Origin of the sequence: Streptomyces sp. NPDC005728 (genome assembly GCF_040630895.1) — a bacterium.
Taxonomy (GTDB): domain Bacteria; phylum Actinomycetota; class Actinomycetes; order Streptomycetales; family Streptomycetaceae; genus Streptomyces.
Genome location: NZ_JBEXYL010000051.1, coordinates 1 through 55,626, shown reverse-complemented (window position 1 = coordinate 55,626; position 55,626 = coordinate 1). Strand labels below are relative to the sequence as shown.

51 protein-coding genes and 2 pseudogenes (1 of these 53 only partly in view) are annotated in these 55,626 nt (G+C 71.4%); 18 read left to right on the top strand and 35 right to left on the bottom strand.

Annotated elements, in window-relative coordinates; translation table 11 throughout:
• Both kdpB and ABZ471_RS29250 read left to right on the top strand, forming a co-directional pair.
• Positions 1 to 590: the final stretch of a potassium-transporting ATPase subunit KdpB gene (gene kdpB / locus ABZ471_RS29255; protein ID WP_359070510.1), read on the top strand. 1,564 nt of this gene lie to the left of the window's left edge; only the last 590 of its 2,154 coding nucleotides appear in the window; its start codon lies beyond the left edge, outside the window; its stop codon occupies positions 588 to 590.
• 360 nt (positions 591 to 950) lie between these two features.
• Positions 951 to 1,760 (top strand): SDR family NAD(P)-dependent oxidoreductase, encoded by an 810-nt coding sequence (locus ABZ471_RS29250; RefSeq protein ID WP_359070494.1) that lies wholly within the window; start codon positions 951 to 953, stop codon positions 1,758 to 1,760.
• Between the two features lie 140 nt (positions 1,761 to 1,900).
• Here ABZ471_RS29250 and ABZ471_RS29245 read toward each other — a convergent pair whose 3' ends face one another.
• Entirely contained in the window at positions 1,901 to 3,718 is a 1,818-nt protein-coding gene (locus tag ABZ471_RS29245) for an APC family permease (RefSeq protein WP_359070492.1), read from the bottom strand.
• A gap of 273 nt (positions 3,719 to 3,991) precedes the next feature.
• Here ABZ471_RS29245 and ABZ471_RS29240 point away from each other — a divergent pair, with 273 nt between their 5' ends.
• Entirely contained in the window at positions 3,992 to 4,801 is an 810-nt protein-coding gene (locus tag ABZ471_RS29240) for a hypothetical protein (protein WP_359070490.1), read from the top strand.
• A 13-nt stretch (positions 4,802 to 4,814) separates the two neighbouring features.
• Here the strand turns inward: ABZ471_RS29240 and ABZ471_RS29235 are convergent, their stop codons facing one another.
• Together ABZ471_RS29235 and ABZ471_RS29230 are read right to left on the bottom strand one after the other, a co-directional pair.
• Positions 4,815 to 5,549, bottom strand: coding sequence for a TIGR03943 family protein (locus ABZ471_RS29235; protein WP_359070488.1), 735 nt, complete (start codon positions 5,547 to 5,549; stop codon positions 4,815 to 4,817).
• A complete protein-coding gene (locus ABZ471_RS29230) occupies positions 5,546 to 6,580 on the bottom strand; it encodes a permease (protein ID WP_359070486.1) in 1,035 nt (344 codons plus the stop codon). The genes ABZ471_RS29235 and ABZ471_RS29230 overlap by 4 nt, the downstream gene beginning before the upstream one ends.
• Before the next feature lie 164 nt (positions 6,581 to 6,744).
• Between ABZ471_RS29230 and ABZ471_RS29225 the strand changes: the two genes are divergently transcribed.
• Entirely contained in the window at positions 6,745 to 8,580 is a 1,836-nt protein-coding gene (locus ABZ471_RS29225) for an NAD-binding protein (protein ID WP_359070484.1), read from the top strand.
• A gap of 49 nt (positions 8,581 to 8,629) precedes the next feature.
• Here the strand turns inward: ABZ471_RS29225 and ABZ471_RS29220 are convergent, their stop codons facing one another.
• Entirely contained in the window at positions 8,630 to 10,435 is a 1,806-nt protein-coding gene (locus ABZ471_RS29220; protein WP_359070483.1) for a prolyl oligopeptidase family serine peptidase, read from the bottom strand.
• Positions 10,436 to 10,700: 265 nt separating this feature from the next.
• Here ABZ471_RS29220 and ABZ471_RS29215 point away from each other — a divergent pair, with 265 nt between their 5' ends.
• Positions 10,701 to 11,522 carry an SURF1 family protein gene (locus tag ABZ471_RS29215; RefSeq protein ID WP_359070482.1) on the top strand — a complete coding sequence of 274 codons (822 nt, stop codon included), beginning with the start codon at positions 10,701 to 10,703 and terminating at the stop codon, positions 11,520 to 11,522.
• Positions 11,523 to 11,550: 28 nt separating this feature from the next.
• Here ABZ471_RS29215 and ABZ471_RS29210 read toward each other — a convergent pair whose 3' ends face one another.
• The 4 genes from ABZ471_RS29210 to ABZ471_RS29195 form a co-directional block, all read right to left on the bottom strand.
• A complete protein-coding gene (locus ABZ471_RS29210; RefSeq protein ID WP_359070480.1) occupies positions 11,551 to 12,630 on the bottom strand; it encodes a hypothetical protein in 1,080 nt (359 codons plus the stop codon).
• A gap of 143 nt (positions 12,631 to 12,773) precedes the next feature.
• Entirely contained in the window at positions 12,774 to 13,466 is a 693-nt protein-coding gene (locus tag ABZ471_RS29205; RefSeq protein ID WP_359070478.1) for a SigE family RNA polymerase sigma factor, read from the bottom strand.
• Between the two features lie 321 nt (positions 13,467 to 13,787).
• Positions 13,788 to 14,867, bottom strand: a complete 1,080-nt coding sequence (locus ABZ471_RS29200) for an aspartate-semialdehyde dehydrogenase (protein WP_359070477.1) — start codon at positions 14,865 to 14,867, stop codon at positions 13,788 to 13,790.
• The gene (locus tag ABZ471_RS29195; RefSeq protein ID WP_359070475.1) at positions 14,867 to 16,144 is read right to left on the bottom strand and encodes an aspartate kinase; all 1,278 of its coding nucleotides are present in this window, start codon (positions 16,142 to 16,144) and stop codon (positions 14,867 to 14,869) included. Before ABZ471_RS29195 ends, ABZ471_RS29200 begins: the two co-directional genes overlap by 1 nt.
• Positions 16,145 to 16,347: 203 nt before the next feature.
• On the opposite strand from ABZ471_RS29195, the pseudogene ABZ471_RS29190 reads away from it, so the two are divergent.
• Positions 16,348 to 17,367 (top strand): annotated as a pseudogene (locus ABZ471_RS29190) (HAMP domain-containing sensor histidine kinase); the annotation flags it as partial.
• Here ABZ471_RS29190 and ABZ471_RS29185 read toward each other — a convergent pair.
• The 3 genes from ABZ471_RS29185 to ABZ471_RS29175 form a co-directional block, all read right to left on the bottom strand.
• Positions 17,333 to 17,839 (bottom strand): SgcJ/EcaC family oxidoreductase, encoded by a 507-nt coding sequence (locus ABZ471_RS29185; RefSeq protein ID WP_359070473.1) that lies wholly within the window; start codon positions 17,837 to 17,839, stop codon positions 17,333 to 17,335. The pseudogene ABZ471_RS29190 and the gene ABZ471_RS29185 sit on opposite strands and share 35 nt — an antisense overlap.
• A 111-nt stretch (positions 17,840 to 17,950) precedes the next feature.
• Complete coding sequence (locus ABZ471_RS29180; RefSeq protein ID WP_359070472.1) at positions 17,951 to 18,133, bottom strand: hypothetical protein; 183 nt, start codon at positions 18,131 to 18,133, stop codon at positions 17,951 to 17,953.
• Positions 18,134 to 18,304: 171 nt separating this feature from the next.
• Positions 18,305 to 18,976, bottom strand: coding sequence for a TetR/AcrR family transcriptional regulator (locus tag ABZ471_RS29175; protein WP_359070470.1), 672 nt, complete (start codon positions 18,974 to 18,976; stop codon positions 18,305 to 18,307).
• A gap of 134 nt (positions 18,977 to 19,110) precedes the next feature.
• Here ABZ471_RS29175 and ABZ471_RS29170 point away from each other — a divergent pair, with 134 nt between their 5' ends.
• Positions 19,111 to 19,512, top strand: coding sequence for an ester cyclase (locus ABZ471_RS29170; protein WP_359070468.1), 402 nt, complete (start codon positions 19,111 to 19,113; stop codon positions 19,510 to 19,512).
• 252 nt (positions 19,513 to 19,764) lie between these two features.
• Here ABZ471_RS29170 and ABZ471_RS29165 read toward each other — a convergent pair whose 3' ends face one another.
• From ABZ471_RS29165 to ABZ471_RS29155, 3 genes are read right to left on the bottom strand one after another with little or no spacing between them, the layout of a single operon-like run.
• Positions 19,765 to 20,424, bottom strand: a complete 660-nt coding sequence (locus ABZ471_RS29165; protein WP_359070466.1) for a DUF5063 domain-containing protein — start codon at positions 20,422 to 20,424, stop codon at positions 19,765 to 19,767.
• Entirely contained in the window at positions 20,417 to 21,016 is a 600-nt protein-coding gene (gene recR / locus ABZ471_RS29160; RefSeq protein WP_359070464.1) for a recombination mediator RecR, read from the bottom strand. The genes ABZ471_RS29165 and recR overlap by 8 nt, the downstream gene beginning before the upstream one ends.
• A gap of 55 nt (positions 21,017 to 21,071) precedes the next feature.
• A complete protein-coding gene (locus tag ABZ471_RS29155) occupies positions 21,072 to 21,416 on the bottom strand; it encodes a YbaB/EbfC family nucleoid-associated protein (protein ID WP_359070508.1) in 345 nt (114 codons plus the stop codon).
• A gap of 276 nt (positions 21,417 to 21,692) precedes the next feature.
• Between ABZ471_RS29155 and ABZ471_RS29150 the strand changes: the two genes are divergently transcribed.
• Complete coding sequence (locus ABZ471_RS29150) at positions 21,693 to 22,442, top strand: SLATT domain-containing protein (RefSeq protein ID WP_359070461.1); 750 nt, start codon at positions 21,693 to 21,695, stop codon at positions 22,440 to 22,442.
• A 34-nt stretch (positions 22,443 to 22,476) separates the two neighbouring features.
• Here ABZ471_RS29150 and ABZ471_RS29145 read toward each other — a convergent pair whose 3' ends face one another.
• Together ABZ471_RS29145 and ABZ471_RS29140 are read right to left on the bottom strand one after the other, a co-directional pair.
• Positions 22,477 to 24,006 (bottom strand): substrate-binding domain-containing protein, encoded by a 1,530-nt coding sequence (locus ABZ471_RS29145; protein WP_359070459.1) that lies wholly within the window; start codon positions 24,004 to 24,006, stop codon positions 22,477 to 22,479.
• 129 nt (positions 24,007 to 24,135) lie between these two features.
• A complete protein-coding gene (locus ABZ471_RS29140) occupies positions 24,136 to 26,118 on the bottom strand; it encodes a protein kinase (protein ID WP_359070457.1) in 1,983 nt (660 codons plus the stop codon).
• A 188-nt stretch (positions 26,119 to 26,306) separates the two neighbouring features.
• Between ABZ471_RS29140 and ABZ471_RS29135 the strand changes: the two genes are divergently transcribed.
• The 4 genes from ABZ471_RS29135 to ABZ471_RS29120 all read left to right on the top strand — a co-directional run bounded on the left by ABZ471_RS29135 (position 26,307) and on the right by ABZ471_RS29120 (position 31,602).
• Positions 26,307 to 27,662 (top strand): aspartate aminotransferase family protein, encoded by a 1,356-nt coding sequence (locus tag ABZ471_RS29135; RefSeq protein WP_359070455.1) that lies wholly within the window; start codon positions 26,307 to 26,309, stop codon positions 27,660 to 27,662.
• Positions 27,663 to 27,773: 111 nt separating this feature from the next.
• Entirely contained in the window at positions 27,774 to 28,469 is a 696-nt protein-coding gene (locus ABZ471_RS29130) for a GntR family transcriptional regulator (protein ID WP_359070453.1), read from the top strand.
• Complete coding sequence (locus ABZ471_RS29125; protein WP_359070451.1) at positions 28,466 to 30,871, top strand: dolichyl-phosphate beta-glucosyltransferase; 2,406 nt, start codon at positions 28,466 to 28,468, stop codon at positions 30,869 to 30,871. Before ABZ471_RS29130 ends, ABZ471_RS29125 begins: the two co-directional genes overlap by 4 nt.
• Before the next feature lie 80 nt (positions 30,872 to 30,951).
• A complete protein-coding gene (locus ABZ471_RS29120; RefSeq protein ID WP_359070449.1) occupies positions 30,952 to 31,602 on the top strand; it encodes a hypothetical protein in 651 nt (216 codons plus the stop codon).
• 3 nt (positions 31,603 to 31,605) lie between these two features.
• Here the strand turns inward: ABZ471_RS29120 and ABZ471_RS29115 are convergent, their stop codons facing one another.
• The 4 genes from ABZ471_RS29115 to ABZ471_RS29100 form a co-directional block, all read right to left on the bottom strand.
• A complete protein-coding gene (locus ABZ471_RS29115; protein ID WP_359070447.1) occupies positions 31,606 to 32,604 on the bottom strand; it encodes a peptidoglycan-binding protein in 999 nt (332 codons plus the stop codon).
• A gap of 1 nt (position 32,605) precedes the next feature.
• Positions 32,606 to 32,776: a hypothetical protein gene (locus tag ABZ471_RS29110; RefSeq protein WP_359070445.1), complete on the bottom strand. Its 171-nt coding sequence runs from the start codon at positions 32,774 to 32,776 to the stop codon at positions 32,606 to 32,608.
• Positions 32,769 to 33,629: an AraC family transcriptional regulator gene (locus ABZ471_RS29105; protein ID WP_359070443.1), complete on the bottom strand. Its 861-nt coding sequence runs from the start codon at positions 33,627 to 33,629 to the stop codon at positions 32,769 to 32,771. The genes ABZ471_RS29110 and ABZ471_RS29105 overlap by 8 nt, the downstream gene beginning before the upstream one ends.
• 104 nt (positions 33,630 to 33,733) lie before the next feature.
• Entirely contained in the window at positions 33,734 to 34,141 is a 408-nt protein-coding gene (locus ABZ471_RS29100; RefSeq protein ID WP_359070441.1) for a hypothetical protein, read from the bottom strand.
• A gap of 124 nt (positions 34,142 to 34,265) precedes the next feature.
• On the opposite strand from ABZ471_RS29100, the gene ABZ471_RS29095 reads away from it, so the two are divergent.
• On the top strand, positions 34,266 to 35,105 hold the full coding sequence (locus ABZ471_RS29095; RefSeq protein WP_359070439.1) for a helix-turn-helix transcriptional regulator: 840 nt from the start codon (positions 34,266 to 34,268) through the stop codon (positions 35,103 to 35,105).
• Positions 35,102 to 35,365 (top strand): DUF397 domain-containing protein, encoded by a 264-nt coding sequence (locus ABZ471_RS29090; RefSeq protein ID WP_359070438.1) that lies wholly within the window; start codon positions 35,102 to 35,104, stop codon positions 35,363 to 35,365. The genes ABZ471_RS29095 and ABZ471_RS29090 overlap by 4 nt, the downstream gene beginning before the upstream one ends.
• On the opposite strand, the gene ABZ471_RS29085 is transcribed toward ABZ471_RS29090, so the two are convergent.
• The 5 genes and pseudogenes from ABZ471_RS29085 to ABZ471_RS29065 all read right to left on the bottom strand — a co-directional run bounded on the left by ABZ471_RS29085 (position 35,322) and on the right by ABZ471_RS29065 (position 40,112).
• Positions 35,322 to 37,145, bottom strand: a complete 1,824-nt coding sequence (locus tag ABZ471_RS29085; protein WP_359070436.1) for a 5'-nucleotidase C-terminal domain-containing protein — start codon at positions 37,143 to 37,145, stop codon at positions 35,322 to 35,324. The two genes, ABZ471_RS29090 and ABZ471_RS29085, sit on opposite strands and share 44 nt — an antisense overlap.
• A gap of 184 nt (positions 37,146 to 37,329) precedes the next feature.
• Positions 37,330 to 37,695, bottom strand: a pseudogene (locus ABZ471_RS29080) (DUF6114 domain-containing protein); the annotation flags it as partial.
• A gap of 47 nt (positions 37,696 to 37,742) precedes the next feature.
• Complete coding sequence (locus ABZ471_RS29075; RefSeq protein WP_359070434.1) at positions 37,743 to 38,315, bottom strand: DUF6230 family protein; 573 nt, start codon at positions 38,313 to 38,315, stop codon at positions 37,743 to 37,745.
• Between the two features lie 198 nt (positions 38,316 to 38,513).
• Positions 38,514 to 38,726, bottom strand: coding sequence for a hypothetical protein (locus ABZ471_RS29070; protein WP_359070433.1), 213 nt, complete (start codon positions 38,724 to 38,726; stop codon positions 38,514 to 38,516).
• A gap of 102 nt (positions 38,727 to 38,828) precedes the next feature.
• The gene (locus tag ABZ471_RS29065; RefSeq protein WP_359070431.1) at positions 38,829 to 40,112 is read right to left on the bottom strand and encodes an adenylosuccinate synthase; all 1,284 of its coding nucleotides are present in this window, start codon (positions 40,110 to 40,112) and stop codon (positions 38,829 to 38,831) included.
• Between the two features lie 197 nt (positions 40,113 to 40,309).
• Between ABZ471_RS29065 and ABZ471_RS29060 the strand changes: the two genes are divergently transcribed.
• Together ABZ471_RS29060 and ABZ471_RS29055 are read left to right on the top strand one after the other, a co-directional pair.
• Positions 40,310 to 41,158 (top strand): diacylglycerol kinase, encoded by an 849-nt coding sequence (locus tag ABZ471_RS29060; RefSeq protein WP_359070429.1) that lies wholly within the window; start codon positions 40,310 to 40,312, stop codon positions 41,156 to 41,158.
• A gap of 139 nt (positions 41,159 to 41,297) precedes the next feature.
• Positions 41,298 to 42,806: an APC family permease gene (locus ABZ471_RS29055; RefSeq protein ID WP_359070427.1), complete on the top strand. Its 1,509-nt coding sequence runs from the start codon at positions 41,298 to 41,300 to the stop codon at positions 42,804 to 42,806.
• 25 nt (positions 42,807 to 42,831) lie between these two features.
• Here ABZ471_RS29055 and ABZ471_RS29050 read toward each other — a convergent pair whose 3' ends face one another.
• Positions 42,832 to 43,323, bottom strand: coding sequence for a MarR family transcriptional regulator (locus ABZ471_RS29050; protein ID WP_359070425.1), 492 nt, complete (start codon positions 43,321 to 43,323; stop codon positions 42,832 to 42,834).
• Between the two features lie 74 nt (positions 43,324 to 43,397).
• Between ABZ471_RS29050 and ABZ471_RS29045 the strand changes: the two genes are divergently transcribed.
• Positions 43,398 to 44,294 (top strand): ABC transporter ATP-binding protein, encoded by an 897-nt coding sequence (locus tag ABZ471_RS29045; protein ID WP_359070423.1) that lies wholly within the window; start codon positions 43,398 to 43,400, stop codon positions 44,292 to 44,294.
• On the top strand, positions 44,291 to 45,886 hold the full coding sequence (locus ABZ471_RS29040) for an ABC transporter permease (protein WP_359070422.1): 1,596 nt from the start codon (positions 44,291 to 44,293) through the stop codon (positions 45,884 to 45,886). Before ABZ471_RS29045 ends, ABZ471_RS29040 begins: the two co-directional genes overlap by 4 nt.
• On the opposite strand, the gene ABZ471_RS29035 is transcribed toward ABZ471_RS29040, so the two are convergent.
• The 9 genes from ABZ471_RS29035 to ABZ471_RS28995 form a co-directional block, all read right to left on the bottom strand.
• Positions 45,887 to 47,092, bottom strand: coding sequence for a cytochrome P450 (locus ABZ471_RS29035; protein ID WP_359070420.1), 1,206 nt, complete (start codon positions 47,090 to 47,092; stop codon positions 45,887 to 45,889).
• A gap of 132 nt (positions 47,093 to 47,224) precedes the next feature.
• Positions 47,225 to 47,719, bottom strand: coding sequence for an RICIN domain-containing protein (locus ABZ471_RS29030; protein ID WP_359070418.1), 495 nt, complete (start codon positions 47,717 to 47,719; stop codon positions 47,225 to 47,227).
• A gap of 114 nt (positions 47,720 to 47,833) precedes the next feature.
• Complete coding sequence (locus ABZ471_RS29025; RefSeq protein ID WP_359070416.1) at positions 47,834 to 48,499, bottom strand: response regulator transcription factor; 666 nt, start codon at positions 48,497 to 48,499, stop codon at positions 47,834 to 47,836.
• Positions 48,496 to 49,848 (bottom strand): histidine kinase, encoded by a 1,353-nt coding sequence (locus tag ABZ471_RS29020; RefSeq protein WP_359070414.1) that lies wholly within the window; start codon positions 49,846 to 49,848, stop codon positions 48,496 to 48,498. Before ABZ471_RS29020 ends, ABZ471_RS29025 begins: the two co-directional genes overlap by 4 nt.
• A 104-nt stretch (positions 49,849 to 49,952) precedes the next feature.
• Positions 49,953 to 50,633, bottom strand: a complete 681-nt coding sequence (locus tag ABZ471_RS29015) for a response regulator transcription factor (RefSeq protein ID WP_359070412.1) — start codon at positions 50,631 to 50,633, stop codon at positions 49,953 to 49,955.
• Positions 50,630 to 52,021, bottom strand: coding sequence for a sensor histidine kinase (locus ABZ471_RS29010; protein ID WP_359070410.1), 1,392 nt, complete (start codon positions 52,019 to 52,021; stop codon positions 50,630 to 50,632). Before ABZ471_RS29010 ends, ABZ471_RS29015 begins: the two co-directional genes overlap by 4 nt.
• A gap of 10 nt (positions 52,022 to 52,031) precedes the next feature.
• Positions 52,032 to 53,246 (bottom strand): acyltransferase, encoded by a 1,215-nt coding sequence (locus ABZ471_RS29005; RefSeq protein WP_359070408.1) that lies wholly within the window; start codon positions 53,244 to 53,246, stop codon positions 52,032 to 52,034.
• Positions 53,239 to 54,315, bottom strand: coding sequence for an alpha/beta hydrolase (locus ABZ471_RS29000; RefSeq protein ID WP_359070406.1), 1,077 nt, complete (start codon positions 54,313 to 54,315; stop codon positions 53,239 to 53,241). Before ABZ471_RS29000 ends, ABZ471_RS29005 begins: the two co-directional genes overlap by 8 nt.
• 139 nt (positions 54,316 to 54,454) lie before the next feature.
• On the bottom strand, positions 54,455 to 55,357 hold the full coding sequence (locus ABZ471_RS28995; protein ID WP_359070404.1) for an alpha/beta hydrolase: 903 nt from the start codon (positions 55,355 to 55,357) through the stop codon (positions 54,455 to 54,457).
• Positions 55,358 to 55,626: the final 269 nt, after the last annotated feature.

The following is a 55,626-nucleotide window of genomic DNA, read 5'->3' as shown; positions in this document are numbered from 1 at the left end:
ACGACTACCTGGCCGAGGCGACCCCCGAGGACAAACTCGCGCTGATCACGCAGGAGCAGGCGGGCGGCAAGCTGGTCGCGATGACCGGCGACGGCACCAACGACGCCCCGGCCCTTGCGCAGGCGGACGTCGGCGTGGCCATGAACACCGGCACGTCGGCCGCCAAGGAGGCCGGCAACATGGTCGACCTCGACTCCAACCCGACCAAGCTCATCGAAATCGTCGAGATCGGCAAGCAACTTCTCATCACCCGAGGCGCGTTGACGACGTTCTCCATCACGAACGACGTCGCGAAGTACTTCGCGATCATCCCCGCGATGTTCGCGGGCACGTACCCGGGCCTGGAGTCGCTGAACGTCATGGGCCTGCACAGCCCGACCTCCGCCATCACCTCCGCGATCATCTTCAACGCCCTGATCATCGTCGGACTCATCCCGCTCGCCCTGCGCGGCGTGCGCTACACCCCCTCCTCGGCCCACGACCTGCTGCGCCGCAACCTGCTCGTCTACGGACTCGGCGGGCTCGTACTGCCCTTCGTCGGCATCAAGCTCATCGACCTGCTCATCTCGGGTGTCCCCGGCCTTGGCTGAACCCCGCCAGGGCCCCCGTCAAGGTCGCGTCTGCGCACGTCAGAGCCCCGTCAGAGAAGGGCGTTCCGGCTTGCCCGGTGCGTGCGGCACGGCTTCCATGGAGCCCGTGAACAGCGCCTGGCTCCTCCTCGACCGGCCGCCGAGTCCCGCTCGGCCGTCGCGTCGTGAGCCGCGCTGTGCGGAGCGGCCCGCGTCCCGCTGACGCCGTTTTCCGCCCACCCCTGGGGCGCCGTGATCGGCGGCTCCCCGATCTGAGGGGCGCCGTGATCGACTCCGGCACCCCTCGCCCACCTTTCTTCACCGCACGCCCACCGCCCCTCGCCGGGCCGTGCCGGCGTGCCCGCAACCCCGGATGGGAACATGTCCGACTCACCCCTTTCTTCGCTCGCCGTCCTGGTCACCGGCGCCACCTCCGGCATCGGCTACGAGACCGCCCGGCAGCTGGCCGAGCGCGGCGCCACCGTGCTGCTGCACGGCCGCACCGCCGAGGAGGCCCGCGCGGCAGCCGACCGCCTGGTCGCGACCGCGGGCATCGACGGCGGCCACCTGTGCGCGTTCGCCGCCGACTTCTCGCGCCTCGACGAAGTGGAGACCCTCGCCCACCGCGTCGTCGCCGAACACCCGCAGCTGGACGTGCTCGTCAACAACGCGGGCATGGCCGCCCCCGAGCGGCACACCGTCACCGCCGACGGCAACGAGATCGCCTTCCAGGTCAACTTCCTCGCCCACTACCTGCTGACCTGCCTCCTGGAGCCGGCCCTCACCACCGACCCGGGCGGCCGCGTCGTCAACGTCTCCTCCTCCCTGCACCGCACGGCCTCCATCAGCTGGTCCGACCCCAACCGCGCCCGCCGCTACTCCCGCCTCGCCGCCTACGCCCAGTCCCAGCTGGCGCTCACGGTGTTCGCGGCCGACCCGCGCGTCACCGCCGTCTCCGTGCACCCCGGCGTCTGCGACACGGCCCTGCTGCCGCTGTACGCCCACGAGGGCGTCTCCGCCACCGAGGGCGCCGGGCACGTGGTCCGGCTGTGCGACCCGGCGGTCGAGATCGTCAACGGCGCCTACTACGACCGCGGCGAGCGCGTCGACCCGGCACCGGCCGCGACCGAGGACCGCACGGTCAGGCGCCTCACCAAACTGGCGGACCTGCTGGTCGGCCGCACCGCTTGAAGAACCCTCCAGAGCAAAGGAACTGACGCACATGTCGAAGCGCGCCCGCAAGAAGAAGGCCGACCACGGCTCCAAGGCCGGCCAGAGCTGACCGGCTCCCACCATCCGGGCGGACGGTGAGCACAACCGTCCGCCCCGCCTCACATCCGCAGCCGGTAGGGCAGCAGGCAGACCACCACGTCGGTGCGGGCCCGCAGTACGGTCGCCAGCAGCAGGCCGCGCTGGTTCTGCAGGATCTCGTAGCGGCGGTGCCGGGGTTCGACCTCGGGGATCAGCACCGCGACCTGCCGTCCGCCCCGGGCCGCGTGCTGCACGTAGTCGACCATCGGCTGGACCAGGGACCGGTGCGGGCTGTCGATGACGTCGAGGCGCACCCCCGGATTCCACCGCGCCCACGCCTCCTGAAGGGCGCGGGTCTTGTCCGGGTCGTTGTGGACGGCGACGGCCACCACCTCGTCGCCCAGCGCGAGAGCGGCGCCGACGGCGTACCGGGCGAGCTTGCTGACATCGCCCAGCGGGACGATCACCAGGCTGCCGGGGCGCGGGTCGGGCGGGGCGGGGATGCGACCGAGGCCGAGTTCCTCGCCGACGGCCGTGTAGTAGCGCTGGATGCGGGAGAACAGCAGCATCAGCAGCGGTACGGCGATCACGACCACCCAGGCGCCCTCCAGGAACTTGGTGACGAGGAGGATGAGCCCGGCCAGGCTGGTGAGCGCCGCCCCGGTGCCGTTGATGAGCGCACGGCGCTTCCAGCCCGGGGGCCGCTGGGTGGCCCAGTGCCGGACGAGACCGAGCTGGCTGAGGGTGAAGCCGATGAACACGCCGATCGCGAAGAGCGGGATCAGCCGGTGGGTGTCGGCGTCGGACGCGATGAGCAGCAGCGCGGCCAGCAGGGCCAGCGCCACCACGCCGTAGCGGTAGACGGGCCGTTCGGCGCGCAGCCCGAACAGGTGGGGCAGCCGGTGGTCGCGGGCCAGCAGGCTCATCAGCACCGGCAGCCCGCCGAAACTGGTGTTCGCCGCGAGCAGCAGGACGAGGGTGACGATCAGGTTGGTGGCGTAGTAGGCCCAGCCGTCGCCGTACGCGCCTGCGGTGAGCTGGGCCAGGACGGTGACGTCCGCGCGCGGGGCGACCTGGTCGCGGCGGATCAGCACGGCGATGCCGATCAGCATCAGGCCCAGCAGCCCGCCCAGCATGAACTCGGTGCCCTGGGCGCGCCGGACCCGCGGGACGCGGAAGGTCGGCACGGCGTTGGCGATGGCCTCCACACCGGTCAGCGCCGAACAGCCGGCCGAGAACGCCTTCAGGATCAGCAGCAGACCCAGCGCCTCGTGCGCCTGCACGGGCTGCGCACCGCCCACCACGGCCGCCGGATGCGAACGGAGAAGGCCGCCGACGACGACCCCCAGGACGGCCACGATGAACAGTGCGGTGGGCAGCATCAGCACCCGGGCGCTCTCGGTGACCCCGCGCAGGTTCACGGCCGTCAGCAGCGCGAGGCCGGCCAGACACACCAGCAGCTTGTCCTGGGCCAGAGCCGGAAAGGCGGAGGCCAGGGCGTCGGCGCCGGCGGTGAGGCTGACGGCGACCGTCAGCACGTAGTCGACGACCAGACTGGCCGCAGCGAGCAGGGCGGCGGTCGCGCCCAGGTCTTTCTTGGCCACCGCGTAGGCGCCTCCGCCGTCCGGGTGTACGGCGATGACCTGGGCGTACGACACCACAAGCGCCACGAGCAGGAAGGTGATCGCCAGCGTGATCGGCAAGGTGGCGGTCAGCGCCCCGGTCCCGGCCGCGACCAGCACCAGCACGATGGCCTCGGGGCCGTACGCCACCGAGCTGAGCGCGTCCAGCGACAGCGCGGCCAGCCCTTCCAGGCTGGTGAGGTGGTGCTTCTCCCCCTCGCCGGGGCGCAGCGGGACCCGCGGTTCCAGCTCACGGCGTGCCAGGCCATACGCCATCGGGACCTCACCACGGACGGCAGGACGGTCCGCACCAGTCTCCGCGCGGGACGGCCGTGCGGCTCCCCGGGATCGGCCGTCCGCGTGCACCCCTGTGGCGCACGGGACACGAGTCACCCCAGGAATCCGCTGAGAATGTGTGCAGGAGTGCCACACGGGCCGCACACAGTCTTCCGAAAGCCTCGCTAGCGTTCTGGCCGCTCGCTCCCACGTGCGAACGTGGCCAGGCCGCCGGCCGAGGCCGCAGGCGCAGTCGATTCAGGAAGACCGTAAATGGACTACTGCTCCTCGTGCCGTCGGCATCTGAACGGTGCCCTGGTGTGTCCCGGGTGCGGCGCCTACGCCCCGGACATCGCCCCCGTCACCTCCCTGCCGGCGCGCGCGACCGCTCCCGCCGCCTGGTACGACAGCGACCTCCTGGACGAGCCGGCACCGGCCGCACCGGACGAGACCCCGGAGTTCCTCCCGTCCGGCGACGCGGACCGCGCCCCCCGCGCGCCGCAGGGTCGGGCGGCCCGGCGCCGCCAGCTGGCCCGCTGGAAGAAGAACAAGCGCCGGGCCGCGGTCGCGACCGCCGTCGCGCTCGTCGGCGGCGGCCTCACCCTGGCCGCACTGGACCGGCAGTCCCCCGACCGGGCCCAGGCGGCCGCGGCGCCGGACAACCGGACCATGGGCGCCACGGACGAGCAGACCACCGCCGAGGCCCAGCCGGAGTCGACCGCGCCCGGCAAGCACCGCGCGCCGAGCACCACCACCCCGGCCCGGCACACCGCGACCGGCGCCCCGCGCGGCCAGACCCTCGCCGCCGCTCCCCGGCACGCCTCGCCGGACACCCACCCGGACGCGGCCGCCGCTCCGCTGCCCGCGCAGACGCCTGCCGCACCGCACCAGAGCGCCGCCCCCGTCTCCGGCAGCACGACGATCACCCACAGCGACACGGGCACGACGGCACAGCAGCCGTCCACGCCCACCCCCGCACCCGCCACCAGCAGCGGAACGGACACGGGCACGTCCCCGGCGGCCCCCGCCCCGGCGGCGACCCATCCGGCCCAGCTCTGCCTGCTCGTGGTCTGCCTGGGCTGACGGGGCTGTCGCCTCAGTTGTTCCAGGTCTCGTCGTACGGGTCGTGCGGGGTCGGTACCGGCCTCGCCGACGTCACCTTCAGGTACGGGATCGGGCCGTTGTTGACCGGGTCGCGGGTCAGCCGGGGGCTGTAGGTGCCGGTGACCTCCAGCCAGGCGTCCGGTTGCAGGACCGGGGGCAGCTTGCCGGTCAGGGCGATCTTCACCGGCTGGGCGTCCGCCGCGCAGCAGTTGAGGGCCATGCGGACCAGGTAGGGCGCGCCGGAGTGGTCCAGGGCGAGGAAGCCGGTGACACGGACGGGGCGGCCGTGCAGGGAGCGGCCGTGGCCGTAGGCCGCGCGGGACGCGTAGTCGACCACGCTGAGCGGGACCGGATCACCCGCGGGCAACCTGCCGTAGCCGTACGGCTGTTGCAGTGCCGTGCCGGTGCGCAGGGCACTGTAGGAGCCCAGGGCCGGCGGGGCGATGAGGATCAGGGCGAGCAGCGGTAGGACGAGGAGCCAGGAGATACGCGGCTCGGGGTGGATGTGGGCGGTGCCGGTGGCCGCCTTGGCCGCCTTGGCCGCCTTGGTGCGCTTGCGCTCGTACCACGCCGTCGCCAGGGCCGCCGCGATCAGGACCGCGCCCGAGGCCAGCAGCAGCGGCTGCAGGCCCGCCTTGACGTAGCGCAGGTAGAGGTCGGTGACGCCCGCGTGCAGGAGGGCAGCGCCCAGCAGGAACATCACCGCCGCCTGGGCCTGCCGGTTCACAGGAGCACCGTCCCGGTCACCAGGGCGCCCACGACGGCCAGCGCGAACGTGGCGGGGGCGAAGCGGAGCGCGAAGGTACGGCCGAAGGTGCCGGCCTGCATCGCGAAGAGCTTGAGGTCGATCATCGGGCCCACCACCAGGAACACCAGCTTGGCCGTCAGGGAGAACTGGGTGAGCGAGGCCGCGACGAACGCGTCCGCCTCCGAGCAGATGGACAGCAGTACGGCGAGCACGGCGAGGGCGAGCACGGAGACCAGGGGGTTGTCGGCCGCCGTGCGCAGCCAGGTCGCCGGGGTCGCCGCCTTCAGCGTGGCCGCAGCCATCGCGCCCAGCACCAGGAAGCCGCCCGCGTGCACGGTGTCGTGCCGGACCGAGTTCCAGAACGCCTCGGCCCTGGTCGCGCCCTCGTGCGCACCGTGGGCCGGCGGACGCAGCCAGTCCGTGCGGCCCAGGCGCTGCCACAGCCAGCCCATCGCGCAGGCCACCAGGAGGCTGGCGAGGAAGCGGGCCAGGACCATCTCCGGGTTGCGCGGGAAGGCGACGGCCGTGGCGGTCAGGACGATCGGGTTGATCGCGGGCGCGGAGAGAAGGAAGGCCAGGGCCGCCGCCGGGGTCACGCCCCTGCGCACCAGCGCGCCCGCCACCGGCACCGACGCGCACTCGCAGCCCGGCAGCACGGCGCCCGCGAGCCCGGCCACCGGTACGGCCAGGGCGGGCCGGCTCGGGAGGGCGCGGGCGAAGAAGGACGGGGGCACGAAGACCGCGATCGCCGCCGAGAGCAGGACACCCAGCACGAGGAAGGGCAGCGCCTGGACCGTCACGGCCACGAACACCGTCATCCAGCTCTGCATCAACGGGGTGCCGAGGGCCGCGCGGATCGGGGACTGGGCGAGCACGGCCAGCAGCAGGGTCAGCGTCAGGACGAGGGGGGAGCTGAGCCTCCTGGCCGGCCGGTCGCCGGGCCCTTCACCGGACGGGTGCGCCGGGTTCCGCTCGTCGGCGCCGGGCCGGGCGTCCTCGGTGATGGCCACGGGTGGGTACCTCCGGCTCGGTGCTGCCTCTCCCTCCCCACCAGTACGCGACCGTGGGCACGGTTGTTCACCTCCTTGCTGGAACCACCTGTCTTCTTGGGGCAGTCTTTTCCCTTGTGGCGAGCGTTCCTCATCAAGGTGGGCCCGGTGCCCGGGCGGCGCACATGGTGGTGTGCGGTGACGACGGGCTCGCGCACCGGCTGGCGGCCGAGTTGCGCGGAGTCCACGGCGAGCAGGTCACCCTCGTGGTGCCGCCGAACGAACGGACGGCGCGGCCCCCGGTGGTCGGTCGGGCCCGGGCCGCGTCGGCCGCGCTGCTCGACCGGGTGGTCAACGCCGCCGTCGGACGGGGCACCGGCAACGGCCCGGGCGGCACGACCGGGAACGGCACGGTCGCAGGACGGCCCGACGGCGAGCGGGTGTTGGAGGCCGCCGAGCTCACGGAGGCCGTGCTCGCCGAGGCCGGAGTGGAGCAGGCCACCGCGCTGGCGCTCGTCCATGACGACGACGAGACCAACATCCGGGCCGCGCTGACCGCCCGCCGGCTCAACCCGCGCCTGAGGCTCGTCCTGCGCCTGTACAACCGGAGGTTGGGCCAGCACATCGAGGAACTCCTCGACCAGACAGCCGCGTTGGCCTACGGCGCGGGGGCGGCCGGCCCGGAGGCGTCCACGACCGTGCTGTCCGACGCCGACACCGCCGCGCCCGCGCTGGCCGCGGCCGCCGTCGCCGGCACGACCAAGGTCGTCCAGACCGACAGTCTGCTGCTGCGGGCCGTGGAGCGGCTGCCGGCCGCGGACGGGCAGCTCGCCGATCCGGGGCTGTGCACCCTGGCGCTGCTCTCGGAGACCGGCGCGGATCCTGCCGGGGCTGACGAGTCCGAGGGCAACGGGGAGCAGGGGCCCCTGCTGCTGCCGGACGACGAGGAGGTACGGCAGGCCACCGGGCGGGCCGCCGTGGTGCTGGAGCAGGTGTCGTCCTTCGGCGGTCCCGCGTCGGCCGCCACCGGACGCGGGGTGGGGGGCGTACCGCCGCTCTCCTCCCTCTTCTCACGGCGGCTGCGGTGGTCGCTGGCCGGCCTCGTGGGGTGTGTGGTGGCACTCGCCGTCGCGCTGTGGCTGGTCACCGGGATCCATCCGCTGAGAGCCTTCTATCTGACCTTGCTGGACATGTTCGCGATCGACGATCCGGCGCTCGGGGAGTCCCTCGGACGGCAGATCCTCCAACTCCTCTCCGGACTCATGGGGTTGCTGTTGCTGCCGGTGCTGCTGGCGGCGGTGCTGGAGGCGCTCGGCACCTTCCGGACCGCCTCCGCGCTGCGGAAGCCGCCGCGCGGTCTGGGCGGGCACGTGGTGCTGCTCGGGCTCGGGAAGATCGGCACGAGGGTGCTGACCCGGCTGCGGGAGCTGCACATTCCCGTGGTGTGCGTGGAGTCCGACCCGGAGGCGCGGGGGCTTGCGACCGCGCGGCGGCTGCGGGTGCCGGTGGTGCTGGGGGACGTCACGCAGGAGGGGGTGCTGGAGGCCGCGAAGATCCATCGGGCGCATGCGCTGCTCGCGGTGACCAGCGCGGACACGACCAATCTGGAGGCCGTGCTGTACGCGCGGTCCGTGCGGCCGGATCTGCGGGTGGTGCTGCGGCTGTACGACGACGACTTCGCCACCGCGGTGTACCGGACGCTGCGGGCCGCCCATCCGCAGGCCTCCACGCGCAGCCGGAGTGTGTCGCACCTGGCGGCGCCGGCGTTCGCGGGGGCGATGCTGGGGCGCCAGGTGCTGGGGGCGATTCCGGTGGAGCGGCGGGTGCTGCTGGTCGCCTCGGTCGAGGTGGCCGGGCATGCGGAGTTGGAGGGGCGGAGCGTGGCGGAGGCGTTTCGGGCGGGGGCGTTCCGGGTGCTGGCGCTGGAGGGCCGTGCCGACGTTCCCGGCGACTATGTGCTGCGCAAGGGCGACCGGGTCGTGGTTGCCGCCACCCGCCGGGGCCTGGCCGAGCTGCGCTGACCCGTCCAGGGGGCTCCGCCCCCTGGACCCTGCGTCTCCTCCGGGCGCCCTACAGACCCAAGTGCCTCCCCGCGAAGTCCGTCTCCAGTCTCACCTGCTTGATCCGCTCGTCCACGACCAGTGAGCCGTGGCCGGCGTCGTAGCGGTACACCTCGTGGGTCGCGCCGCGGGCCTCCAGGCGCTTGACGTAGTTGTCGATCTGCCGGATCGGGCAGCGGGGGTCGTTGACGCCCGCCGAGATGTAGACGGGGGTCTTGACCTGGTCGACGTAGGTCAGCGGCGAGGACGCCTCGAAGCGGTCCGGGACCTCCTCCGGGGTGCCGCCCAGCAGGGTGCGGTCCATCGCCTTCAGGGACTCCATCTCGTCGTGGTACGCGGTGACGTAGTCCGCGACCGGCACGACCGCGATGCCCACCGCCCACGCCTCGGGCTGGGTGCCGATGCCGAGGAGGGTGAGATAGCCGCCCCAGGAGGCACCGGTGAGGATCAGGCGCCCGGGGTCGGCGAGGCCGGAGGAGACCGCCCAGTCGCGGACCGCGGCCACGTCCTCCAGCTCGATCAGGCCGACCCGGTGCTTGAGCGCGTCCGTCCAGGCACGGCCGTACCCCGTGGAGCCGCGGTAGTTGATGCGGACCACCGCGTAGCCGTGGTCCACCCAGGCGGCCGGGCCCGCGGCGAAGGAGTCGCTGTCGTGCCAGGTCGGACCGCCGTGCAGGTCGAAGACCGTGGGGAGCGGGCCGGTGGCGCCGGCCGGCTTCTGGATCAGGGCGTGGATGCGGCCGCCCGGGCCCTCCACCCATGCATCCTCGACCGGCACGGACGGCGGGCACGTCATGCCGGGCGGGTCCAGGACCACCCCGCCGGTCGTGGAGCGGACCACGGACGGCTCGGCGGCCGACGACCACAGGTACTCCACGCTGCCGTCGGGGCGGGCCGTCGCCCCGGAGACCGTGCCGGGCGGGGTGGGGACACGGGTCAGCTCGTGCCCGGCCAGGTCGTAGCGGAACAGCTCGCTGCGGGCCTCGTGGCTGTGGGCGACGAGCAGGCCGCTGCCGTCCGGATACCACTCGGCGCTGACGTCGCCGGGCAGGTCGAGCAGGAGGTCCGTCTGCGCGCCCGTCGCCACGTCCCACACGAGCGGCTCCCAGCGGCCGCGGCGCTGGTGGCCGATGAGGAGGCGGGTGTCGCCGTCCACGGGAGCGAAGCCGAGGACCTCCAGGCCCAGTTCCTCGGTGCCGCCCTTGGTGTCGTCCAGCTCGGCGACCTTCGTGCCGTCCGGGCGCAGCACGCGCAGGGCCGCGTGCATGGCGTCGCCGTGCTCGGTGTGCTCGATCGCGAGCAGGGAGCCGTCGTGGGAGAGGTCGCCCACGCCCGCCGACTCGCGGTGCCGGTAGATCTCGACCGGGTCCTCGCCCTCGCGCGCGAGGTGGATCGTGGTGCCCTCCTCGTCCGTGGAGCGGCCGACCACCGCCGTACGGCCGTCGCGGGCCAGGGCCAGACCGGCCGGGTAGGAGGGTTCGAGGCCGGGCACGGCGGTCTCGTCGGTCCCGCCGCCGAAGGGCTGACGGCGCCAGATCCCGAACTCGTCGCCGTCCTTGTCGTCGAACCACCAGATCCACGCGCCGTCCGGGGTGAGTACGCCGTCCGTCGTGCCGTTCGGCCGGTCCGTGGCCTGCCGCTGCCCGCCCGTCGCCCGGTCCCAGGCGTACAGCTCGTACGTGCCCGTCGCGTTCGACACGAACAGGGAGCGGTCCGGCGCGTCCTCCGCCCAGTCGGGCAGCGAGACCCGCGGCGCCCGGAAGCGCTTCTCCCAGTCCGGCATGTCCGGTGTGTCCGGCGTCCTGCTCTCACTCATGGCCCCAGTCATGCGCCCATACTGCCTGGTCCCAGCCCCATCCGCTGGCGGGTGTACCCAGCCTGTGGATAACTTCCCGACCACGACCACGGACTCCGCACACACGTGCCCACCCGCGCCCGCCCCGGGCACCCGTCGAGCACTCGTCGAGCACTCGTCGAGCAGCCGGCCGAACCCCCAGCCGACCCCGAACGGAACCCTGAGCCGAACCCTGAGCCGAACCCCCCGCCCAAGCCTCCGGCACGGGCGCCGTACCGTTGAGGGCGTGTACCGGTTTCTGCTGACACCCCGCTGGTGGGGCATCAACGTCTTCGTGCTGCTCGCCATCCCGTTCTGCGTGTTCATGGGGTCGTGGCAGCTGAGCCGGTTCGAGGGGCGGGTGCAGGACCACCGCACCGCGACCGAGCAGGCCGCCTCCGACCAGCACGAGAAGGCCCGGCCGCTGGCCGGGATGCTGCCCGTCGACAAGAACACCTCGGGCCGCCGCGTCACCACGAGCGGCACCTACGGCAGGCAACTCCTCGTGCCGGGCCGGGAACTGGAGGGCAAGCGCGGCTTCTACGTACTGACGCTGCTGCGCACCGACACCGGCAAGTCCCTGCCCGTGGTCCGCGGCTGGCTGCCCGGCAACGCGGACCCCGCCAAGGCACCCGCTCCGCCCACCGGCGAGGTCACCGTCACCGGCGCGCTCCAGGCCTCCGAGACCCCGGGGGACAACGGGGTCGGCGCCCAGGGCGGGCTGCCCGCCGGCCAGTCGGCGGCGATCAGCGCGGCCTCGCTGGTGAACCTGGTGCCGGACAAGCTGTACGACGCCTGGGTCACCCTCGACAAGGCCGACGCAGGGATGAAGGCCGTGCCCGCGACCGCGCCGGCCGGCACCGGTCTCGACCTGAAGGCGTTCCAGAACCTCGGCTACACCGGGGAGTGGTTCGTCTTCGCGGGCTTCGTGGTCTTCATGTGGTTCCGGCTGCTGCGCCGCGAGGTGGAGTTCCAGCGCGACGCGGCGCTCGGCCTGGTGCAGGAGCAGGAGCAGAACGAGGCGCAGGACGAGGCGCAGAAGAACGCCTCCGCTCCGACCGCCGTGTGACGCCTGCGATCCCGTCGGCGCCCGGCGCCTACTGCCCCGCCAGCACCCCGGTGTAGTACACCGTCCCCGCGCAGGCGTTCGGCACCGTAGCCGACACCGTCGGGCCGGCCTGGGCGGTGTGCGTGACGAGGACGCTGCCGTCGGCCGTGCCACCGTCCTCGGTGACGAGCTGGGTGCCGACGCCTTCCGCACCACCGGTGCTGGCCGTGCTTCCGCTGGCGCCGGCGTCCGGGGAGGGCGTCGGTTCGGGTGAGGGGCCGCCGCTGTCCGTGCCGCCGGAGGCGCTGCCGCCGCCCGTGGTGGGGCAGGTCTCGGACGGTACGAAGGCGAACCTCTCCACGTAGGCCGCGCCCGGCTGGAGGACCAGCGTCGTGACCTCCAGGGAGGGGTCGGGCAGGGCGGCCGCCGCGTCCCCGGACACATGCCGTACGCCGCTCACCTTCGCCGGATCGGCGGCGGCCTGCGCCGCGACCGTGACGCTGCCCGCGCCGCCGACGGTACAACCGGTGGTGGAGGTGTTGGAGACGCGGAAGGTGCCGTAGACGACGCCTGCGGTGTCGGGTGCGTCGACGGTCTGCGTGGCGCCCAGCTGGGCCGCCGTGCACGCCGGGGTGCCCGCAGCCAGTGTGGCGGACGGGTTGGCACCGCCGGCCGAGCCGGTGCCGTTGCCGCCGGTCTTGCCCGGCTCGCCGGTCTTGCTGCTGTCCTTGCCGGGCCCGGGGGTCTTGCCCTGGGAGCCGCCGGCGGTGCTGGAACCGCCGTCCGGGTCCTTGCCCTGGGTGACGCCGCCCTGGGCCTGGGACGTCTGCCCGGCCATGGCGGTGTTGGGGTCGGTGCCACCGGAGTTGGAGACGTGGATGAGGGCGGGGACCGCCGTGCCGATGAACAGGGCGGCGGCCACCATGCCGACGGCGGCCTGCCGCTTGCGCGCCCGGCGTGCGGGCACCGCGCGGCGCAGATGGTCCAGCGTGCCGGTGCGCGGCTCGATGTCGTCGACCGCCGAGTGCAGCATCCGGCGCAGAGACAGCTCGTCAGAGCCGAGGCCGTCGAGCCCGTCGAGGCCCGGGCCGAGCCCCTCGGGGCCCTTTTCGTCGGGGCCGTGGTTCACAGTTCCGTTCCCAGCGTGCGATTGCGTGTGCTCTTGCTCGTGCCGCTTCGTCGGCTCGTGCCAGGCGTAGGGCTCATGGCGTCCATGGGAGTGGCCTTCTTGCGAGTTGCCTTCATGGGAATCGCCCCCTTCGGCTTGCCCGCTCATGCCGGTGCCTCCATGGCCACCCGCAGCGCGGCGATGCCCCGCGAGCCGTACGCCTTCACGGAGCCCAGCGAGATGCCCAGCGTCTCGGCGACCTGGGCCTCGGTCATGTCCGCGAAGTAGCGCAGGACGAGGACCTCGCGCTGGCGGCGCTGCAGGCCCTTCATCGCCTTGATGAGGTCGCGCCGCTCCAGCTGGTCGTAGGCGCCCTCCTCCGCGCTCGCCATGTCCGGCATCGGCTTGGAGAGGAGCTTCAGGCCGAGGATGCGGCGGCGCAGGGCGGAGCGGGAGAGGTTGACGACCGTCTGCCGGAGGTAGGCGAGCGTCTTCTCGGGGTCGCGGACGCGCTTGCGGGCCGAGTGGACGCGGATGAACGCCTCCTGGACGACGTCCTCACAGGAGGCGGTGTCGTCGAGGAGAAGCGCGGCGAGGCCGAGCAGCGAGCGGTAGTGCGCCCGGTAGGTCTCGGTGAGGTGGTCGACGGTCGTACCGGCGACCACGGTGTCCGTGCCGGCCGCGCCGGCCGCGGTCTCCTCCGAGCCGTCACGCTGACTGGGTATGCGGGCGGGCCGCGCTGCGGGCATGGGCGCGATCACCGGCATGCCGCCGGGCATGCGCGGCCGGAGCGCCGCACGGGGCGGTCGGAGCGCCGCGGCGCCGCGGGCCGCACTGAGTTCGAGTACCTCTGCCACGCCAGTTGGACACGTCTCCCCCCGCCAGGGTTGTACATGCCGGAGGTCACATGTGCGACAACCGGCGGTGCCTCAAGTGCCGTCATGCGTCCGCTCTTCCCCTATATGCCATTTGAACGGGCGTCCCCACGCCCCGATCACGGCGTCCCCACGCCAGGATCCCCACGTCTCACGCCCCGCAAGGGTGACCGCAAAGACGCTCCCCGCCCCTCGCGCGGTTGCGAGGGGCGGGGAGGAAAATCCTCTGCTGCCGAGGTTCAAGGTTCAAGTGGTTTGGACCATGCTCCCGGCCACATTTCTTACATGGATCCTACAAACATCTCACGCGTGTGGGGAGGGTTCCCCGGTCAACTCCGCCGCCACCAGTTCCGCGATCTGCGCGGTGTTCAGCGCGGCACCCTTGCGCAGGTTGTCGCCGCAGACGAAGAGTTCCAGCGCGGTCGGGTCGTCGAGGGCCCGCCGCACCCGCCCGACCCAGGTCGGGTCGGTGCCCACCACATCGGCGGGGGTGGGGAACTCGCCGGCGGCGGGGTCGTCGCAGAGCACCACCCCGGGAGCGGTGGCGAGGATCTCGCGGGCGCCGTCGACGGTGACCTCGCCCTGGAAGCGGGCGTGGACGGTGAGCGAGTGCGTGGTGATCACGGGTACCCGGACACAGGTCACGGCGACGGGCAGCGTCGGCAGTCCGAGGATCTTGCGGGACTCGTCCCGCACCTTCATCTCCTCCGACGACCAGCCGTCCTCCCGGAGCGACCCGGCCCAGGGGACCACGTTCAGCGCGACCGGCTCGGGGAAGGGCCCGGTGTCGTCCCCGACGGCCCGCCGTACGTCGCCGGGTTTGGTCCCCAGCTCGGTCCCGGCGACCAGGGACAGCTGGGCCCGCAGCGTCTCGACGCCCGCGCGGCCCGCCCCGCTCACCGCCTGGTACGACGACACCACCAGCTCGCGCAGCCCGAACTCGGCGTGCAGCGCGCCGAGGGCGACGATCATCGACAGGGTCGTGCAGTTGGGGTTGGCGACGATCCCGCGCGGCCTGCTCCGCACCGCGTGCGGATTGACCTCGGGGACGACGAGCGGCACGTCCGGGTCCATGCGGAAGGCACCGGAGTTGTCGACGACGACCGCACCGCGCGCGGCGGCGATCGGCGCCCACTCGGCGGCGACCTCGTCGGGCACGTCGAACATCGCGATGTCGACCCCGGCGAAGGCGTCCTCCGTCAGGGCCTGGACCTCGACCTCCTCGCCGCGCACGGCCAGCTTGCGGCCGGCCGAGCGCGGGGAGGCGATCAGACGGATCTCGCCCCAGATGTCCGCGCGCTGGGACAGGATCTGGAGCATGACCGCGCCGACGGCTCCGGTCGCACCCACGACCGCGAGCGTCGGCTTCCCGGTCGGCGCCATTACCGGCCCGTGCCTCCGTAGACGACGGCCTCGTCGGTCTCGGAGTCGAGGCCGAAGGCGGTGTGCACGGCACGCACGGCCTCCGGCACGTCGTCGGCGCGGGTGACGACGGAGATGCGGATCTCGGAGGTGGAGATCAGCTCGATGTTCACGCCCGCGTTGCTCAGCGCCTCGAAGAAGGAGGCGGTGACGCCCGGGTTGGTCTTCATCCCGGCGCCGACGAGGGAGATCTTGCCGATCTGGTCGTCGTAGCGCAGCGAGTCGAAGCCGATGCCGTGCTTGTTCTTCTCCAGCGCGTCGATGGCCTTGCGACCCTCGGTCTTCGGCAGCGTGAAGGAGATGTCGGTCAGCCCCGTGGAGGCCGCCGACACGTTCTGCACGACCATGTCGATGTTGATCGCGGCATCGGCGATGGTCCGGAAGATCGCGGCGGCCTCGCCCGGCTTGTCCGGCACGCCGACGACCGTGATCTTGGCCTCGGAGGTGTCGTGCGCGACACCGGAGATGATGGCCTGCTCCACCTTCTTGTCCCCTTGCTCGATCGGCTCGCTGCTGACCCACGTGCCCTGCAGCCCACTGAAGGAGGAGCGGACGTGGATCGGGATGTTGTAGCGGCGGGCGTACTCCACACAGCGGTGGAGCAGCACCTTGGATCCGGAGGCCGCCAGCTCCAGCATGTCCTCGAAGGAGATCCAGTCGATCTTCTTCGCCTTCTTCACCACGCGCGGGTCGGCGGTGAACACGCCGTCGACGTCGGTGTAGATCTCGCAGACCTCGGCGTCGAGGGCGGCCGCGAGCGCCACGGCGGTCGTGTCGGACCCGCCGCGCCCCAGCGTGGTGATGTCCTTCTTGTCCGCGCTGACGCCCTGGAACCCGGCGACGATCGCGATGTTGCCCTCGTCGAGCGCCGTCCGGATCCGGCCCGGCGTGACGTCGATGATCCGGGCTTTGTTGTGGACCGAGTCGGTGATGACGCCTGCCTGGCTGCCGGTGAACGACTGTGCCTCGTGGCCCAGGTTTTTGATCGCCATGGCCAGCAGGGCCATGGAGATACGCTCTCCGGCGGTCAGCAGCATGTCGAACTCCCGGCCGGCAGGCATCGGTGAAACCTGCTCGGCGAGATCGATCAGCTCGTCCGTCGTGTCGCCCATCGCGGAAACGACGACAACCACCTGGTTGCCGTTCTTCTTCGCTTCCACGATCCGCTTGGCGACGCGCTTGATGCCCTCGGCATCGGCTACGGAGGAGCCTCCGTACTTCTGCACGACAAGGCCCACGTGCGCTCCTCGCTCGGTTCGTTTGTGTCGGCTCAGTCTAACGAGCGTCCGAAATCCACCCCCCTGCTCCCGCATGGTGAGACGTCAGGCGCTCGCCCCGAACCTGCCCAGTGCACGGCACGCCACGCGAAACGTGCCCCGGCTCACAGTGACCACTGTGAATTAAGTTTCAAGCACTAAGGTGCGGGGCGTGCGCGTACCTCATCTGGGGCCCCCAGCTGGTGATCACGATCCCGGCGAAGGACGGCGACCGGGTGGTGGGCGCCGTACGCATCGTCTACTCCACCGGCAGCCTCACCCACAGGCTGTGGATCATCTGGGGCTTCCGGGCGACGCTGGCGGTCGCCGTCCTGGCCGTGGCGGCCCTGATCGGCGCGATCGTGGCCCGCCGCCTCACCCGCCCCCTGCGCCAGCTCAACGACATGGCGAGCAGGTTCAGCGACGGCGACCTCACGGCCCGCTCCCCGGTCACCGGCCCCCCGGAGACACAGACCCTGGCCCGCACCCTCGATCAGGGCGCCGAACGCCTGGACACCCTGGTGGCGTCCCAGCGCATCTTCGTCGCGGACGCCTCCCACCAGCTGCGCACCCCCCTCACGGCGCTGCGCCTGTCCCTGGACAACATCGCGGACGGCGTGGACGACGAGTTCGTCCGGGAGGACGTGGACCAGGCGACGGCCGAGGTGGTCCGGATGAGCCGCCTGGTCAACGGCCTGCTGGTGCTGGCCCGCGCGGAGGCGCAGGTCACGGCGGCGGAACCGCTCCCGCTCGGCGACATCGTGCGCGAGCGTCTGTCCGTGTGGAGACCGGCCGCCGACGAGCGCGGAGTCCACATCGCGCTCAGGGGGAGTGCCGACGGCCGGCCGACTGTGCTGGCCAGTCCCGGTCATCTGGAGCAGGTGCTGGACAACGTGCTCTCGAACGCCCTGGAGGTCTCACCCGACGGCGGCACGATCACGGTGCGGGTGGAGTCCGGCCCCGACGAGGTGACCCTCTCCATCCTGGACGAGGGCCCAGGGATGACGGACGCCGAGAAGTCCCGCGCCTTCGACCGCTTCTGGCGCGGCCAGGGCCTGACCGGACGCTCCGGCTCGGGCCTGGGCCTGGCCGTCGTACGACAACTCGTGACGGACGACGGCGGAACGGTGACCCTGCGGGACGCTCCGGGAGGCGGCCTGTGGGTGTCGATCACCCTTCGGGCATCGCCGAGGAGTGGTGGTTGACGATGAGCCACTGCCCGCCGCGCTTCTCGTACTCGTAGGTGTAACGGGCCTCCACGGCCCGCTTCTTGCCGGTCTTCGGGTCGGTCAGGGTGAACCGGTAGATCCCCGTGTCGATGGCGGAGTTCCGGTCGAGCACGTACACGATCGTCCGGACCTTCTTGCCCACCGGCCTGTTCGCCAGGAAGTGCTCGAAGTAGTCGACGATCTCGTCGTGGTCGGTGCGGATCCTGTTGGAGACAGCGGGCAGCAGGACGGCATCGTCGGCGTACAGCTTGGCCACCCGCTCCGGGTCGCCGGTCTGCAGGGCGGCGTTCCACCGGTCGAAGAGCGAGGCGACCTGTGCCTTGCTGGGCTTCGCCTCGGGCCGCGGCCCGGCCGCGCTGACACCGGCGGTGACGGAAGCGGCGGTGACCAGGGCGGCGCCGGTGACGACGGCGGCACGTATACGGGTCTTACGGCTCTTGCTGTTCATCGCTGACTCCAGTGCGAGGTCGCCTTGTTCGAAGTGACTCCAGACTCGCTTCGCACCGGTTAGGGCCCGTGCAGCGGACGTACAGGGGATGTACAGCACTTCGCCAATTCCTCAGCCGACGGGCCTTTTCCCCTTCACGAGACCGACCCCCGCCCCGACCGACACGACGCCCATCCCGACGGCGGTCGCCACCCCCTGCGCCCCGTCGACCACGAAAGGCGCGGCAACGGCGACGACGGCATTGAAAAGGAACAGAAACCACAGAACGGGCTTGGAATTGAGCAACGACTTCATTCGATTTCCCTCGTTTCGTGTCTCGTTGATCTCGTTGATCTCACTGACCTGGCGAAATCAAAGATCCCGGCTCACGGATCTCGAAACGAGGGAGCGCACTCCCGAAACGAAGGTGTAGGCGGCTACACCACTACTCGGCGAAGGGGTCCGGGGCGCCGAAGCCACCCCGCCTCACCCACGCACAGACCCCGACTCACGAAGTGCCGTCTCCAGCAGTGCCCCCGCCGCCCAGCGCATGACGCCTTTCGCCTCCTCGGGGTCGAGGCCGCAGGCGTCGCGGGTGGTGACGAGGGTCTCGACGCCGTAGACCAGCATGAGCGCCATGGTCAGGCGGCGGTGTTCGGCGGGCGGGAGGGTGCCGGCGAGGGGCTCCAGGGCGGTGCGGGTCAGATCCAGTCGGGTGCGGTTGCGAATGGGCATCTCGTCGCCCTGCTCGCCGCCCTTCTCAGCCTGCTGGAGCCAGCGCTCCATCGAGGCCCGCAGCAGCGCCCGCCACATGGCCTCGTCCCCGAACTGCATGTCTGCGACCCGGGAGACGAGCGTGTCGAGCCGCTGCGCCGGGTCGGACGGCAGGTCGGCCAGGACATCCGGGGTGCGCAGCAGGGTCTGGGCCTCCTGCAGCAGCTCGGGCGGGCTGGAGAAGTACCGGTAGGCCGTGGCCGTGGACACCTGTGCCGCCTCCGCGGCATCGGCGATCGTGACCGTCCGCCCCTCGCGCAGCAGCGTGACGGCGGCGTCGATGAGGGCGCGCCGGGTGCGCAGCTTCTGATTCCGCCGCCCGTCACCCACGCCTCGCACGCCTTCTCGCACGCCCTCCGTGCTCCGCGCGCCCCCGCCACTCATGAGAGTCTCCTCTTGTCGTGAGACATGATTCTCATTACGGTAGCACTGTCTCACTACGGGGGCCGCGGCCCGCCCCGGGCGCGCGGCGCGAGAAGAGAGGGGACTCCATGTCCTCCACGACCACACCCGCGGAAATGGAAACTCTGATCCGGGCGCACATGGCCGCCGAAGAGCGCGGGGACCCGGAGGGATCGGTCGCCGTCTACACGGACGACATCGAGCACGACGTCGTGGGCGACCCCGGCGGCCCGAAGCACGGCATCCCGGCGGCGCTGGAGTTCTACCGCCAGCTGTGCAAGGACTTCCGCAGCGAGAAGGAGGAGCGGACCCACACGTACTACTCCGACGACGCCGTCACCATCGAGAACGTGATGACGGGCACGGTCCCGGGCTCCTTCCTCGGAATCCCCGGCAACGGCCGCCGAATCACCTTCCGCATCCTGCACGTCTTCGAGTTCCGGGAGGGGAAGGTCTCCCGCGAGAACGTGTGGCTGGACAGCGCCTCGGTCATCGCCCAACTGACGGCTCCCGCCTAGCCGTCAGCGGCAGAACACCGGACACCGAGCCTCAGTCGACGTACTCCACGGCTTGATCCGCAGGTCAGAGCGGTAGCTTGAGGCTTCACGAGTCGGCCGAGTCACCCCGGCTCGGGACACGCGAGCAAGAGAGCAGGGCTGGGGGCCACGGGTAGCCATGACGGAACCGCTGGGATACTGGACACTCTGCCCCGGGTGCCCGGCCTCGTCATGAAACCCGAGGCCGAGGACCGGCCGGCGCCGTGATCGGGGCTACTTGGCCGGGCGCATCCCCAGTGGGCCGCCGATCTCCTCGGCCATGACCTTGCCCGCCTCGAACTCCAGGGTTTCGTCGCCCATGGACTGGTCGGTGTCGAGGCCGTCGAGTTCTTCCAGGGGCTGGTTGAGGCGGACGTGGGCGACCAGGGACTGGAGGGCGCGGAGGGCGGCGGACGCGGTGCCGCCCCAGTTGGAGAAGTAGGAGAACTGCCACCACCACAGGGCCTCCGTGGTGCGGCCCGCGCGGTAGTGGGCCATGCCGTGGCGGAGGTCGGTGATCACGTCGGCGAGGTCGTCGGAGATACGGGCCGGGACGGGCGCCGTGCGGGGTGCGTAGGGGTCGAAGACCTCGGAGTAGACGTCGATGGGGTCGAGGAGACGGGCCAGGTTCTCGCGGAGTTCGTCCACGTCCGGCTCGGGACCCAGGTCGGGCTCGTAGCGCTCGTCGGGGACGATGTCCTCGTGCGCGCCCAGGCGGCCGCCGGCCAGCAGGAGCTGGGAGACCTCCAGGAGGAGGAAGGGAACGGCCGAGTCGGGCTCGTCGCCCTTCGCCACCTCCGTGACGGCCACCAGGAAGCTCTCGACCTGGTCCGCGATCTGGACCGCGAAGTCGTCCGGGTTCTGCGACGTGGCGTGCAGCGTGGCGTCAGACATCTAGGAGTCGTCTCCCCTCGAAGGCGCGGCCGAGGGTGACCTCGTCCGCGTATTCCAGGTCGCCACCCACCGGGAGGCCGCTGGCCAGGCGGGTGACCTTCAGGCCCATGGGCTTGATCATGCGGGCGAGGTACGTGGCCGTGGCCTCGCCTTCCAGATTCGGGTCCGTGGCCAGGATCAGTTCCGTGACCGTCCCGTCGGCCAACCGCGCGAGAAGTTCTCGTATACGCAGGTCGTCGGGACCGACACCCTCGATGGGGCTGATCGCGCCGCCGAGGACGTGGTAGCGGCCGCGGAACTCGCGGGTGCGCTCGATGGCGACGACGTCCTTGGGCTCCTCGACCACGCAGATGACCGTGGAGTCGCGGCGCGGGTCGCGGCAGATGTTGCACAGCTCCTCCTGTGCCACGTTGCCGCAGGTCGCGCAGAAGCGGACCTTCGCCTTCACCTCGAGGAGGGCCTGGGCGAGCCGACGGACGTCCGTCGGCTCCGCCTGCAGGATGTGGAAGGCGATCCGCTGCGCGCTCTTGGGACCGACGCCGGGCAGCCGCCCCAGCTCGTCGATGAGGTCCTGGACCACGCCTTCGTACAACGGACTGCCCTTCCTGGAGTCTTTCAGTACGTACCGTAGTTGGCCGCGGCCCGTCTTAGAAAGGCAGGCCGGGGATACCGCTGCCGCCGCCCAGGCCCTGGGCCAGCGGGCCGAGCTTCTGCTGCTGGAGCGTCTGCGCGTTCTCGTTGGCCGCCTGCACGGCCGCCACGATCAGGTCGGCGAGGGTCTCGGTGTCCTCCGGGTCCACCGCCTTCGGGTCGATCTTCAGGGCGCGCAGCTCGCCGGAGCCGGTGACGGTCGCCCGTACCAGGCCGCCACCCGCCTGCCCGTCGACCTCCGTGTTCGCCAGTTCCTCCTGCGCCCGCTGCAGGTCCTGCTGCATCTTCTGGGCCTGCTGGAGCAACTGCTGCATGTTGGGCTGGCCACCACCGGGGATCACGATCAGCTCCTGGTTCTTCGTCCGCACCGCTGTTTCTCCGTTGTGCACGAGCCTACGTGGTCTACGCGGCCATCGCCCCGCCACTCTTTCGAGTGAGAAAGGGGGCAGGCCTATACCTGATCAAGGCCCTCTTCCGGGCGGAAAAGACGGGAAAGCTACGTCCCCGCCACCCATTGGGCGGTAGGAAGGGTGGCGCGCGTCGGCATGCAATGTCACGCAATGTGACCGGTCGTTCTCAGTGTCGTGTTCGGTGTCGTGTTCAGTAGGGAGTGCCGGGTGGGTCAGCCGGAGATGCAGCCCGAGGGTCCGCCTCAGGACGGGTGGGGCGAGGGCGCGGCCGGGCTGCGGCCGGGCGATCTGACCGGGCGGGCGTTTCCGCTCGGGGACTGGGGGGAGCCCGCCGAGCGGCTCGACGAGCTGTACCGGTGGGTGGAGCTCGGGGCACTGCAGACGGCGGCCTGGTATCTCGCGGACCGGGTGTGGAAGCGGCGGGGGGCGCGAGCGCTGCGGGCCGGGGCGGCGGCGGGGGCGGTCTGCGGGGCAGCGCTGCCGTTGCTGGATCTGACCGGGGCGGTCGGCGGGGTGGCGCCCTGGGGGTATCTGGCGCTGATGCTCGCGGTGGCCTGTGTCGGGGTGGACCGGTTCTTCGGGGTCACGTCCGGGTGGATAAGGGATGTCGCCACCGCGCAGGCCGTGCAGCGGCGGTTGCAGGCCTTGCAGTTCGACTGGGCGTCGGAGAGTGTGCGCGAGGTGCTGGGACCGGCGGAGGGGACGGCCAGTGAGGCCGCCGAGCGGTGCCTCGGGGTGTTGCGGCGGTTCTCGGAGGACGTGACGGAGCTGGTGCGGACGGAGACAGCCGACTGGATGGTGGAGTTCCGGACGGGGTCGGCACCGCTGGGGATCCAGGCGGCGGTGGCTTCCGGGGCGCGGGCGGAGACGGGCGGATCCGTGGGACGCTTTCCGCTCCCACCGGCGAACGGAACCCGCCCGAACATGCCGCGACAGCGACCGCCGGAGCCTCGCTAGGGCCTGTCCGGGAGCCCCGCCCGCAGCCGGACGCCTACGCGCACAGTTTCATTCCCTCCGGCGTCCAGCAGGGCACGTGGCCGTGGGTGCGGATGATGTCCTGGCCGATCCCCCGGGACAGGTACGTCAGGAAGCTCGAGGCCAGGGAGTCCGCGGGGGGCTGGCCGTAGGTGTAGGCGTACTCGATCTCGCGGTACGGGTACGGGCTGTGGCCGTGTTCGATCGCGTCCACCGAGGGGGCCTTGGTGTCCAGGCTCAGGACGTGCAGGCCCTTGGCCCGGGTGGCCAGGTTCAGCTCGCTGTAGCCGAGGGCACCGGGAAGCCGGGCCACCTCGGTCAGCACCTGGTCCGTGGAGTCGAGTTCGCAGCGGGTCACCGGTGCCGTCGGGTCGTCCTTGTGCACGCAGTCGACGGAGGAGTTCGCCATCTCGCCACGGCCCAGGACACGCCGCTGGAAGACCTGCCGCGTCCCCGAGTTGGCGTCCCGGCTGACCAGGTGCACGGCCAGGGAACGGCCGCCCAGCTGCCGCCAGTCGGTGATCTCACCCCGGTACAGACGGCGTACGTCCGCCGTCGAGAGGTTCTTCAGACCCACGTCGTCGTTCACGACGAGCGCGAAGACCGACAGCGCGACGCGGTTCTCGCGCAGCTCCGGCATGCCGGTCGGCTTGGGGCCGTCGGAGAGGGCCACCAGCGGCGGCGAGCCCTTCCCCTTCGCCTGGACTCCGGTCGACTCCAGCTCCCTGATGCCTGCTGTCGATCCATGCGCGTCCACCGTGACGGCCGCGCCCGCGCAGCTCTCCTCGTACCTCTGCGCCACCTCCCGCATCACCGGCGCGAACGCGGTCGACCCCGTGACCGTCAGCGTGCCCTTCGCGCAGCCGATCGGCGGTGGTGTGTCGTCGCGGGCCACCACGATCGCGGCCAGGGTCACGACGCTGACCGTGAGCATGATGGTGATGAGCCGGGACGCGCGGCTGAACAGCGGCGGCTTGTCGTCGGGCGTGGCGCTGCGGTTGGGATGGACCTCGCCGTCCCTGATCCCGCCGACGATCCGGATCTCCCGGCCGACGTCCCCGCCGGACAGCAGCACCAGCAGCTTGAAGTGGTCTCCCCTGTTCAGCGGGACGCGGGGGATGCGCAGCGTGTTGCCCGCGTAGCCGAAGCCGCGCTCGGCGGTGAAGTGGTCCATCAGGTGGTCGGTCTCGGTCGGCTGGGTGACCGAGACGCCGCGGACGGTACGGTCGGTGAACACCGCGGTCAGACCGTGGAGTTCGGGGCTGGTGTAGTCGTCGCGGTCGATGCCCTGCGAGCCGTCGTTCTCGATGCGGAGCAGGACGAGGGTCGCGTCGGACATGTCCGGCGCCTCGTCGAACAGGCCGAGCCGGCGGTTGGCCCGGCCCGAACGGACGTCGTCGCCTATGGGGTTGTCCATCTGCACGCGGTAGCCGACGCGCTTGCGACGCGGCACCCGGCGCTCGTACCAGACCATGCCCGCGGACGCGACGATGCCCAGCACCGCCGTGCCGACGGCCACGATGTTCTCCGTGCTCAGCCACTCCATGTGGGTGCCCCCGCCACTCCCCGGAGTCGGATGGTGGGGTCACCGTACGCGCGGGGAAGGGGACGAACCGGATGCGTTCGCCTAAGTTCGCCCAACGTTCAACAGCCCCGGGAGGAACGGGAGTTCATCTCATTGCTTGGTGTACGTCAGGCTCTCTCCGCCGCTCTTCTTCACTCGCTTCAGCCGGCCGTCGGACAGCAGGGTGACCTCGGTGGCCTCGCCCGGCGAGCAGGAGGAGAGGGGCTCGCCGGAGGAGACCGTGGACGGGCCGATCTCCAACGAGCCGCCGCTGCCGGGCTGTTCGGCGAGTTTCGCCTCGAAGACACAGTGGTACGAGCCGCCGCCCTCGGTGGGGCCGTCCGCGACGAGGGTGAGGACGGTGTCGCCCACCTGGCCCTGCTGGATGGTGAGTCGGCGGGTGTTGGAGCCGGTGGCGTTGTCGATCGTGGTGTCCCAGGTGCCGAGGTAGGCGTCGGGGACCACGCCGTCCGTGGGGGCGGAGGAGGTCGGGGCCGAGGTCGTCGGGGCGGTCGGCTGGGACGTGCCGGTGCCCGGTGAGGTCGTGGTGCTGGTCGGGGCGGGGTTGACCGTGCCGCCGCCGGTGTCGTCGCCGCCGCGGTTGATCAGGGCGTACACCGAGCCGCCGGCGCCCAGTGCGACGACCAGGGCGATCACGACGAGCAGGGCGGTGGAGCGGCCGTTTCTGCGATCGGGCTCCTGCGGGGGGCCGTAGGGCGGGGTGCCCACCGGCGGGGGGCCGTACGGCGGGGTGGAGGCGAGGCCTCCGGCGCCGTAGGGGTTGTACGGCTGCGGGGGGTAGGGGTGCTGCTGGGGGTAGCCGTACGGGCTGGGGGCGCCGTAGGTGGGAGGGGCGGGGGGTGGTGTCGGCGCGGAGACGACGGTCGGGAGGTGGTGGACCGGCCGCTGCGCGGGGATGTCGTCGGCTGCGGGTGCGTGCTCGGGTGCGGGTGCGGGTGCGGATGCCCGGCCTTCGGCCGGGTTTGGGTTCCCACCCGCACCACCCGTACCACTTTCGTCGTCACGTGCGGGTGGCCCCTGTGGGGCGAACCCGCCGGCGGCTGCAGGTGAGCCTGGAAGGACGGAATCGGCGCCGGCCGCTGCGGACTCGGCTGCGGCCGGAGCAGGCCCCTGCGGTGGGGTGGCGGGTGGTTGGGGTGGGAGGGACGTGGTTTCCGGGTCTTCTGCCTCCAGGAGTTGGACCGCGTGGCGGCCGAGCTGTGCCACCAGGGCGCTCGGCAGCCAGGGATCCCGGGAGCGGCCGCCGGAGACCGTGTCCTCCGCGCCCGTCCGTTCGAGGATGCGGTCCAGTGAGGGGCGGGCGGCGGGGTCCTTCTTCAGGCAGTCACGGACCAGGTCCGCGATGCCCTCCGGCACCCCCTCCAGATCCGGCTCCTCCTGGGCGATCCGGAACATCAGGGCATGCACCCCGCTGTTCGCACCGCCGAAGGGCAGCACACCGGTCGAGGCGTAGGCGAGCACGGAGCCCAGGCAGAAGACGTCGCAGGCGGGCGTGATCCGGTCGCCGCGCACCTGCTCGGGCGCCATGAAGCCGGGCGAGCCGACCAGCGACCCGGTACGGGTCAGCCCGTCCCCGGCCAGCGTCTCCATCGCCCGCGCGATCCCGAAGTCGATCACCCGCGGCCCGTCGATGGTGACGAGCACGTTGGACGGCTTCAGGTCCCGGTGCACGATCCCCGCCGCATGGATGTCCTGCAGCGCGTGCGCGAGCCCCGCCGCGAGGATCCGTACCGACCGCTCGGGCAGCGCCCCGTGATCGCGCCCGACCACCTGCTGCAGGCTGGGCCCGGCGACGTACCCGGTGGCCACCCAGGGCACCGCGGCCTCGGTGTCCGCGTCCAGCACGGGCGCGGTCCAGTGCCCGCCGACCCGCCGCGCGGCCTGCACCTCCTGCCGGAAGCGCGCCCGGAACTCCTCCTGCTCGGCCAGTTCCTCGCGCACCAGCTTCACCGCGACGGTACGGCCCCGGTCCGACCGGGCCAGGTACACCTGCCCCATACCGCCCGCGCCCAGCCGCGCCAGCAGCCGGTACGCGCCGATGCGCTGATGATCCCCCGGTCCCAGCTTCTCCATCCCCGCGCCGCCTTCCCCCCATAGGTCTGCAACGGACCGAGAATAGTGCGGTCGTACGGGGAGTCGCGCGGGCCCGGGTCTACGGTTCCGTAACGGCGGTGTCTTCGACAACCTGTCGCGGAAACCTCCCGCTCACGGAACAGGACGCCGATGTCGCGTCCGCATCCCGGACATTTACGCTCGCCCGCATGACCCCTCAGCTCAGCCCTCAAGCCGGCGCCGCGGTGAAGGCCGCGGACCGTGCGCACGTCTTCCACTCCTGGTCCGCCCAGGACCTCATCGACCCGCTCGCCGTCGCCGGCGCCGAGGGGTCGTACTTCTGGGACTACGACGGCAAGCGCTACCTGGACTTCACCAGCGGGCTCGTCTTCACCAACATCGGCTACCAGCACCCCAAGGTCGTCGCCGCGATCCAGGAGCAGGCCGCGACGATGACGACGTTCGCGCCCGCGTTCGCCGTCGAGGCGCGCTCGGAGGCGGCCCGGCTGATCGCCGAGCGGACCCCCGGCGACCTGGACAAGATCTTCTTCACGAACGGCGGGGCCGACGCCGTCGAGCACGCCGTGCGGATGGCGCGGCTGCACACCGGCCGGCCGAAGGTGCTCTCGGCGTACCGCTCGTACCACGGCGGCACCCAGCAGGCCGTGAACATCACCGGCGACCCGCGCCGCTGGGCCTCCGACAGCGGCAGCGCCGGTGTCGTCCACTTCTGGGCACCCTTCCTCTACCGCTCCCGCTTCTACGCGGAGACCGAGGAGCAGGAGACCGCGCGGGCCCTGGAGCACCTGGAGACGACGATCGCCTTCGAGGGGCCGGGGACGGTCGCGGCGATCATCCTGGAGACCGTGCCCGGCACCGCCGGGATCATGGTCCCGCCGCCGGGCTACCTGGCCGGGGTCCGCGAGATCTGCGACAAGCACGGGATCGTCTTCGTCCTGGACGAGGTCATGGCCGGGTTCGGCCGGACCGGTGAGTGGTTCGCGGCCGACCTGTTCGGTGTCGTCCCGGACCTGATGACCTTCGCCAAGGGCGTGAACTCGGGTTACGTGCCGCTCGGCGGTGTGGCCATCTCGGAGAAGATCGCGGAGACCTTCGGCAAGCGGCCCTACCCGGGCGGGCTCACCTACTCCGGGCATCCGCTGGCCTGCGCCGCCGCCGTCGCCACGATCAACGTGATGGAGGAGGAGGGCGTCGTCGAGAACGCCAAGCGGCTCGGCGAGAGTGTCGTCGGCCCCGCCCTCGCCGAGCTGGCCGAGCGGCACCCGAGCGTGGGCGAGGTCCGCGGCGTCGGCATGTTCTGGGCACTGGACCTGGTGAAGAACCGGGAGACCCGGGAGCCACTGGTGCCGTACAACGCGGCCGGCGAGGCGAACGCGCCCATGGCCGCGTTCACGGCCGCCGCCAAGCAGCACGGCCTGTGGCCCTTCGTGAACATGAACCGGACGCATGTGGTCCCGCCGTGCAACGTCACGGAGGCCGAGCTGAAGGAGGGCCTCGCGGCCCTGGACGCGGCGCTGAGCGTGGCCGACACCTACACGGTGTAGCCGAACCGCAGCTGCCGTCGGGGGAACCCGAACGCGTAAGGTGGCGTGCTCGTAAGAGATGGCGAGTACGTGCGAGTACGTCACCCATACGTGTGAGGAGAGGCCCGGACGATGCCCGGCAACGGCGCCGTGACGCGCAGCACCCTGCGCCAGCAGATCGCGGACGCGCTGCGTGACGAGGTGCTGGCGGGGCGGCTCCAGCCGGGCCGGGCGTTCACGGTCAAGGAGATCGCCGACCAGTACGGCGTCTCGGCGACCCCGGTCCGCGAGGCGCTGGTCGACCTGTCGGCGCAGGGCCTCCTGGAGGCCGACCAGCACCGCGGCTTCCGGGTCCCCGAGTACTCCCTCGACGACTACCGGAGCATGATCGAGGCCCGGAGTCTGGTCACGGACGGTATGTTTCAGGCCCTCGCCGCCCACCATCACCCGGCCTTCGCCGATCCCCGGGACACCCGGACGGCGGCGGCCCTGGCGGCGGTCCGCCGGCGTGGCGAGGAGGCCCAGCGGGCCGCGGCCGCCGGTGACCTCACCGTGCTGATCGGCTACGACCTGCGCTTCTGGCGCGAGCTGAGCGGCCTGTTCGGCAACCCCTACCTGGCCGACTTCCTGCACCGCCTGCGCGTCCAGTCCTGGGTCTGCGCGGTCCAGCACCTGCGCCGCCTCCCCGACGTACGCGGCCGCCTGTGGGCCGGCCACACCGAGCTGGTCGACGCGCTGAGCCGCCGCGAGACGGAGAAGGCCCGGGCCATCGTCGCCGCGGCCAACGCCCACTCCCTGGCCCTGGTCGAACGTCTGGCAGCCGAATGACCGACTCCGTCGACCTGTCCGTCGTCATCCCCGCCTACAACGAGGAACACCGCCTCGGTCCCACCCTGGAAGCCGTCATCGGCCATCTCGCCGAGAACGAGGGCAGCTGGGAGGTGATCGTCGCCGACGACGGCTCGACCGACGGCACCCGCGAGGTCGGCGCGCTGAGCCACCCGCACGTGCGCCTCGTCACCAGCCCGCGCAACCGCGGCAAGGGCCACGCCCTGCGTCTCGGAGTCGCCGTCTCCCGCGGAGCCCGTCTGCTGGTCACCGACGCCGATCTCTCCGCCCCGATCGAAGAGCTGGGGCGGCTGGACAAGGCCCTCAGCGAGGGCAACGCGGCGGCGATCGCCTCGCGGTCGGTGCCCGGCGCCGAGATAGCCGACCGGCAGCACCGGGCCCGCGAACTGCTCGGCCGCGCCGGGAACCTCCTGATACGCGCGACGGCCGTGCCGGGGATACGGGACACCCAGTGCGGGTTCAAGCTGTTCGAGGGCGACCGTGCCCGCGAGGCCTTCGGCGCCGCCCGCCTGAACGGCTGGGGCATCGACGTGGAGGTGCTGCACCACTTCCACCGCCAGGGCTGGCCGGTCGCCGAGGTCCCGGTCCGCTGGAGCCACCGGCCCGGCTCCAAGGTCGGCCCCCTGGACTACGTCCGCGTCCTCGCCGACCTGGCCCGCATCAGGGCCCGCGCCGTGCGCCCGGCCGACCTCCTGGCCGCCGTCCTCTTCCTGGTCCTGTCGGTGGCCCTGTACTCCGGCCGCTTCTTCGACCCCTCCCACCGCTATCTGACCGACTCCATGCAGGACCAGAACCAGTGGGAGTGGTTCTTCGCGGTCACCGCCGACAACGTCGCCCATCTCCGCAACCCGCTCTTCACCGATCTCCAGGGCTTCCCCGACGGCGTGAACCTGATGGCCAACACGGTCATGCTGGGCCTGTCCGTGCCCTTCACCCCGGTCACCCTCCTCGCGGGCCCCGCCGTCTCCCTCAGTCTCTGCATGGCCCTGGGGCTCGCCGGCACAGCTGCCGCCTGGTACTGGCTGATCGCGAAACGGGTCGTACGCCGACGGGCCGCCGCCTTCGTCGGCGCGGCCCTCGCCGCCTTCGCACCGCCGATGGTCAGCCACGCCAACGCGCACCCCAACTTCGTGGTCCTGTTCATGATCCCGCTGATCATCGACCGCGCCCTGCGCCTGAGCACGGGCGCCCGCGTGGTCCGGGACGGGATCGTGCTCGGCCTGATGGCGGCCTACCAGATCTTCCTCGGCGAGGAGCCGCTGCTGCTCGCGTCGATGGGGATGCTCCTGTTCGCCGCCGCCTACGGGGCCCTGCGCCGGGACGTGGCACGGGCGGCCTGGCGGCCGCTGCTGAAGGGCCTGCTGATCGCCGGCGCGGTCTGTCTGCCGATCGTCGCCTTCCCCCTGTACTGGCAGTTCTCCGGCCCGCAGAGCTACCAGGGCATCGCGCACGGCGACAACGCGGGCAACAGCCCCCTGTCTCTGCTCGCCTTCGCCGAGCGCTCCCTGATCGCGGGCGACGCGCAGATCGCGGGCCCGCTGTCCCTGAACCCGACCGAGCAGAACGCCTTCTACGGCTGGCCGCTGGTCGCCGTCGCCTTCGCGGTCGTCGTACGACTGTGGGAACGCGCCCTGGTGAAGGCGCTCGCGTTCACCGCGGTGGCTGCGGCGGTCCTCTCCCTCGGCCCGAGGATCCGCGTCCCGCTCACCGACCTCGTCTACCCCGGCCCCTGGGCCCTCCTCGCCCACAAGCCGCTGTTCGAGTCGGTCATCGAGGGCCGTGTGGCGATGATCTGCGCCCCGGCGCTCGGCATGCTCCTCGCGCTCGCCGTCGACCGTGCCGCCGCCTCCCGCAGCCCGGCCACCCAGTACATCGGCCTGCTGGGCGTGGCCCTCGCGCTGCTCCCGCTGGTCCCGGCCCCGCTGAAGGCCACGGACCGGGTCGCGGTGCCGGCGTTCATCACGGACAGGACGTACAGGTCGTACGTCCACGACGGCGAGACCCTGGTCCCGGTGCCGCTGCCCGACCCGGGCGCCGCCGAGGCCCTGCACTGGCAGACGGCCGCCCACCTGGGCTTCAAGCTGCCCGGCGGCTACTTCAACGGCCCCTGGGGCGACGAGCACATCGGCATCTACGGCGCCGCCCCGCGCTTCACCTCCAACATGCTCCGCGACGTCCGCTACACCGGCGTCGTCCCCGTGATCGGCAAGAACTGGCGGGCGCAGGCCCGGCAGGACTTCGCCTACTGGAAGGCGGGCGCCCTGGTGCTGGCCCCGCAGCCCAACGACGGCGCCCTGCGCACGGCCCTGAAGAAGCTGACCGGGCAGGACGGTAAGTGGACGGGTGGGGTCTGGGTATGGGACCTGCACAAGGGGGTCTGAGCGTGGGCCTCACCGACTACCCTTCCCTGACCACCTGCTGCTGTGCGTGAACGCGCGCCTGCCGATGCGAGGAGCTTTCTTTGGCCTGTGATCTGTGGCTGGTACCGCTCGTCGACGTGTTGTGCCACACCCCGGACAACCCGTTCGCCGAGGAACTCGCGCACTACAACGACGCGCTGGCCGCGGCCGGCCTCCCGCCGGTGCCGGTGTACCAGTACATGCCGGGCCTGTCGGGAGACGTCGCCCCGGTGGCCGGATTCGACTACGACGCACTGCACTTCCTGCGCCGCGCCTATCTGCTCCAGGTGTGCGGGCTGCCGGTGACACCGGTCGACGAACTCGGCGGCGACTACGAGCAGCTGCTGGAGATGTTCGAGTCGACGGCCCAGCAGTCCCACCTGGTCTGGCACTACGACCACGCGGGCGCGTACGTCCCGGTGGACTTCCCGCACCCGCTGTCCAACGACGAACTCCTCGCCGGCGGCGGCCCCCTGGGCTCTTCCCAGACCCTGCTCAGGGAACTGGAGTTCGTGGCCCCGACGATCGGCATCGACCCGGCCAACCCGCCGGCGGCGCCGGCACCGCCGGCGTCCCCCACCGAACTGGAGGAGCCCGCGGTACCGGCGCCGTACGACCCCAGCCCCTTCGCCCGCGAGCGCCACGTGTGGCTCGGCCTGCACGCGGCGGCGACGCGGTCCCTGGCACAGGGGTCGATGATCGTGTTCAGCTGACGATCAGAAGGTGCCCTCGCTGAGCGCCTGCTGGAGGTGACGGGTGGTGTCGGGGCCCCACTGGCCGTCGACGCCCGAACCGACCGTCTTCTGGAGGGCGCGGACCGTGTTCGGGCCGACCACCCCGTCCACGGCCACCTTCAGATGACCCTGGAGCACCTTCTTCGTCAGCGGCCCGAACGAGCCGTCCACGGACAGTTTCGCGCCGTGCTGGTTGAGCGCGCGCTGCATCGCGGCACAGGTCGCCGGGCCGAACGTGCCGTCGACCGCCGGCTTCCCGGCGGACGGCGGGCGCGGGGCGGGCGGCTGCGGCTTGGTACCGCCCTGGAGCGCGGACTTCATCATGGCCGCCGACGCCGGCCCGTACGCGCCGTCGACCGTCAGGCCGTACCTCTTCTGGAAGGCGCGCACCGCCGTGTCGGTGGCCTTCCTGAAGTCGCCGTCCACGACGAGCTTCGAGCCCATGACCGTGTTGAGGTTCTGCTGGAGCGACCTGACCACGGGCCCCTGGGAGCCGAGGCGCAGGAGGCCGTCCGTGGGGGGCAGCGGGTCGGCGTCGCCGTAGCCGGGGCGGCCGTAGCCCACGATCATGCTGGAGTTGCGCAGTCGCCGCCGGCACAGGTCGCTGGTGTTGCCCTCGATGGTGGTGACGGTGCCGTTGGAGTGGACCGCCTCGACGACACCGACGTGGTCGATGGCGCCGATGGACCGGCTGCCGCTCCAGTCGAAGAAGACGATGTCACCCGCCCGGATGCCGCCGATGCCGTAGTGCCAGCGGCCGCGCGACCGGAACGCCCGCGCGTGGGCGACGGTGTACGCGTACTTCCCGCCCACGGCGCTCAGGTTGTCCGAGTGGGCGGCAGCGTAGCTGACGGTCATGTCGCACCAGGCGCCGTCGAGGCCGTACCAGCTGGTGACCTTGTTGTGGTTCGAGCCGGGCGGGGACTCCCCGGTGCCCAGCAGGCTCCGCATCTGCGCGAGCATCCCCTGCACGGAACCCATGTCACACCTGCCAGTTCTCGGGGTAGGCGTCGATGTCCCCCTCGACGACGACCTTCGGGTCCTGGCTCACCCCGGCCTGGTCCGGGTCCACGTCGAACAGCCCGGCCCCGCCGCGCGGCTCGACCGGCTTGTCGCCGGCGGCCGCCGTCACGTGTAGCTCGTTCTCAGCCATGCAGTTCCCCCCTGCGATTCCCCATGTGATTCCCCACGCGATCCCCCACCCGATCCCTCATGTGTACGGAGGCCGGCAACGCCTGCCGGGCCTCGCCGTGTCCATGAGTCTGCTGGGCCGGTACACGCCTGTCCTTGGCGCTGGGCGCACTGTTTCTTGGCTGGGAACGCACCCTCAGGGCCGTGGGAGTGGTGCCGTAGGCGGTGCGGAAGGCCCTGCTGAAGTCGGCTGCCTGCGCGAACCCCCAGCGTGCCGCGATCACATGGACGGGCAGGTGGCACAGCCCCGGATCGGCCAGATCCCGGCGGCACCCTTCCAGCCGCTGTGCCTTGATCCAGGAGGCGACGGTGAGCCCCTGGCGCTGGAAGAGCCGGTGCAGATAGCGGGTGGAGATGTGATGGGCGGCGGCGACCCGGTCGGGCGTGAGGCCGTCGTCCCCCAGGTGCCGCAGGATGTAGCCCTGGATACGGGGCAGCAGAGTGGTCCGGTCGCCGGGGCGGTACGGGGTGGTGTCGTCGCCCAGTCCGGCCAGGAGTCCTGCGACGAGCGCAGCGACGTCCAGGCGGTCCGCTAACTCCTCTGCCGTGACACCTAATTGCTCACTGTCCGCCAGACATGCGGTGATCACCTTGTTCCACGTCCCGGCCAGCCGCATCCGGTACGGCCGCCCCGAGTCGAGCAGCACCAGACCGCCCGGCCCCACCCGCGCGGTCCGCCCGGCCTGCTCCAGCACCAGCTCCCCGTCCTGCACGAGCACGAGTTGCCGACCGCCGCCCCCGTCTCCCCTCACCTCCACGGCGGGACCGTGCAGACAGGACACTCTTACGGCGCCCGACTCCCGTATGACTTCCATCTCTCCCCCTCGGACGGATGAAGTCCACAGGGAGCCAGGGATACCGGATGCGCGTCACCGTGTCATGGCGGCAATGCCGCAAACTGGCGGCAATATCATGGCAGTTAGGGACAGGACTCCTCCTGGAGCGCGGTGCGCAGCAGCAGCGTGTGGACGAGACGACCGGGCGCCGTGGGCGGATAACGCCACGCCAGCGGCCAGGTCTGTCCCTCCAGCGCGGGCACCGGGATGTAGCAGATCCGGTACGGCCCGCTCGTCAGCCGGGTCACGTGATCCGGCCAGGTGTGATGGGAGGTACTTCCGGCCGCCACGAGGAAGTAGACACATCTGCGCCCGCTGCCGGACTCGACCACCGGCCCCGGATCACCCCCGGTCATCCGCGCGAGCCCGTCGGCGATCTCGCGCCCTCGGTCCCCGTCGAGCCGAACGGCGTCGAATTGGACCCCTGCCTTGCGGAGTTGGACGCCTGTGGCGGGAATCCATTCATGGGTGGGGTGACTTTGCGTATTCATGGGACCAGTGTCAGTGGCGGCCGTTACCTTCTTCCATAACTCTCCGTCGACCTCTCCGGACGGTCGAGAGTCGCCGGAGTGTGCCGATGACCGGTTGAGTTCGGTTGAGTCCGGGGGTGACCGCATGGCGCGGGCGGAGAACAAGGTGGAGGCGGGCGGCACGGCACATCTCGTCGCCGCCCTGGCGAAAGCGTTGCGTGAGCAGCAGAAGCTCACGCAGGACGAGTTGGGCAAGCGGATCGGCTACACGGGGTCCGCAATCAGCGCGATGGAGACTTGTGCGCAGCCCGCCAGCGACAAGATGCTCGTGTCGTTGGAGGAACAGATCGGGGGTGGGCTGGGGGTCTTCGAGAAGGCACGGAAGTTCATGCTGCTGGACAAGTACCCGCCGCAGTTCAAGAACTTCGCGTTGATGGAGGCGGAGGCGGTGACGTTGTCGTCGTATCAGACCTACCAGGTCGCAGGCCTGTTCCAGACGCCGGAGTATGCGAGGGCGCTGATCGGCGGAGGGTTTCCCAGGCTCCCCGACGCAAAGGTGGACGAGCTGGTGGAGGCACGGATCGCCCGGCGGGCCCTGTTACACAGAGATCCTCCGGCCATGATCGAGCTGATCCTCGACGAGTCGGCGCTGCGTCGTCCGTTTGGTAGCCGGGAGGTGCTGCAAGGGCAATTGCAGTCTCTGACGGAGGACGCAGAGAGGGACAATGTCAGCATCCAAGTCGTCCCGATGGAAAGGGGGTTGAGGGGAGGTCATGCGGGAGCCCACGGCGACATGGTGCTGGTAGAGACCAAGGAACACCATCGCGTGGTCTACCTGGAAGTCGAGGAAGAAAGCCTCCTGGTCAGCGACCCCGCAAAGGTCGCACTCCTCAATCACCGGTATGCGAAGATCCGCACACAGGCTCTGAGCCCGGACGACTCGCTAAACCTGATCCGGAAGTTGGCAGGAGAAGAGCGGATATGACGAGCACCTTGCAGTGGTTCAAGTCGAGCTACAGCAATGCCAGCGGCGGCGATTGCATCGAAACCGCCTACACCTGGAACAAATCCTCGTACAGCGGCAGCAGTGGCGGCGATTGCGTCGAAGTAGCCCCCTGCCCCCACTCCATCCTCATCCGGGACTCCAAGAACTCCGACGGCCCCCGGGTGACCGTCTCCCCGGGGGCCTGGGTCGGCTTCCTCAGAACACCGGCGTTCCGGCCTGGGTCAGCTTCCAGTTGGTGACGGCGAAGTCCGCCGGGTCGAGGCTCTTCTTGGCGGTCACGTAGTCGATCATCAGCTGGCGGATCTCGTTGGTCGAGCTGTAGGCGATCGGTGCCGAGGCGATGTGCGGGTAGCCCGAGCCGCCGTTCGCCCGGTAGTTGTTGACCGCCACGACGAAGACCTGGTCGTCGGCGACCGGGGCGCCGTTGTAGGTGAGGTTCTTGATCCGGGAGCCCTCGGCCTGCGCGATGTCGATCTCGTAGGAGACGCCCGCCGCCGTGTCGTACATGTAGTCCCAGAAGTTGTTGGCGTTGGTGAGGGTCGCGGTGTCGACCTTCGTGCCGGCCGGGACCTGGTGGTAGTACTTCGCCCCGTACTCCAGGTAGGCCTTGAGCTGGGCGCCCGTCAGCTTCTTGCCGTACAGGGTGTTGTCGTAGATGTAGAGCCCGGCGATGTCCTTGATGGTGACGTTGCCCTGGGGGATGTCCGCGGTGCGGCTGAAGGGGGCCGCCACCGAGATCAGCGGGAGCGCCGCGTCCGCCGTCGACAGGCCCGACTTCACCGTGTCCATCTGCACCTTGTGGATGAAGTCCATGATCGGCACGTCCTTCCAGCAGGAGTCCGCCGCCGAGAGGTCCGCGGTGCAGGTGCCGACCGCGGTGTTGACGTACTTCACGACCAGCTCGTGATCGGCCTGCAGGAGCTTCTTGACCTCCGGGTCCTCGTCCACCGTGTTGGGGTTGAGGGTCTGGGCCGTCTTGCTGGTGACCTTCCACCGGCCGTGGTGCAGTTCCAGCTCGAAGTCGAAGACGCTCAGGCGGAACCCCCAGCAGTACGGCTCGGAGAGCAGGACCTCCTCGCCGGTCTCCGCGTTCTTCACGGTGTACGACGGGACCTCGACGTGGGTGTGGCCGACGAGGATCGCGTCGATGCCGGGCACCTGCTCGGCGACGAGGTTGGAGGCGTTCTCCACGTACGGGAGCGCGTCGCCGTAGGAGGAGGAGCCGTCCAGGCCGGAGTGGTCGGTCAGGAAGACGACGTCACAGCCGAGCGCCCGCAGCCGCGGCACGTACTTCTTCGCCTGCTCGACCAGCCCGGGGAAGACCATCTTGCCGCTGACGTTGTCCTTGTCCCACAGGGCGATACCGGGGTTGGTGAGGCCGAGGATGCCGACCTTGATGTCCGGGGCGCCCGGCACGCAGATCCGCTTCACCGTGTACGGGTGGAAGGCGGGGCGCAGGGTCTTCGCGTCGAGGGCGTTCGCGCCGAGCAGCGGGAAGTGACACTGGCTCTCGAACTTCCGCAGGGTGTCGATGCCGTAGTTGAACTCGTGGTTGCCGAGGGCGGCGGCGTCGTAGCGCATGTGGTTCATGGCGACGGCCATCGGGTGCTTGGGGCCGCGCTTGCCGTCGGTGCCGGTGATCGGGTCGACGCGGGCGAAGTAGTAGGCCAGGGAGGTGCCCTGGATGATGTCGCCGGCGTCGACGAGCAGGACGTGGTCCTCGCCCTTGGCCTCGCGCTGCTGCTTGATCAGGGTGGCCACGCGGGCCACGCCCGCGCAGTTGCCCGCCTTGTCGGTGTAGGGGGCGTCCTTGTAGTAGTCCCAGTCGAAGACGTGGCTGTGCAGGTCGGTGGTCCCCAGGATGGAGAACGACCAGGTGCGCGGCGCCTTTTCGGGCCGGTGACCGGCTTCCGCGGCCTCGGCGCTGCCGGTACCGACCGCTCCCGCGGCGGCGACGGCCGCGCCGGTGACGGCCGACTTCTGCAGGAAGGTGCGGCGGTTGAGGGGCTGGGCGGGCATGACAGGCTCCCGGGAGGCTGGAGTTGACGCGAGCAGGGGGGCGTACCGTGCGGGGGCTACCCGCGTAGATCGTGCTCGCGCCCGCCGGTGTCGGGAACCAGGAACAGGCCATGTCCGAGTCAAGGATGGGTCAGCAGGGTCACCCGGTGTCCGCCTCCGCCGCCGGCGGTTCGTCGGCGGTGGGCGGGATCCAGGAACAGGCCAGGGCGCCGCCGATCAGGCCGCTGAACACGCCGAGGAAGAGGCCGCCGAAGTTCGCGACGGGGAAGGAGACGAGGGCGAGCAGCAGCGTGGCGATCCCGGCGAACATGCGAAGGTGCAGTTGGTACCAGAGGGTGAGCCCCAGGGCGATGAGCAGGACTCCGATGACCAGGGATCCGGCACCGGACGTGGTCGACATGGCCAGTGGAACGGCGCCCATGTCCAGGTTCGCGTACGGCCAGTACAAGATGGGCAACCCCGCCGCCAAGGTGAAGAACCCCGCCCAGAAGGGACGTTCACCACGCCAGGTGCGGAACCGGCGGCGGGCGTGCGCCGCGGTGCGGCGCAGGCGGGGGCGGGGGCGGCGGGGCTCGGCAGGTCTGTCCCGCCCCGGGATCAGAAGCATTCGTGGTGGCCCTGCTCGACCCGCACGCGCAGGCCGGGGACGTTGAACGTACCGGCAGTGAGCGCGACCGCGATCACGCGCACGTCGGTCAGGGTGACCGACGTGGCCTGCTGCCCGAAGCCGCTGGGATCGAAGAAGCGCGAGTGCCTGTCGCCCGGATTGATCGGCCCCTTGGTGATCTCCCCCTGCGCGATACCCATGTCGAAGTTTCTGAAGTCCGCCTGCCCGGCCGACTGGAACGTCGTGTCGAGGAACAGGTTCGACGCCTCGACCGGGCGTTCGTCACCGCCGGTGATCCTCAGTGTCTGCGGACCCAGCACCGGAACGTCGATCAGCACGGACTGGCACAGCCCACTGATCGTCGAATGCCGGGATCCGACGACCTGGACGGGCACGAGCTCGCCCTCTTTGGTCACGTCCACCATGCCGTAGCTGCTGAGGCCGCGAGAGGTCAGCGTGTCCGCGGTGACCTGGAACCTCTTGCCGGAGATGAGGAACGACGCTGCCAGTGCGCCCTGTCCCATGGCGATGCCGAGGGCTGCGCAGGCCGCGAGGCCGGGCACCAGAACCACTGCGAAGCGTCGCCAACGGGTCCTGCCGACGCGCTGCGACATCCCGGCTCCTTCGGTCATGGAGTGGATCCGCCCATATTTCATAAAGGCGGATATTTCCCCCTCATCCAGTGACGGATCCTAGGCTTCCCGTCGCGGCGAGCGGCTGCACGCCAGGGCCGCCGTACGGGTGACGCGCCTCCTGGCGCCTCAGAGCCGGCCGATGAGTTTGATCTCCGGCGGCCACAGCACTCTGCTCGCCACCAGCAGCGACGGCCCGAGGTGGACCGGGCAGACCCGCAGCGGCGGCCTGTCGTACCGGGCGACCTCGAAGACGGCGGGGTCGGAGCAGTCCGTGCCGGCGGCCTGGTCACCTTCGCCGCCGTACGGCCCCCGGCACAGTGCGGTCCGGTGGACGCTCATACTCCGATTGTGCACCTCGCACAACCGGAAACCGCCCGCCGATCACGCCCCGGAGGGCGGACCGGCGGGCGGCAGAGACCCGGCGCGAGCGGTGCCCGCGGCCTACAGGAACGAGTTGATCTCGATCGTCTCGTCCCGGCCCGGACCCACGCCGATCGCGGAGATCGGGGCGCCGGACATCTCCTCCAGCGCCTTGACGTAGTTCTGGGCGTTCTTCGGCAGGTCGGCGAAGGACTTCGCCTTGGTGATGTCCTCGGACCAGCCCGGCAGGGTCTCGTAGACCGGCTTCGCGTGGTGGAAGTCGCTCTGCGAGTAGGGCAGCTCCTCGACGCGCTGGCCGTCGATCTCGTACGCCACGCAGACCGGGATCTCCTCCCAGCCGGTGAGCACGTCCAGCTTGGTGAGGAAGAAGTCGGTCAGGCCGTTCACACGGGTCGCGTAGCGGGCGATGACCGCGTCGAACCAGCCGCAGCGGCGGTCCCGGCCGGTCGTCACGCCCCGCTCGCCGCCGATCCGGCGCAGCGCCTCGCCGTCCGCGTCGAACAGCTCGGTCGGGAAGGGACCGGCGCCGACACGGGTCGTGTACGCCTTGAGGATGCCGATGACCCGGCTGATCTTCGTCGGGCCCACGCCGGCGCCGGTGCAGGCACCGCCCGCGGTCGGGTTCGAGGAGGTGACGAAGGGGTACGTGCCGTGGTCGATGTCCAGGAGGGTGCCCTGGCCGCCCTCGAACAGGACCACCTTGTCGTCCTCCAGCGCCTGGTTGAGGACCAGGACGGTGTCGGTGACGTACGGCTTGATCTGCTCCGCGTAGCCCAGCAGCTCCTCGACCACCTGGCCGGCGGAGATGGCGCGCCGGTTGTAGAGCTTGGTGAGCAGCTGGTTCTTGACGTCGAGGGCCGCCTCGACCTTCTGCTCCAGGATCGACTCGTCGTACAGGTCCTGGACCCGGATGCCGACGCGGTTGATCTTGTCGGCGTAGGTCGGGCCGATGCCCCGGCCGGTCGTACCGATCTTGCGCTTGCCGAGGAAGCGTTCCGTCACCTTGTCGACGGTCACGTTGTACGGCGTGATGATGTGCGCGTTACCGCTGAGCAGGAGCTTGGACGTGTCTACGCCACGCTCGTTCAGACCGCTCAGCTCGGAGAGCAGGACCGACGGGTCGACGACGACACCGTTGCCGATGACCGGCGTACAGCCGGGCGAGAGGATTCCGGAAGGGAGAAGGTGGAGAGCGTACTTCTGGTCGCCCACTACCACCGTGTGGCCGGCGTTGTTGCCGCCCTGGTAGCGCACGACATAATCCACCGAGCCACCGAGCAGGTCGGTCGCCTTCCCCTTACCTTCGTCACCCCACTGAGCACCGAGCAGCACAAGTGCGGGCACGCGCGTACACCCCTTCCGGGCGGGGCATGTCCAAGGTCGGGGGCTTGGGCGTAAGGTTCACCGCCGCGTACCACCGCGACCGCCTTTGGTCGCACAACCGTCGGACCGGATGCCCCGGAATAGACGAAGCCCCTGGCGCAATAGCGCAAGGGGCTCTTGCACAAAGATGCTACCCGAGGAAGCGAGGCAGGACCGAGGTGGCGACTTTCGCGACGTCCGATCAGCTGCTGGTGATCATCGATCCATCAGCCCGGCAGACGGACGGGGAGTCCGTCCGAATCGCGAAAGACGTGCTCAGCGCGGGTGCGACCACCAAAGTGTGTCTGCCGGACGGGCCCGAGGAATTCGCCCGGGCGCTCGGCCGGCGAGGGTCCCGGCGCCCGGTCGTGGTCGGCGACGACCGGGCGCTGGTCCGCGCGGTGACCCTGCTGCACCGCCGTCGAGAGCTGGCCGGATGCGCCCTGTCGGTGGTGCCGGTCGGGGGCACGGCCCTGGCGGAGTCCCTGGGTGTGCCGGCCGGTGCGGTGGCGGCCGCACGGGCCGTGCTGGACGGCGCGGAGCGGCACCTGGACCTGCTGGTGGACGAGAGCGACGGGGTCGTCCTGGGCGCGCTGGGCATCCCGCCGGCGCCCCTGCGGGAGGTTCCCTCCGTACCGGTGGGCGTCCCTGAGGGGCGGCCCTGGCTGCGCACGAGGTACCGCTCCCTGGTCCGCACCCTGGCGCCCCGCCCCGCCCGTCTGACCGCCGTACCGGCCCCGGGACCCTGCCGGCTCCGGGTGGAGATCGACGGCGAGACGCTCGTGGACCTGGACCAGCCCGTGGAGGCGGTGTCGGTGAAGCCGGGTGCCGGCGGGGTTGCCCAGGTGGACGTCCGGCCGCTGTCGCTGGGCGCGGAGGCGACCGCGTTGCAGGCCTTCGGGCGCACGGTGACCGTGGCCGGCGGGGATTTCCGGTACCGGGCGGACGCGGCGGTCTCGGGGCCCGTACGACGCCGGACCTGGACCGTGCGCGAGGCCGCCTGGGCACTGACGCTGCCCGTCCCGTAGCGCCCTCCCGCGACCCCCTAAAGGTCTGGTGACAAATATTTAACCGTTCCGACCCCTTGAGGGACCGGTTCGACGTCCACCATCCTGCTCCATCAAGGCGCGGTGCGTCCGCGCGTGACGGTCAGGAAGGGGCCACCCGATGGCAGTGGACGAGGGCGTCGCCCCGGCGGCGAAGACGGACGACGACGGAACGGTTCATCGGCTGAAACCCAACGCCGTCGGCCTGCTCGGCGTGGTGTTCATGGCCGTGGCCACGGCCGCGCCGATCACCGCGATGACCGGCAACGTGCCCTTCATGGTGTCGTCCGGCAATGGCATCGGGGCGCCCGCAAGCTATCTCGTTGCAATGGTCGTCCTGGCAATCTTTTCCGTGGGTTTCACGTCGATGGCCAAGCACATCACGTCCACGGGCGCCTTCTACGGCTTCATCTCCTACGGCCTCGGCCGCACCGTCGGCCTCGCCTCGGGACTGCTCGCGACCTTCGCGTACGTCGTCTTCGAGCCCGCGCTGATCGGGATCTTCTCCACCTTCGCCACGACCACGCTGAAGGACCAGACCGGGCTCGACGTGCCCTGGTGGGCGTTCGCGGTCCTGATGCTGGCGATCAACGCCACGGGCACCTGGTTCGGGGTGAGCGTCGCCGAGAAGCTGCTGGTGGTGCTGCTGGCGACGGAGGTGACGGTGCTGGCCGCGATGGCCGTCTCGGTCGCCTTCCACGGCGGCGGGCCGCACGGCTTCACCTTCGCGCCGGTCAACCCCGTCAACGCCTTCAAGGGCACGTCCGCCGGGCTCGGGCTCTTCTTCGCCTTCTGGTCGTGGGTGGGCTTCGAGTCGACGGCGATGTACGGCGAGGAGTCACGCGACCCGAAGAAAATCATCCCCAAGGCGACGATGATCAGCGTCCTGGGCGTCGGCGTCTTCTACGTCTTCGTCTCCTGGATGGCCATCTCGGGCACCGGCGCGGGCAGCGCCGTTCAGGTGGCGACCAAGGACCCGATGGGCCTCTTCTTCAACCCCACCGAGCGCTACGTCGGCCACTGGGCGGTCGACGTCATGCAGTGGCTGATGATCACCGGCTCGCTGGCCTGCGGCATGGCCTTCCACAACTGCGCCGCCCGCTACATGTACGCCCTGGGCCGCGAGGGCGTCCTGCCGTCCCTGAAGAACACGATCGGCCGCACCCACGCCAGGCACGGCTCCCCGCACATCGCGGGCCTGGTGCAGACGGTGGTGAGCGGGCTGCTGGTGGGCGCGTTCTGGGCCGCGGGCAAGGACCCGTACAGCGGCACGTACGTCCTGCTCGCCATCCTCGGCACCATGGCGATCCTCGTCGTCCAGGCCGTGTGCTCGTTCGCGGTGCTGGTCTACTTCCGCACGCACCACCCGGAGAGCCGGCACTGGTTCAAGACCGCCGCTGCGCCGCTGATCGGCGGCATCGCGATGCTCGCGGTGGTCGTCCTGCTGGTGTCCAACATGGGTGCGGCGGCCGGGCCGGAGTCCGGCTCGCTGGTCCTGAAGGCGACGCCGTGGCTGGTCGCGCTGATCGCGGCCGGCGGCATCGGCTACGCCCAGTACCTCAAGCGGCGCGCCCCCGAGCGGTACGCGCTGCTGGGGCGGACGGTGCTGGAGGAGACGAAGGAACGCTGAGCCACGTACGGGCGACCGAGCCGCGTCAGTGGCCGAACCTCTCCTGTCGGTACGCCTGCCAGCGTTCCATCATCTCGGCCACGTCGTGCTCGATGAACTCGAAGAAGGCCAGGGTCTCGGCCAGCCTGCGCCCGGCCGGTGTGCCGGCGCCCAGGCTGGCCACGCCCTCCCTCAGGGCGTCCTCCCAGCGCTTGATGATCGCCTCGCGGCTGGTGAGCGCCTCGTACCACTGGTCGCTGTGCACGCGGTACCGCTCCCGGCGCGAGCCGGGCTCGCGCTCCCTCGACACCATGTGGACCTGCGCGAGGTAGCGCACGGCGCCGGAGACGGCCGCGGGGCTGATCCTCAGCTGTTCGCCCAGCTCGGCGGAGGTCAGGGCGCCGGTGTCGGAGGCGAGCAGGGCGGCGAAGACGCGGGACGGCATGCGCGGCATGCCCGCCTCGACGAGCTGCGCCGCGAAGTGCTCCACGAACCGCGAGACCGACTCCGGGTCCCGCTCAGTACTCGGCTCCGTCATGCCCCTCACCCTATCCGGGGTTCATGCGCTTCCTTAACTTCACAAATTTCTGAAAGAAGCGTACGTTCGGAGGCATGACCAAGGCAATCACGGTCTCCGGACTCCACAAGTCCTTCGGCCGTACCCACGCGCTGGACGGCCTCGACCTGGACGTCGAGGCCGGCGAGGTGCACGGCTTCCTCGGGCCCAACGGCGCCGGGAAGTCGACCGCCATCCGCGTCCTGCTCGGCCTGCTGCGCGCCGACGCGGGCGCGGCACAGGTGCTGGGCCGCGACCCGTGGACCGACGCGGTGGAGATCCACCGCCGCATCGCCTACGTGCCCGGCGACGTGACCCTGTGGCGCAACCTCTCCGGCGGCGAGGTCATCGACCTCTACGGCCGGCTGCGCGGGGGCCTCGACGCCCGTCGCCGGACGGAGCTGGTCGAGCGCTTCGAGCTGGACCCCACCAAGAAGGGCCGCACCTACTCCAAGGGCAACCGGCAGAAGGTCGCCCTGGTCGCCGCCTTCGCCTCGGACGTGGACCTGCTGATCCTGGACGAGCCGACCTCGGGCCTGGACCCGCTGATGGAGGAGGTCTTCCAGCGCTGCGTCCGGGAGGAGCGGGAGCGGGGCCGCACGGTGCTGCTGTCGTCGCACATCCTCAGCGAGGTGGAGGAGCTGTGCGACCGGGTGAGCATCATCCGCACGGGCCGTACGGTCGAGTCCGGCTCGCTGGCCGACCTGCGCCACCTCACCCGGACCAGCGTCTCCGCCGAACTCGCGGGCCCGCCCAACGGACTGGCCCGCCTGCCCGGCGTCCACGACCTCGACATCCAGGGCCGCCGGGTCCGCCTCCAGGTCGACACCGACCGACTCGACGCCGTCCTGCGGCAGTTGAGCGAGTCGGGCGTGCGGTCGCTGACGTCGACGCCGCCGACGCTGGAGGAGCTGTTCCTGCGGCACTACCGGGACGAGGTGGCGGCCCGATGACGACGTTCGCGGTACCGAGGTCCGGCCGCCAACTCGCCGGCACCGTAACCCTGTTGCGCTTCGCGCTGCGCCGCGACCGGGTGCTGATCCCGGTCTGGGTGGCGGTGAACGCACTGATGGTCCTCTCCATGCCCAACACGCTGAAGAGCCTCTACGGCACCGCAGCCGAACGCACCGATCTGGTGCGGCAGCTGGAGACCAACGCCTCCTTCCGGGCCCTGATCGGCCCGGTCTTCGACACCTCGCTCGGCGGGCTGACGGCCTGGCGCGTCGGTGTGTACGCGGGTGCGCTCGCGGCGGTGACCAGCCTGCTCGTCGTCGTACGGCACACCCGGGACGAGGAGGAGAGCGGCCGGCAGGAGCTGGTGGCGTCCGGGATGGTGGGCCGCCGGGCCTCCCTCACGGCGGCGCTGCTGGCGGCCGGGGTCGCCAACGCCGTACTCGGCCTGCTGATCACGGCGGGCCTGTCCGCACAGGGAGCCTCCGGCGCGCTGTCCTTCGGCCTCGGCCTCGCGGGCGTCGGCATGGTCTTCGCCACGACGGCGGCGATCGTCGCCCAGCTGACGGAGAGCGCACGGCTGGCCCGTGGCCTGACCGCGGCCGTACTCGGCGCGGCCTTCGTCCTCCGCGCGGCGGGCGACTCGGCGACGAACGACGGCTCGTCCGTCCTGACCTGGCTCTCCCCGCTGGGCTGGCTGGAGAACCAGCGCTCCTTCGCGGACGAACGCTGGTGGGTGCTGCTGCTGTTCGCGGGGGCCGTGGCGCTCCAGGCGACGGTGGCCTACGGGTTGGCCGGCCGCCGTGACCTGGGCATGAGCTTCCTGCCCACCCGCCCGGGCCCGCCCACCGGCCGCCTCGGCACGGCGGCCGCGCTGGCCTGGCGTCTGCAACGCGGCAGCGTCCTCGGCTGGTCCCTCGGTTTCTTCCTCGCCGGGGTCGTCTACGGCGGTCTCACGGACGGCGCGGCCGATCTGGTCCGCGACAACGACAACGCGCGGAAGATCTTCGAGCGGATGGGCGGCCGGAGCGGCCTCACGGACGCGTTCCTCGCGTCGATGGTCGGCATGCTCGGCCTGATCGCGGCCCTGTACATCGTGGCCTCGGTCCTGCGCCTGCACGGCGAGGAGACGTCGGGCCGCGCCGAACCGGTGCTGGCCTGCGCCGTGGGGCGCCTGCGCTGGGCCGCGAGCCACCTGACGATCGCCTTCGGCGGGGCCGCGCTGATCATGCTGCTGGCGGGGGCGGGCTTCGCGGTGGGCTACGGCAAGGAGGTAGGGCCGATCCTGGGGGCCTGCCTGGTGCAGCTCCCGGCGGTGTGGCTGATCGGCGGGGTGACGGTCCTGCTGTACGGGCAGGCCCCCCGACTGGCACCGGCCGCCTGGGGCATCGCCGTGGCGGTCCTGCTGATCGGCTGGGTGGGCCCGGCCCTGGACGCGCCGCAATTCGTGCTGGGCCTCTCCCCGTTCGGCCACCTGCCGAAGCTGCCGGGCGAAGGGATGGAGTGGGGTCCGGTGCTGGTCCTGCTGGGGCTGGCGGCGGCACTGGTGGGCGCGGGGGTGGCGGGGCTGCGGCGCCGGGACCTGGCCGGCTGATCACCCCACTTCCACACTCAACCCCTCCAGCCCCCGGATCACGAAGTTCGGCTTCCGTTCCGGCTCTGCCGTCAGGCTCAGTGTGGGGGCCTTCTCCAGCAGCGCCGTCATCGAAGCCGCCAGTTCGATGCGGGCCAGTGGGGCGCCGATGCAGTAGTGGATGCCCGCACTGAAGGAGATGTGCGGGTTGTCCTTGCGGGTGAGGTCCAGGCGGGTCGGGTCGGTGAAGACGGACGGGTCGTGGTTGGCGGAGCCGAAGAGCATGGCGATCTCCGCGCCCCTGGGGATCGTCGTGCCGTCGATCTCGATGTCGTCCAGGACCCAGCGTTCGAAGAGCTGGAGCGGGGTGTCGTAGCGCATCAGCTCCTCGACGGCCGAGGGGATCAGGGAGTGGTCCGCACGGAGGGCCGCCAGCTGGGCCGGGTTGCGGAACAGGGACCACCAGCCGTTCACCGTGGCGTTGACGGTGGCCTCGTGACCGGCGTTGAGCAGCAGCACCGCCGTGGAGATCATCTCCTGTTCCGTCAGGCGGTCGCCCTCGTCGTGTGCCGCGATCAGGCCGGAGACCAGGTCCTCCCCGGGCTCCTTGCGACGGGCCGCGATCAGCTCCCGCAGGTAGTCGGAGAACTCGACCGACGCCCGGACCGCCCGCGCCGCCGTGTCCTGCGACGGGTTCAGCTCGTACATCCCGCAGATGTCGGCCGACCAGGGGCGCAGCTGGGCCCGGTCCGACTCCGGGATGCCCAGCATCTCGGCGATCACGGCGACCGGCAGCGGTTCCGCGACGTCCGTCAGCAGGTCGCCGCCGCCCTTCGCGACCAGCCGGGCGACCAGGTCGCCCGCGAAGCCGTCGATGTACGGCTTCAGCCGCTCCACCGTGCGCGGGGTGAACGCCTTCGACACCAGCCGACGGATCCGGGTGTGGTCCGGCGGCTCCAGGTCGAGCATGCCGTGGTCGTTGAGGGTGTGGAACGGCTCGTGCTCCGGCGGCGGCGCGGTCCGGCCGAAGTCGTCGTGCGTGAACCGGTGCTGATAGGTGCGGCCCAGGCGCCGGTCCCGCAGCAGCGCCGAGACGTCCGCGTGATGCGGGACCAGCCACTGGTTCGTGGGCTCGTAGTGGTGCACGCGGCCCTGGGCGCGCAGCTCGGCGTAAGCGGGGTACGGGTCGGCGAGAAACTCCGGGTCCCACGGGTCAAAGGCTGCCATGCACGGACGCTAGCCCGACGTCCCCGGCTCTGACCAGGGGTGTCCATGGCGGATCGGCGCGGCCGGTATCCCCGCGGTGATCCACGGGGACCGGTGCCCCGTGGATCGCTCCGAGCCTGTACCGACCTTCGGTCAGGGCTGGTTGGGGAGGGTCCAGTACTGCCAGGTGTTGTTGCCGCAGTTACGGACGTTGATGCCCGCGTGCTCGCTCGGGTCGCCGCTGTTCTGGATGCTGAGGCACTGGTTGTTGACCTCGGTGACCAGCCGGGCGGTGTCCGTCCTGGCGTCCTTGTTCCAGCGCTGGTTGGCGAGGCCGTGGCAGTCGCCGACCACCTGGGCCGGGGCGTTGACCTCGCCGTTACGGACGTCGAGACAGTGCTTCTCGGCGCCGTTGACCAGCTTCTTCCCCTCCCAGTACCAGAGCTGACTGCCGTTTCCGTTGCAGCTCTGCACCTCGACGTTGTCGCCGTTGGACGCCAGGCACTTGCCGTTCATGGCGGAGGTGATCTGGAAGTACTGGGGAATCCTCGCGGCGGAGGCAGCCGCCTGGACGGGCAGTGACGTGGCGAGCAGGGGCAGGGAGGCCAGGGCGAGCGCGGTGATACCGCGCTCCATGTGCTTGATCATGGGGGTGGTGTAGCGCGATCCCGCCGTGCACCGACAGGTTCTGAAACGGCGGCTCACCCGACCGGCGTAGTGGATTCACTGCAGAAACGATCAGCGGAAAAGCCCTCCGTCGCACTACCCGGGTGTCACCAGCCTCGCCTCGTACGCGAACACCGCAGCCTGCGTGCGGTCCCTGAGCCCCAGCTTCACCAGGATCCGGCTCACATGGGTCTTGATCGTCGACTCCGCCACGACCAGCCGCTCGGCGATCTCCGCGTTCGACAGGCCCTGCGCGATCAGGACCAGCACCTCGGTCTCCCGCTCCGTGAGGTCCCCGTACGCCGCCTGCCCCGCGGGCATCATGCGCGGCGCTTCCGACAGCCGCGAGAACTCCGTGATCAGCCGCCTGGTCACCGAGGGGGCGAGCAGCGCCTCACCGGAGGCGACCACCCGGACCCCGTCCGCCAGTTGACGTGCCGAGGCGTCCTTCAGGAGAAAGCCGGAGGCGCCCGCCCGCAGCGCCTGATACACGTACTCGTCCAGGTCGAACGTGGTCAGCACCAGCACCTTCGCCGCCGCGTCCGCGGCGACGATCTCCCGGGTCGCCTCGATGCCGTTCAGCTCCGGCATGCGGATGTCCATCAGGACGACGTCGGGCGCGAGTTCCCGCACCCGCTCGACCGCCTCGCGGCCGTTGACCGCCTCACCGACGACCTCGATGTCCGGCATCGCGTTCAGCAGGACGGAGAAGCCCTCGCGCACCATCATCTGGTCGTCCGCGATCAGTACGCGGATCGTCATGCCTCACCCTCGATCGCGGTGTCCAACGGCACCGGCAGGAACACCGTCACCTCGTACCCTCCGTCGGCTGTGGGGCCCGCCGTCATCTCGCCGTTCAGCATCGCGACCCGCTCCCGCATCCCGGTGATGCCGTGCCCCGCACCCGGCGAGGGCTTGAGCAGGGCCGACGCGGGCGGCGCGCCGTTGACTATGCGCAGGCCCAGGCCGCCGAGAACGTACCCGATCTCGACCCGCGCGCCCGCCCCCGGAGCGTGCCGCAGCGTGTTGCTCAGCGCCTCCTGCACGATCCGGTACGCCGACAGCTCGACGCCCTGCGGCAGTTCGCGCACCGCCCCGGTCACCGCCTTCTCCGCCTCCAGCCCGGTCTCCCGCACATTGGCGAGCAGCCCGTCCAGGTCGGCGAGGGTGGGCTGCGGGGCGTCCGGCGCCTCGTAGTCCTCCGCGCGGACCACGCCCAGCACCCGGCGCAGCTCCGTCAGGGCCGCCACCGCGTTCTCCCGGATCGTGGCGAACGCCTTCTCCAGCTCCGGCGGCGGGTTCTCCACCCGGTAGGGCGCGGCCTCCGCCTGGATGGCGACCACCGACATGTGGTGTGCGACCACGTCGTGCAGCTCACGGGCGATGGTCGTGCGCTCCTCCAGCAGCGTGCGCCGCGACCGCTCCACCGCGGTCACCGTCTGCTGCGCCGACACCTCCTGCGCCGCCTCCCGGCGGATCTGCCGGACGGTGACGACCAGCAGAAGCAGAGCGGAGACGACCAGCATCGGACCCACGTTGGTGTTGTAGTGGCCCCCGCCGAAGGCGTTCCCGGCGAGGAAGCCGTAGACCGCGGTCAGCGCCCACATCCAGGCGGCCGTGCGCGGGCGGGTGCGCAGCGCGACGACCGTGAGCACGACCAGGTGGGACAGGAAGCTGCCCGGCAGCCACGGCCAGTCGCTCCAGCCGTCCGCGCCGCCGACGACGGCGGCGGCCGTGGATGCGGCGAGCGAGCACCAGAACGCCCCCACCGGACGCGCCAGGGTCAGCAGCACCGGGCCCAGCGCCAGCAGTCCGCACAGCGCGGACGGGAGTCCGGCCTCCGAGCTCGCCACGGCGAACAGCATCGCCAGCAGCCCGAGGGCGGCCACCGCCACATGCGGTGCCCAGGCCCCGTACTCCTTCACGCGACCGGACCGGCGGGCGAGCCGGCCGCCGGCCTCCCTGCGGGGCAGCGGGCGGTAGGCAAAGGCATCGTGGAACAGGTCCTGCCGCAGCCCGCGCAGGGCGTCCGCGGCGAGCCGGAACTCGGGGCTGCGCGGCCTCGCGGCGCCGCCCGGCGGTGTCGTCTGCGTGTGCGTCGTCTCGGTCACGTGCCACACGGTAGGCGGAGGAGGGGGTCCCGGTCGTCCCCTCGGAGAGGGGTCCTCGGGGATCCGTCTCAGGTACTACGGGCCACTACGGGAACCCTCAGGGGTCAGGATCCGGACGGGCGCACCAGCCCCGACTCGTAGGCGAAGACCGCCGCCTGCGTACGGTCCCTGAGCCCCAGCTTCACCAGGATCCGGCCCACGTGCGTCTTCACGGTCTGCTCGGCCACCACCAGCCGCTCCGCGATCTCCGCGTTCGACAGGCCCTGCGCGATCAGCGCCAGCACCTCCGTCTCCCGCTCGGTCAGGCCGCCCACGCGCTGCTTCGCCGGGGTCCGCGGGGGGCCGTCCAGGCGCGCGAACTCGGTGATCAGCCGACGGGTGATGCCCGGGGCGAGCAGCGCGTCCCCCGCCGCCACCACCCGGACCGCCTCGGCGAGCTGGTCGGCGGAGGCGTCCTTGAGGAGGAACCCCGAGGCCCCTGCGCGCAGTGCCTCGTACACGTACTCGTCCAGATCGAAGGTGGTGAGGACCAGGACCTTGATGCCCGGGTGGGCGGCGGTGATGCGACGGGTCGCCTCGATACCGCCGAGTTCGGGCATCCGGATGTCCATCAGCACCACGTCCGGGGTCAGCTCCGCCACCTTGGCGATCGCGTCCAGACCGTCCACGGCCTGCCCGATCACCTCGATGTCGGGCTTGGTGTTGAGCAGCACGGTGAAGCCCTGCCGGACCATCTGCTGGTCGTCGGCGATGACTACACGGATGGTGCCGGCGCCGCTCGTCATGAGGTCTTTTCTCCTGTCGTCGGGTCGGGGTCCCGAAGCCGTGGGGGCAGGGACAGGGGCCGCTCGGACCCGTCGGGGGTGCCCGTCCTGGGCAGGAACGCGGTCACCATGAAGCCGCCCTGCGAGGTACTGGTCGCGCTGACGTGCCCGCCGAGCATCGCCGCGCGCTCCCGCATGCCCAGCAGACCGTGGCCGGTGCCCGGCGAGGGCTGGACCGGGTGGCTGGGCCGGGAGTTCGTCACGATCAGGAGGATGCCGTCGCAGAGGTGCTCGACCTCCACCTTGACCGTCGAACCCGGGGCATGGCGCAGCGCGTTGCTCAGTGCCTCCTGCACGATCCGGTACGCGGACAGCTCCACACCCGGCGGGTAGGGGCGCGACTCGCCGCGGAAGTCGGTGACGACGTCCAGACCGGCCGCCCTCGTGTTATCGATCAGCGCGCCGAGCCGGCCGAGATCCGGCTGCGGGGCATCGGGCGCCGGGCCCGTGCCGGGAGCCGCCGGCCGGTACGGGCCGCCGACCGCACCCGGTTCCTCGGGGGACTCGGAGCGCAGCACGCCGAGGACGCGGCGCAGCTCCGTCAGTGCCTCCAGGGCGTTGTTGCGGATCCCGGCGAGGTTCTCCTTCAGCTCCTCCGAGGGGTTCTCCACCAGATGGGGCGCCACCTGGGCCTGGATGGAGATCACCGACATGTGGTGCGCGACCACGTCGTGCAGCTCGCGGGCGATACGGCTGCGCTCCTCCAGGAGGGTGCGGCGGGCGCGCTCCTCGGCGGTGATCGTCGTCTGCTCGACCAGCTGGGTACGGGCCTCGCTGCGGCCGCGCAGGGCACTGCCGATGAGAACGGCGACGGCGAACAGGGCGACGGCCATCACGCCCGTCGAGGAGTAGCGCTGCGCGCCGATGACGCCCTGCAGCAGGAAGGTCACCAGGATCGTGCCGGCGAGCGCGGCCAGGGCGCCGCGGATGCGGACGCGCAGGGCGAGGAGCAGGAGCACCACCATGTGCGGGAGCAGAGTGGGCGTGGTCCAGGGCCAGTTGGGGCCGGCGGAGTGCACCGACGCCAGCTGCGGGCGGGCGAGGAGGGCGGTGACGGCGGCGGCCGACAGGGAGACGGCCAGGGCCGGCAGGGGCCGCCACAGTGCGAGGACCATGGCAGCGGCCTGGAGGAAGGCGGCGAGGAAGGCCACGGCTGTGGTGAGGCCGTAGCTGTTCGACAGTTCCTCGCCTCCCCCGAGGCCCAGGGCGAGGGCCGTGTAACCGGTGATCAGGTAGGTGAGGAGGCGCAGCCAGCGGTACTTGGAGAAGGGGGGTGACTGGGGTGAGGGGTTCTCGCCGAGCCAGGTACGGATGCGGGGTTTGTCGCGGGCGGCGGGCTCGGGTGTCACCCGGCCAACTCTAGGCACTGTGCGGGGACTTTGTTCGGGGCGAGTGGCGGTGGACGAGCCGGGACGCGCGGTTGCGGGGGCGGCGGGGGCCCTGTTCGTGGTGACGGAAGGCTGCCCGGAAGAGGACCAGGGTCAGGGCGAAGAGAGGGAGACAGGCGACGCGGGCCGCCACCCAGGTCAGGGAGTCGGGGCGGGTGTGCAGGCCGGGCAGCCGGCCGGCCAGGAGGGCGGTCGCCGTCGTGGCCATCAGCGCCGTCTGGTGCCAGAGGAAGATCGTCATCGCCGAGAGGTTCGTCAAGGTGATGGCCGACCAGGCGAGCGGGCGGGTCATCGCCCGCTGCAGGCGTTCGCGCAGGAGGAGGGCCAGACCGCACTGGGCCAGGCCGAAGGTGACGGCGGCCAGGGTCGGGGGGTTGAGGTTGGAGACCGCCGCGCCCGGGACGCCGACCATGGACGCCGGGTAGCCCGCCAGGACGACGAGGCCCGCCGTGGCCGTCGTACCGCCGATGAGCAGGACCCGGGCCGCGCGACGGGTGTCCAGCTCGCCCCGGGTCCAGGCCGCGCCCAGGGTGTACGGGACCAGCCAGCCCGCCGCCAGGTTCACCCAGCCGAGCCAGTCCGGGCCCGTGTGCAGGCCGAAGCGCAGGACGTCCACGTGCAGCACGACGGCGAGGGGCCAGAGAGGGCTGAGGCGGGTGAGGAGCGGGGTGGCGGCCGTCAGGGCGGCGAAGACCAGCAGGAACCACAGGGGGGACAGGGCGAGTTTGAGGAGGGCGTGGACGGTGGTCGGCGGGGCGCCGGTGAGGAGCAGGGCCGCTGCGGCCGCCGTCCACAGGGCCAGCAGGGCCGTCACCGGTCGCAGGAGGCGGGAGAGGCGGGCGCCCAGCCACTGGGGGTACGTCAGGCCCCGGGCGCGGGCCGAGGCGAGACTGCGGGTCGCCACATGGCCGCCCACCAGGAAGAACACGGCCAGGGTCTGGAAGATCCAGGAGATCGGCGCCAGCCAGGGCATGTGCTGGAGCGGGCTCGCCGTGTGCAGGCCGCCGTCCTGCGCGACCAGTGCCGTGACCAGCCAGTGGCCGAGGACGACACCGAGGATCGCCAAGGCCCGCAGCGCGTCGACTGCACGGTCGCGGGAGGCGGGGGTGGCGGCGTCCACGCGGTGGGCGCCGTGACGGATCGCGTGCAGCGCGCGGCGCGGAGCGCTCAGGGCGGACTCAGCCACGGGTCACCTCCGAGGTCTCGCCGAGGGAGATCCGGGCCAGGTTGGCGAGGGAGACCGAACCCGGGGTGAAGTAGCCGCTGTGGTCGGCGCCGGCCGCGTCGAAGACGTGGGCGCCGAAGGCGCGGGAGACCGGGTCGGTGCCGAAGCCGACGGTGGTGAACAGGAGGCCGGCGCGGACGTGCGGTACGTGGGCGACCCAGTCGTCGCTGCCCCGGGCCGCCCAGATGCGGGCGCGGGTGTGCAGGCCGGCTGCCGAGTCGGCGCCCGTGCCGGGGCTGCCGATCAGGGCGATGTCGTCCACGTCCAGGCCGGGGGCGGCCCGGCCGCAGACGACCGAGCCGTAGGAGTGGCAGAGGAGGGAGACGCGGGCGCCGGTGGGGGCGAGGGTGTGCACCTGCCGTACGAGGGCGCGGAGGCGGGGGGCCGCCTGGTCGGCCCGGGTGGTCGTGGTCACCGTGGTGCTGACCGTGCCCGGGGTTCGGTAGCCGAGCCAGGCGATGACGGCGGTGCGGGTGCCGGGGCGGGTGCGGTGCGAGAGGTCTTGGTAGAGGGCCGCTGCCGTTCTGTGGAAGCGGGCGTAGGTGTCCAGTGAGGTGTCGGAGCCGGGGACGAGGACGGCGACGCGGTCGGCGTGGAGGAGGTCGCCGAGGACCTCGGTGGCCTGGCCGGGGCCCCGGCCGTCGAAGGCGAGGAGGTTTCGGGCGGCCAGGGTGCGGTCGGCTGCGGCGCGGTGGGGGTCGCCGTGCGCGGCTGCCATCCGGGCGGCCTGTGCGGCGTTGGCACGGTTGGCTTCGTAGACCGAGGGGAGGGTCGCGCGGGTGGGGGCCGGCAGGCGGGCGGGGGCGGGGGCCGGGATCCGGGGGTGGGCGGCGGCCGTGAGGGCTGCGATCGTGGCGGCCGCGAGGAGCACCGGGCCCCATCGCCGCCCGGCCTTCGGCCGGAACCGTTTTCCCAGCCGTACCGCCCGTACCGCCCGTGCGGCTTCGGCGGTCGGGTGCGGGTGGCTTCCGTGGGACGCGTTCACCGTCGGCGGCTGCGGCGTGGTGGCGGTCGGCGGTGCTTGCCCCATGGGTGGCTTCCTTTCGGAGAGCCCGGCCATCGGGCTTGTCCGACAAGGAAGTTAGAAAGCGGTGGGTGTAATCGGCGTCCCGCCAGGGAGCTGTTGTGCGTCGTAGCTCTCAGGTACTACGGGTATGACCGGGTCGTCGTCACCACGCCAGCTGGGCGATCTCCTCCGCCACCACCGCGCACGCGTCCGCCGCCGGATCGATCAGCGGGAAGTGGCCGACGTCCTCCAGCAGGGTCAGGCCCACCACCTCGCCCGCCTTCGCCGCCGCGTCCGCGTACGCCTCGGCCACCGCCTGCGGTACCTCCAGGTCCGTGCGCCCCTGGACCAGGGTCGTCGCGATGCCCGTCGGGAGGAGGAGCGCGGGGTCGGCGTACGGCTGGCGTTCGGCGAACTGCTTTTCTCCGCCGAGGAGTTGCAGGGCCGCGTTGCCGCAGACGTCCAGCTTCTCCGCCATCGTGAAGTCCGCGATCGGGGCCAGCGCGACCACGCCGCGCAAGGGGGCCGGACGGTCCGTGCGCCAAGGGGCGTCGGCGGGCAGGACGTGACGGGCCGCGGCCCACAGGGCGAGGTGGCCGCCCGCCGAGTGGCCGGTGAGGACCAGGCGGCGGGGGTCGGCCTGCGGGAGCGCTTCGCGGAGGAGGGCGGGGAGGGCGTCGAGGGCGGCGGCCACGTCGTCGAAGGTGTCGGGCCAGCGGCCGGCCAGAGGCGCCGGGGCTCCGGTGCCGGACCCCGTGTTCTGGCCGGGGATCTGGGGGGCGGCGCCCCGCCTGTACTCCACGTTGGCCACGGCGAAGCCCCTACGGGCCAGGTAGTCCGCGAAGGGGGTGATGTGACGACGGTCGTAGCGGGCGCGCCAGGCTCCGCCGTGCAGGACGACGACCAGGGGCGCGAGGGTGGCGTCGTCGGTCCGGGGGGCGTAGAAGTCGATCACCTGGTCGGGGTGGTCGCCGTATGCGGAGGTGACGTCGGGGTCCACCGGCGGGTGCGCGAAGGCCGACTCCTCTTCGGCGGCGGCGCGGGCTGCTGCGGCGTCGTCCGGCATGCTCCAACCTCTCAGCGATAACGGGGTACCTCCCAGGCTTTCGGCACTGGGGGAGGGTTTGGCGGACCGGGCGGGAATCTTCGTCGGCCGTTGGCGGGGACGCTATCAGGCCGGTGACGTGCGGCAACATGGGGTTGTCACGCACGGTGAGGGGCAAACGGCCGGTAAACGGTTCTGTGGGGTGTTTGTACGGAGCGGAGAGGGCGGGGGGCCCAGGTGTAGTCCGTCCCCCAGGAGATGGTGGAGCCGGATGCCGGGTTGTCCCAGAC

What these genes read in the sequence shown, in the direction of transcription:
- ABZ471_RS29175 (WP_359070470.1), bottom strand. Translation starts at nt 18,976, where the DNA reads ATGAGTGGCGGGGGCGCGCGGAGCACGGAGGGCGTGCGAGAAGGCGTG.
- ABZ471_RS29040 (WP_359070422.1), top strand. Translation starts at nt 44,291, where the DNA reads ATGACGACGTTCGCGGTACCGAGGTCCGGCCGCCAACTCGCCGGCACC.
- ABZ471_RS29245 (WP_359070492.1), bottom strand. Translation starts at nt 3,718, where the DNA reads ATGGCGTATGGCCTGGCACGCCGTGAGCTGGAACCGCGGGTCCCGCTG.
- ABZ471_RS29110 (WP_359070445.1), bottom strand. Translation starts at nt 32,776, where the DNA reads ATGGCTGAGAACGAGCTACACGTGACGGCGGCCGCCGGCGACAAGCCG.
- ABZ471_RS29100 (WP_359070441.1), bottom strand. Translation starts at nt 34,141, where the DNA reads ATGAATACGCAAAGTCACCCCACCCATGAATGGATTCCCGCCACAGGC.
- ABZ471_RS29170 (WP_359070468.1), top strand. Translation starts at nt 19,111, where the DNA reads ATGGAAACTCTGATCCGGGCGCACATGGCCGCCGAAGAGCGCGGGGAC.
- ABZ471_RS29185 (WP_359070473.1), bottom strand. Translation starts at nt 17,839, where the DNA reads ATGAACAGCAAGAGCCGTAAGACCCGTATACGTGCCGCCGTCGTCACC.
- ABZ471_RS29030 (WP_359070418.1), bottom strand. Translation starts at nt 47,719, where the DNA reads ATGATCAAGCACATGGAGCGCGGTATCACCGCGCTCGCCCTGGCCTCC.
- ABZ471_RS29050 (WP_359070425.1), bottom strand. Translation starts at nt 43,323, where the DNA reads ATGACGGAGCCGAGTACTGAGCGGGACCCGGAGTCGGTCTCGCGGTTC.
- ABZ471_RS29250 (WP_359070494.1), top strand. Translation starts at nt 951, where the DNA reads ATGTCCGACTCACCCCTTTCTTCGCTCGCCGTCCTGGTCACCGGCGCC.
- ABZ471_RS29025 (WP_359070416.1), bottom strand. Translation starts at nt 48,499, where the DNA reads ATGACGATCCGCGTACTGATCGCGGACGACCAGATGATGGTGCGCGAG.
- ABZ471_RS28995 (WP_359070404.1), bottom strand. Translation starts at nt 55,357, where the DNA reads ATGCCGGACGACGCCGCAGCAGCCCGCGCCGCCGCCGAAGAGGAGTCG.
- ABZ471_RS29125 (WP_359070451.1), top strand. Translation starts at nt 28,466, where the DNA reads ATGACCGACTCCGTCGACCTGTCCGTCGTCATCCCCGCCTACAACGAG.
- ABZ471_RS29070 (WP_359070433.1), bottom strand. Translation starts at nt 38,726, where the DNA reads ATGAGCGTCCACCGGACCGCACTGTGCCGGGGGCCGTACGGCGGCGAA.
- ABZ471_RS29145 (WP_359070459.1), bottom strand. Translation starts at nt 24,006, where the DNA reads ATGGAGTGGCTGAGCACGGAGAACATCGTGGCCGTCGGCACGGCGGTG.
- ABZ471_RS29115 (WP_359070447.1), bottom strand. Translation starts at nt 32,604, where the DNA reads ATGGGTTCCGTGCAGGGGATGCTCGCGCAGATGCGGAGCCTGCTGGGC.
- ABZ471_RS29140 (WP_359070457.1), bottom strand. Translation starts at nt 26,118, where the DNA reads ATGGAGAAGCTGGGACCGGGGGATCATCAGCGCATCGGCGCGTACCGG.
- ABZ471_RS29130 (WP_359070453.1), top strand. Translation starts at nt 27,774, where the DNA reads ATGCCCGGCAACGGCGCCGTGACGCGCAGCACCCTGCGCCAGCAGATC.
- ABZ471_RS29240 (WP_359070490.1), top strand. Translation starts at nt 3,992, where the DNA reads ATGGACTACTGCTCCTCGTGCCGTCGGCATCTGAACGGTGCCCTGGTG.
- ABZ471_RS29035 (WP_359070420.1), bottom strand. Translation starts at nt 47,092, where the DNA reads ATGGCAGCCTTTGACCCGTGGGACCCGGAGTTTCTCGCCGACCCGTAC.
- ABZ471_RS29225 (WP_359070484.1), top strand. Translation starts at nt 6,745, where the DNA reads ATGGTGGTGTGCGGTGACGACGGGCTCGCGCACCGGCTGGCGGCCGAG.
- ABZ471_RS29085 (WP_359070436.1), bottom strand. Translation starts at nt 37,145, where the DNA reads ATGCCCGCCCAGCCCCTCAACCGCCGCACCTTCCTGCAGAAGTCGGCC.
- ABZ471_RS29090 (WP_359070438.1), top strand. Translation starts at nt 35,102, where the DNA reads ATGACGAGCACCTTGCAGTGGTTCAAGTCGAGCTACAGCAATGCCAGC.
- ABZ471_RS29045 (WP_359070423.1), top strand. Translation starts at nt 43,398, where the DNA reads ATGACCAAGGCAATCACGGTCTCCGGACTCCACAAGTCCTTCGGCCGT.
- ABZ471_RS29135 (WP_359070455.1), top strand. Translation starts at nt 26,307, where the DNA reads ATGACCCCTCAGCTCAGCCCTCAAGCCGGCGCCGCGGTGAAGGCCGCG.
- ABZ471_RS29165 (WP_359070466.1), bottom strand. Translation starts at nt 20,424, where the DNA reads ATGTCTGACGCCACGCTGCACGCCACGTCGCAGAACCCGGACGACTTC.
- ABZ471_RS29015 (WP_359070412.1), bottom strand. Translation starts at nt 50,633, where the DNA reads ATGACGAGCGGCGCCGGCACCATCCGTGTAGTCATCGCCGACGACCAG.
- ABZ471_RS29000 (WP_359070406.1), bottom strand. Translation starts at nt 54,315, where the DNA reads ATGGGGCAAGCACCGCCGACCGCCACCACGCCGCAGCCGCCGACGGTG.
- ABZ471_RS29055 (WP_359070427.1), top strand. Translation starts at nt 41,298, where the DNA reads ATGGCAGTGGACGAGGGCGTCGCCCCGGCGGCGAAGACGGACGACGAC.
- ABZ471_RS29105 (WP_359070443.1), bottom strand. Translation starts at nt 33,629, where the DNA reads ATGGAAGTCATACGGGAGTCGGGCGCCGTAAGAGTGTCCTGTCTGCAC.
- ABZ471_RS29095 (WP_359070439.1), top strand. Translation starts at nt 34,266, where the DNA reads ATGGCGCGGGCGGAGAACAAGGTGGAGGCGGGCGGCACGGCACATCTC.
- ABZ471_RS29220 (WP_359070483.1), bottom strand. Translation starts at nt 10,435, where the DNA reads ATGAGTGAGAGCAGGACGCCGGACACACCGGACATGCCGGACTGGGAG.
- ABZ471_RS29200 (WP_359070477.1), bottom strand. Translation starts at nt 14,867, where the DNA reads ATGGCGCCGACCGGGAAGCCGACGCTCGCGGTCGTGGGTGCGACCGGA.
- ABZ471_RS29180 (WP_359070472.1), bottom strand. Translation starts at nt 18,133, where the DNA reads ATGAAGTCGTTGCTCAATTCCAAGCCCGTTCTGTGGTTTCTGTTCCTT.